We start from the raw sequence: 57,671 nt of genomic DNA, 5'->3' as shown, positions 1-57,671 counted from the left end.
GGCCGACCAGGTGCTCTATTCGGGCGTCGCCTGCATCACCGACCTGATGGTCAAGGAAGGCCTGATCAACCTCGACTTCGCCGACGTGAGGGCGGTGATGAGGGAAATGGGCAAGGCGATGATGGGCACCGGCGAAGCCTCCGGCGACAAGCGCGCCCTGACCGCGGCCGAGGCCGCGATCGCCAATCCCTTGATCGACGACTCCTCGATGAAGGGCGCCCGCGGGCTCTTGATCTCGATCACCGGCGGCAAGGACCTGACCCTGTTCGAGGTCGACGAAGCCGCAACCCGGATTCGCGAGGAAGTCGATCAGGACGCCAACATCATCGTCGGCGCCACCTTCGACGAGAGCCTCGACGGCATCATCCGCGTCTCCGTGGTCGCCACCGGCATCGAGCAGGCGATGATCGCGCGCAACGCCACGGCGCCTGCCGCGACCTCCACCAATGCGGCGGCGCCGTCCGCCCCGGCCGCCACCACCCCGGACACCCGCCTCGCCGACCTGACGGCGCGGCTGCGCGCCGACAATGCGCGCCTGGCCGAGCGCGCCCAGAAGCTCGAATCCGCCAGTCCGGCGCCGGCGGCTCCCGCCGCGCCGCAACAGCGCGCCTCCAGCAGCGTCGAACGCGCGGCGCTCGCCGCCATCGCCGCGGCGGTCGCCCCGGAAGTGCCGCAGCCGGTTGCCGCGCCGCTGCAGCCGGCGAACTACGGCGATGTCACGGTTCGCCCGATCGCGCAGAAGCCGACCTTGTTCCCGGATCACGAGGTCGCGCGCGTCGAGACCCCTGAACCGGCGACGCCCGAAACCTTCATCCCGCAGGCAGCCGAGCGTCCGCCGGTTCGCGCCCCCAGGATGCCGAAATTCGAAGACCTGCCGATGCCCGCGCAAAACGAGATCCGGCAGGCCCGCGGCGAAGTCGAGGAGGAGCATCCGCAAAAGACCCGGATGTCGCTGCTGCAGCGCCTGGCCAATGTCGGCCTCGGCCGCCGCGACGAAGAGACCGAGCCGCCGATCGCGGCCCGCGCCTCCGGTCCGTCCATGGCACCGATGCCGCCGCTGCCGGACCGCAAGCCCCAGCGCTCGGTGGCGCAGCAGATCGCGGCCCACGAACCGGTATCGGAATACGCTCGCCGCCCGGCGCCCCAGGGATTGGACGTCCACGGCCGCCCGGCGCCTGTTGCGGCAGCGCCACAGGGCGACGATCATTTGGATATCCCGGCCTTCCTGCGCCGCCAGTCGAACTGAAGTTTGTTACAATTCTGACGACGAAAAAGGTCCCGGCCTCCCAGGCCGGGACCTTTGCTTTTGCGCCGGGAAGGTCAAAAGCGCATCCGCCAAGCAACTGATATTCAATGATTAATTATGTATTCCGTGGTGAGGTAATGGGGCGGAAATCGTCACCGGCCGTGCCGCAATTTGGTTAAGCTTTGGCATGAATACGGCAGAGATGGGGTAACAATCGGTAAAAAAGCGTGAGTTGGCGCTCTTTCAGGCGGTGATTATTGTCTGCCGTGACTTGGGGACACCTAAAGACGAATCGGCGCGTTCAATCGAGTCAGAGTCTTTAAGTAAGTCGGTAGTGGGCAGTTAAGAATGAAATTCAGCCGGCAGACAACGCTTCGGTCGCAAGCCACCGTGACGGGCGTCGGCGTTCATTCCGGTTTACCCGTCAACCTGACCCTCGGACCTGCACCCATCGATGCAGGTTTTATTTTTGTCCGCACCGGACTGGATGGCTGCGACCGCGAAGTTCGGGCGTCAGCCGAATCCGTGATCGCCACCGAATTCGCCACCACGCTGGGCGATCGTGACGGCCCGCTGGTCTCGACCGCCGAGCACGTGCTTGCTGCGCTGCGGGGCATGGGCGTCGATAACGCCGTGATCGAAGTCGATGGTCCCGAAGTTCCAATCATGGACGGCAGCGCCGCAGCTTTCGTCGCCGCGATCGATCAGGCCGGTATCTTCACCCAATCCGCTTCCCGCCGCTTCATCCAGGTCTTGAAGCCGGTGCAGGTAACGATGGGCAAATCGTTCGGTGAATTGCGCCCCCAAGCGGCCGGGTTCCGCGCCGAGGTCGAGATCGACTTCGCCAATCCGGTGATCGGCCGTCAGAGCTACATGCTCGATCTCAGCCCCGAACGGTTCCGCCGCGAGATTTGTCGCGCCCGTACCTTCGGCTGCATGAGCGACGTGGCGAAGCTGTGGAGCGCCGGGTTTGCACTCGGCGCGTCCTTCGAGAATTCGGTGGTATTCGACGATGAGCGCCTGCTCAACGCCGAGGGGCTGCGTTACAGCGACGAATGCGCGCGCCACAAGGTTCTCGACGCGGTCGGCGATCTCGCGCTGGCAGGGCTGCCGCTGCTCGGCGCCTTTCGTTCGGTGCGCGGCGGCCACAAGCTCAATCACGCGGTGCTGACCGCCCTGATGGCCGATCGCAGCGCCTGGCGGGTGATCGAGGCCGAAACCGCTCGCCGCACGCGGGCCTATGCGGAAGTCGGCAGCGGAATGGTGGGCGGCATGGTCGCCCCGGCCTACGGCCCCGACGTTTCCTGACACCTGAAATCAGACAGCCACATTGCAGCCCATCCTTCGAGGCGGTCACGGAGCCTGTCATCGGGCGCGCGCGTTCGCGCGACCCGTTGGTGACCTCCTCAGGATGAGGTTTAACCTGTTGAAGCACAACAACCTCATGCCCGGATGAGCGCTTCGCGCTCACTCGGGAGGAGCGAGCGACGCGAGCGTCTCGAAGCATGGGCAGCAAGCGACTCACGTAAGTAAGTTCCGGCGGATACGCCTGGCCAATGCCCGGATTTTCCGCAGTAACCATGATCGGCCGCAATCCGGCCCGGCCGCCTTAATCCGGGCGAAATGCCTGCGTATTCGGTTGGTTAACGGATGTTTTTCAGCTAAATAGGCCCGCGGTTGCGCGACAAGGCGCTACGGGCACGGCGATCATTGCGTCCATGACCACGCCCAGGCGTGGCGGGCACCGCATCACAGGCGTCAGGTCTTAATTCTATGTCGGCACAGCGTATGACGCTCGAACTACGCAGGCTTTCGGCTCGTTCGGTCCTCAGGCGCCGCGGGCGGCAGCTGCTGATGGCCGCGGGCCTGGTGGCCTTGGCGATCCCCCTGAGCGGATGCGGCACCGGCGCGATGTGGGACAAGTTCCTCGCCAAGGACGACACCTTCGTCGAAGAACCGGCGGACAAGCTCTACAATGAGGGCTTGTACCTGATGAACCAGCGCAAGGATCCGAAGGCGGCGTCGAAGAAGTTCGAGGAAGTCGACCGCCAGCATCCTTATTCCGACTGGGCGCGCAAATCGCTGCTGATGTCGGCCTACTCTTTCTACAGCGCCGGCGACTACGACAACTGTATCGGCGCCGCGACCCGCTACGTCACCCTGCATCCCGGCAGCTCCGATGCCGCCTACGCGCAATATCTGATCGCGGCCTCGCATTACGACCAGATTCCGGACATTTCCCGCGACCAGACCCGGACCGAGAAGGCGATTGCCGCGCTCGAGGAAGTGATCCGCAAATATCCGACGTCGGAATACGCCAACAGCGCCAAGGCCAAGCTCGAAGGCGCCCGCGATCAGCTCGCCGGCAAGGAAATGAATGTCGGCCGCTATTACATGCAAAAGCGCGACTACACCGCCGCCATCAACCGCTTCAAGACGGTCGTGACCCAGTACCAGACCACGCGGCATGTCGAGGAAGCGCTGGCGCGCCTGACCGAGGCCTATATGGCGATAGGTATCGTCGGCGAGGCGCAAACCGCCGCCGCCGTGCTTGGCCACAACTTTCCTGACAGCCGCTGGTACAAGGACGCCTATAATCTTGTAAAGTCCGGCGGTCTCGAGCCGAGCGAGAACAAGGGTTCCTATATTTCCAGGGCCTTCAAGAAACTGGGTCTCGGCTAGGAATTTGGTTTAGGAAATTACCTGGCATGCTGGCGCGTCTGTCGATCCGTGACATCGTCCTGATCGAACGGCTCGATATCGAGTTTTCCCGTGGCCTCGCGGTGCTGACCGGCGAAACCGGCGCGGGCAAATCCATCCTGCTCGATGCCTTCGCGCTGGCGCTCGGCGGCCGCGGCGATGCCGGCTTGGTCCGTCATGGCGCCGAACAGGGCCAGGTCACCGCGGTGTTCGACGTGCCGAAGGGCCATCCGGCCGCGGCCATCCTCCGCGACAACGGGCTCGAGGATACGGTTTCTGAAAATTCCTGCGAGATGATCCTGCGCCGGGTGCAGCTCGCCGACGGCCGCACCCGTGCCTTCATCAACGATCAGGCGATCAGCGTGCAGACCCTGAAGGCGGTCGGCTCCGCACTGGTCGAGATCCACGGCCAGCATGACGAGCGCGCGCTGGTCGACGCCTCGACCCACCGGCGGCTGCTCGACGCCTTCGCCGGACTGGAGAAGGACGTCGCGGCGCTGGAGGCGCTGTGGGATGCCAGGCGCGCCGCCTGTGCCGCGCTCGACGAGCATCGCGCCGGCATGGAGCGCGCCGCCCGCGAGGCGGACTATCTGCGCCATGCCTCCGATGAACTGAAGAAGCTGAAGCCGAAGGACGGCGAAGAGACCGCGCTTGCCGAACGCCGCACCACCATGATGCAGGGCGAGAAGATCGCCTCCGACCTGCGCGAGGCCCAGGACGCCGTCAGCGGCCATCATTCGCCGGTCGCGGCATTGTCGGCGGCGGTGCGCCGGCTGGAACGGCGGGCCGGCAACGCGCCGGCCTTGGTCGAGCCCGCGGTGAAGGCGATCGATGCCGCCATCAATGCGCTGGAAGAAGCCGACCAGCATCTGACGGCGGCGCTGGTCGCGGCCGATTTCGATCCTGCCGAACTCGAGCGCATCGAGGAACGGCTGTTCGCCCTGCGCGCCGCATCGCGCAAATACTCGACGCCGGTCGACGGCCTGGCGGCGCTGGCCGCGAAATACGCCGCAGACGTGGCGCTGATCGACGCCGGCGCCGATCAATTGAAGAAGCTGGAGGCGGCGGCCGACGAGGCCGACAAGCGCTACGGCGCGGCAGCTGCCAAGCTCTCCGCGGCGCGAACCAAGTCGGCCGAGAAGCTCAACAAATCAGTCAATGCCGAGCTCGCGCCGCTGAAGCTGGAACGCGCCAGGTTCATGACCCAGATCGATTCGGATCCGAAGTCGCCGGGCCCGCAGGGCTTCGATCGCGTCGAGTTCTGGGTCCAGACCAATCCCGGCACCAAGCCGGGACCGCTGATGAAGGTCGCCTCCGGCGGCGAGCTGTCGCGGTTCCTGCTGGCGCTCAAGGTGGTGCTGTCGGACAAGGGTTCGGCGCCCACTCTGGTGTTCGACGAAATCGACACCGGCGTCGGCGGCGCGGTGGCGGATGCGATCGGCGCGCGGCTGGCGCGCTTGGCCTCCAAGGTGCAGGTGATGGCGGTGACCCATGCGCCGCAGGTCGCCGCAAGGGCCAACCAGCATCTTCTGATTTCCAAGGACGCGCTCGACAAGGGCAAGCGCGTCGCCACCCGCGTCAACGCGCTCGCCGCCGATCACCGCCGCGAGGAAATCGCCCGCATGCTGGCGGGGGCCGAGATCACCGCCGAGGCCCGCGCCGCCGCCGAGCGGCTGCTGCGCGCGGCGACGGCGTAGACACGGCGCGCGACCATGGCCGTCAAAGCGAAGAAAGCGCCCGCCGACGTCGCAAGCCTCACCAAGGCGCAGGCCAAGGTCGAGCATATGCGGCTGGCGTTGGAGATCGAGCGCCACGACCAGGCCTACTATCAGCAAGACGCGCCTGTCATCTCGGACGCCGAATACGACGCGCTGCGCAAGCGCTTCAACGCCATCGAGGCGAGGTTTCCCGAACTCGTCACCGGCGAATCGCCGTCGCAGAAGATCGGCGCGGCGCCGTCAGGGAAATTCAAGAAGGTCCGGCATGCGGTGCCGATGCTCTCGCTCGACAACGCCTTTGCCGAAGAGGACGTGCTCGATTTCGTCGGCCGCATCCGCCGCTTCCTCAAGCTCGGCGACGACGACAGGATCGACTTCAGCGCCGAACCGAAGATCGACGGGCTGTCGATGTCGCTGCGCTATGAGGGCGGCGAGCTCGTCACCGCAGCCACCCGCGGCGACGGCGCGGAAGGCGAGGACGTCACCGCCAATATCCGCACCCTCAAGGACGTGCCGCAGAAACTGAAGGGCCGCAACGTGCCCGATATCTGCGAAGTGCGCGGCGAGGTCTATATGACCAAGCAGGCGTTCCTCGCGCTCAACAAGAAGCAGGTTGCGGCCGGAGAAGCCCCGTTCGCCAATCCGCGCAATTCGGCGGCGGGCTCGTTGCGCCAGAAGGATTCCTCGATCACCGCCTCGCGGCCGCTCGGCTTCTTCGCCTATGCCTGGGGGCAGATGGCGGAGATGCCGGCGGAGACGCAAACCGGCATGATCGAATGGTTCGAGCGCTGCGGCTTCAAGACCAATCCGCTGACCAAACTGTGCCACTCGGTCGAGCAGCTGATCGCGTTTCACCGCAAGATCGAGGAACAGCGCGCCGGGCTCGATTACGATATCGACGGCGTCGTCTACAAGGTCGATCGGCTGGACTGGCAGGAGCGGCTCGGCTTCGTGTCGCGCACGCCGCGCTGGGGGATCGCGCACAAATTCCCGGCCGAGCGCGCCATGACCGTGCTCCGGGATATCGAGATCCAGGTCGGGCGCACCGGCTCGTTCACGCCGGTCGGCAAGCTCGAGCCGGTCGGCGTCGGCGGCGTCATCGTGCAGAACGTCACGCTGCACAATGAGGACTACATCAAGGGCATCGGCGGCGACGGCGAGCCATTGCGCGAGGGCCGCGATATCAGGATCGGCGACACCGTCATCATCCAGCGCGCCGGCGACGTCATCCCGCAGGTGGTCGACGTGGTGCTCGACAAGCGGCCGCGAGGCGCCAAGGCCTTCCAGTTTCCGAAGAAATGCCCGTGCCCGCTGCATACCGACGTGGTGCGCGAGGAGACCGCGACCGGTGAGGAGGGGGCGCGTGCCCGCTGCACCGGCGAATTCGCCTGTCCCTACCAGAAGATCGAGCACCTGAAACTGTTCGCCTCGCGCCGCGCCTTCGACATTGAGGGGCTGGGCGAGAAGCAGATCCAGTTCTTCTTCGAGCAGGAATGGGTGAAGGAGCCCGCCGACATCTTCACGCTGCAGGCGCGCAACGCCAAGCTCAAGCTGGAGCAAATCGAAGGCTACGGCGAGACCTCGGTGCGCAATTTGTTCGCCGCGATCGAGGAGCGGCGGCGGATTTCGCTGGAGCGCTTCATCTTCGCGCTCGGCATGCGCCATGTCGGAGAGACCACGGCGCTGGCGCTGGCGCGCGGCTACGGCTCATGGAAAGCGTTTCACGACGCCTGCCTCAAGGTCGCCAGGGACGACGAGGAGGCGATCGCCGAGATGGATGCGCTCGACCAGATCGGCGACACCGTGATCGCCAGCATCAAGGCCTATTTCGGCGAGAGCCATAACCGCGGCATCGTCGAACGGCTGACAAAAGAAGTCACCATCCTCGATGCCGAAAAGCCGAAGAGCAACTCGGCGATAGCAGGCAAGACCGTGGTGTTCACAGGCTCCCTGGAAAAGATGACGCGCGACGAAGCCAAGGCCATGGCCGAGCGGCTGGGGGCCAAGGCCGCGGGCTCGGTGTCGAAGAAGACCGATTACGTGGTCGCCGGTCCCGGCGCTGGCTCGAAGCTCGCCGAAGCCAAAAAGCACGGCGTCGAGGTGCTGACCGAGGACGAGTGGCTGAAATTGATCGGGCAGTAAGGATTCGTTGCTCGTCATATACTCAGTCGTCATCACCCGCGAAAGCGGGTGACCCAGTATTCCAGAGACGTCAGCGATAGGCCGAGAAGCCGCGGCGTACTGGGTCGCCCGGTCAAGCCGGGCGATGACACCGGTTTTGTTATGCCAGTTTACGCTCTCCTCACAGCATCCCCGACTCTTCCTCCTCCGCCTTCTCGATCAGCTCCTCGCTGACCACCACGTCGCGGCGGGGGATCAGGAACACCATCGTCGAGGCGCAGGCGATCGACAGCACGACGATGGCGATATTGAGCGGCACCGGCGTGGCAAAATGGCCGCCGAGCCAGGCGCCGAATTGCGAGACCAGCGAGCCGAGCCCCATCTGCAGGAATCCCATCGCGCCCGATGCGGTGCCGGCGGCCTCCGGGCGGATGCTGATGGCGCCGGCCGCCGAGTTCGACATCACGAAGGCGTTGGCGAACATCACGATCATCTGGGTGCCGAACAGCCATGACGGCGCCTGATTGAGCCCGGTGACGCCCCAGACGAGGTTGAGCAGGCTGCCGGCCAATTGCAGCGCCAGCCCGAACCAGATCAGTTTCTCCAGCTGGTGGCGCGGCGAGAACCGCGCGGAGAACAGGTTGCCGACCAGGAACGCCAGGCCCGTGGTCGCGAACCACGCGCCATATTCGGCGCTGGAGCGGCCCATCTGCGTGACCACGATATAGGGGCCGCCGCCGGCGAAGATGAAGATGATCTGCGAGGCCAGCACCTGGCACAGCATGTAGCCGATGAAGGCGCGGCTGGTGAGCAGGCTGCCGACATCGCCGCGAAATCCACCGGCCTCGATGCGGTCGCGCCGCGTCTCCGGCAGCGCGACGGCGATGGCGACCGTAATGACGAGCGAGGCGGCGGTGATAAGATAGAAGATGGCGCGCCAGCCGAAGGCGATCTCCAGCAGGCCGCCGGTGAGCGGGCTCAGCATCTGCGCGATCATCATGACGGCGACCACCAGGCTGATCATGGCGCCGACGCGGTCGCGGCTGTAGAGGTCGCGGATGATGGCGCGGCTCACCACCATGCCGGTGGCGCCGCCGAGCGCCTGCAGGAAGCGCGCGGCGATCAGTTGCGGCAAAGTCTCGGCGAAGATGCAGGCCGCGCTCGCCGCCACCATCAGGCCGAGGCCTGCCAGCAGCACCGGGCGGCGCCCGAACTTGTCCGACAGCGGCCCCATGATGATCTGCGAGCAGGCGATGCCGACCATGTAGAGCGACACCGTCATCTGCGCGATGGAGATGTCGCGCCCGAACGTGGTGGCCAGCACCGGCAGGGCCGGCACCAGCATATAGAGCGAAATCGGCGCGACGCCGGTCATGGCGACGAGCAGCAGCAGCGTGATCCTGGACGTCGCGACGCCGCCGTCGTTCGCCGTACCGGGCGGCTTGCCCATCACTCCGTGCATGCTGGTCCAATTCCGATCGTGTCAATCGAACTGTAGCGTTATCCCTCAGGGGGAATACGGACGTTTCGGAATGCGGCTATTCCGTTTTCGCCGAGGCGGAGATGACTTCGTCATTCCGGGTTCGCGTCTTCGACGCGCCCCGAATGACGATCACAGCGTCAGCGGCGCGGTCGCTGCATCGAGCCACACCTTGGTGGCCTCGTCGACATGTGGCCGCACCTCGCGGCGCACCCTCGCGTGATAGTCGTTGAGCCAGCCCAGCTCCTCACCATCAAGCATGTCGAGGTCGATCAATCGCCGGTCGATCGGCGCCAGCGTCAGCGTCTCGAAGGCGTTAACCGGCTTCTCGGCGCCGGCAATGTCGGCGGCGATCACCAGTTCGAGATTCTCGATCCGGATGCCGAAGCCGTCGGTCTTGTAGTAGCCGGGCTCGTTGGACAGGATCATGCCGCGTTTCAGCGGCGTGGCGCCGAGTTTCGAGATCCGCGCCGGACCCTCGTGTACGGAAAGATAGCTGCCGACGCCATGGCCGGTGCCGTGCTCGAAGTCGATGCCGGCCTGCCACAGGAACTGCCGCGCCAGCGTGTCGAGCTGCGCGCCGGTGGTGCCGTCGGGAAATACCGCCCGCGCAATCGCGATATGGCCGCGCAGCACGCGGGTGAAGCGGTCGCGCATTTCGTCCGTCGGCTCGCCGATCGCGACGGTGCGGGTGACGTCGGTGGTGCCGTCCTCGTATTGCGCGCCGGAATCGATCAGCAAGAGGTCGCCGGGCGCGATCCGCCGGTTGGTCATGCGGGTGACGCGGTAATGCACGATGGCGCCGTTCGGCCCGGTGCCGGCGATGGTCGGGAACGAGACGTCCTTGAGCGCGCCGGTGTCGCGGCGGAAGGTCTCCAGCGCCTCGACGGTGTCGATCTCGGTCAGCGCGCCCTTCGGCGCTTCGCGGTCGATCCAGGCGAGGAAACGCGTCAGCGCCACCGCGTCACGCCGGTGCGCGGTTCGCGTGCCCTCGATCTCGGTCGAATTCTTGACGGCCTTGAGCAGGCTGACGGGATCGCTGCCGCGCACCGGCTTGCCGCCGGCGGCCGCTATCAGCCGGCTCAGCGCGTCGGCGGCGGTGGCGCTGTCGAGCGCGATCGACGCCTGCGCTTGCGCCAGCGCGGTGAGCCTCGGCGCCAGCGCATCCGGCTCCTCGACATCGGCCGACTGTTCGAGATGATCGCGGGCGCTGTTGGAGAGCTTGCGGTGATCGATGAAGACCGTGGGCCGGCCGTCCTTCGGCACCAGCGCATAGGACAGGGGCAGCGGCGTGTGCGAGACGTCAGCGCCGCGGATATTGAAGGTCCAGGCCACCGCGTGCGAATCCGACAGCACCAGCGCGTCGACGCCGAGACGCACGATCTCGAGGCGAATCCGCTTCAGCTTTTCGCTTTCGGCTTCGCCGGAAAATTGCGGGCCGTGAATGGCGACCGGGCCGAGCGGCGGGGGCGGGCGCTCGGTCCACACCGAATCGAGCGGGTTGCTGTCGACCGCGACCAGTTCCGCGCCGGCCCGGGCGCAGGCCGCGGCCAGCCGTTCGGCTGCCGCCGAAGTGTGCAGCCACGGGTCAAATCCGAGGCGGTCGCCGGCGGCAAGATGCTGCGCCAGCCAGCTTTCCGGCGGCGGATCGGCCAGCGGCTCGACCTGCCAGGCCCTGGTATCGACCTGTTTCGCTGCCTGCAGCGTGTAGCGGCCGTCGACGAACACCGCGGCCTGCCGGGTCAGCACGACCGCCATGCCGGCGGATCCGGTAAAGCCGGTCAGCCAGGCCAGCCGCTCCTCCGAGGGGGCGACATACTCATTCTGTTGCTGATCGGCGCGGGGAATCACGAATCCGGTCAGCTTGCGCCGCGCCAGCTCCTCGCGAAACGCCGACAGCCGCGCCGTCAGCGCCACGCCGGCTTCAGGGTCTTCGAATGTCTGGAAATGGGCTTCGAACATTGCTTGCTCATCTTAGGATTGCGGAGAGGCCTCCGCAATCATCAACCCGATCTGGCATGGAATGTGCTTAAATTATATGCTGGCGTCAGACGTGATGGAATGATTTGCTCTCACAGGCAGTTGTTCCAACGATATCCGGGGGGAATTCCAGGAGTGTTTCAACTCAACGACGAGGGGATACACAATGCCTGCTTTTACGTTTGAGAAGATTTCGCCCCCGGTTCGCCGCGGCCCGATTCCATCCATCGAAAAGAAGCAACGGGGTGTCATCGTCCAGATTCTGGATCGCTTCGTCGAGGCGCGGGTCAAGCGGACATCGCGCGATGAAAAGGGCGTGATCGCCCGCAGCAAGCACCGGCCATCGGATTGAGCCTTTACGCTACTTTGCGCATCAGCAGGCTGCTCCAGCCTTCGATCCTGAGTTGACGCACCAATACCAGGCCGCGCGCGCGATAGGCGGCAACGACGCCGCTGGCCTGAGGCGGCAGCAGTCCTGAGAGAATGACCAGCGCCGATGGTGCGAGATGCCGCGCCATCGGCGTTGCCATTTGCCGCAACGGATTGGCGAGAATATTCGCCAGCACCAGATCGAACGGCCCGCGCTGCGCGAATTGCGGCGCCGAAAACCCGGTCGCCCGGATCGTCTCCACCAGGTCGCCTGCCCCGTTGAGCCGGGCGTTCTCCGCGGCCACGCGCACCGACAGCGGATCGATGTCGCTCGCCAGCACATTGATTTGCAGCGCCTTCGCCGCCGCGATGGCCAGCACGCCGGTGCCGGTGCCGAGGTCGAGCACGCGCCGCGGACGCCAGGCCTTCAGCACCTCGTCGAGCAGCAACAGGCAGCCGCGGGTGGTGCCGTGATGGCCGGTGCCGAACGCCAGCGCCGCCTCGATCTCGATGCCGAGCTTGTTGGCCGGCACTTTTGAGCGGTCATGGTGGCCGTGCACGATGAAGCGGCCGGCGCGGACCGGGACCAGTTCCTCCAGCGTCGCCTTGACCCAATCCTTGGCCTCGACGGTGTCGAAGGCGATATCCCCCGCGACCTCGTCGCCGGCGGCGAGACGGATCAGTTCGCGGATCGAGGCCTGATCCGGCGGCTCGGCGAAATGCACGGTGATGTCCCAGCGCCCGCCGGCGCCCTCGAACGCGGCGATCGCGGCCTGGCCCTCGAAAAAGCTTTCGGTCAACAGATCGACCACGCGTCTTGCGGTCTGTTCGCTGCCGATCGCAAAGCTGGCGCGGGTGGTGGCGGGGGTGAGGGTGGAGGTCATCAGGGAGTCCGGGCGATTGAAGCAGATGGTCGTTTTGTTCACCGCCTGTCGGCGCTCAAAGCAAGGCTTGTTGACAGCGTTATACACTGAAACATACCGGCATTACCCACAGCCGGGGGACCCGTCCCGCACAACAAATCCACCGCCTTTTCCGCGTAGTCATCAACAGGTTTTCCACAGCGGATCCACCGGGTTTTCAACCGGTTGTGCCAGTCATTGCGAGGTGCCGACGGGTGGCGCGAAGTGCGCGGTCTGGAATCTTCGATGGCGGCATCAACAGCCGGCCATTACCGGCTGCCAAATCCGCCAAACCGGTAATTGAGGCCCAGCAGGACCGTGTGAACGTTCTGGTCGATGTGGTAAATGAACGGTCCCGGCGAGCCATTGATCGGGCTGAATCTAACCGACGAACTGCCGAGCCCGATGTAACCATATTCGACGAAGGCCGACCAATTGGGCGCGAACATGCGCTCCAAGCCTGCGCCGATGGTCCAGCCGGTCCGCGTCACGTCTGCAATGCCGTCGTTGAGCGGTCCCAAGGTATCCAAAATGACGACCGTCGGCTCACAGCATTCCCTGAAACTTGAGCGCACCCAGGCTGCACCACCTTTCACGTAGAGCAGTGTCGCAGGCTCGACGGTGTAACCGAAGCGGCCTGTGAGGGTCGCAAAGCTGGAGATATTGGTGGAGTCGATCACAGCACCGCCCGGATCGAGTAACAAATTGGCGCTGCTGCCCTTCATTCCCGCAGCGTCAATCATCCCCTGAATGCCAAACACCCAGGCACCGCTCTGGTAATCGCAGCCAAACTGTCCGCCGCCGATCACGCCGTTGGCGCTGTGTGAGGTGAATTCGATGCCGTTGTCATTCCACTTCGTCGGAGCCCAGCCATAGCCGACGTTGGCGCCGAGATAGCAGCCGGTCCATGCGAAAGGTGCCGCGGGTGCGGCGGACGCGCCGCTGTTGCCGGCAATGATGAATGCGAACCCGGCCAGAAGCGCAAAAGCGACCCTTTGCATCTGAATTTCCTTCCGTCCCGATATGCGAGTGGATGAAGGTTACTCCCGTCGGCGGGGTCGAGGGCCGATCAATTCATCTTTTGGACCCGGTCCGGGCGATTTTCCCAAGCTGCGCTGTTTGCGCAACACCGGCAATACCGAGTGTGCCGTATTTTGTAGTCAGGGGCCGCCCGCCATTCACCGCGCAACGGCCTGTACCGTCACCTGATGCCGGCGGACGGGGGTTGCTTCCCAGGACCTCCGGTAGACGAAGGTGACGCTCGCACTGCCGGCGCTGGTGGCCGCGATGCTCCAGCGATGGATGCCGGGTGCGCCGAGCAGGCGCTTGCCGTCCGCATTTCGCGAGAATCCGCGGTCAGTGATGCGCAGGATCGAGGCGTTGACGCCCGCCCTGGCGTCGATCGTCCACTGGTATCCGGTCGATGGATTCTCCTCGAGCTCGATGGCGGCTTCCTGACCGACCGTCAGCTGGAGCGTCTGGTCGGCGGCGTCCGCCTTGGCACCAGCCGCTGTCAGCATTGCTGCGGCCAGCAACAGACACGCTGACAGGGCGCGCATCATCGTCTGCTCCCGTCCGTTTGCCCGAACAGCGCCCGGTGATCCCCGAGGATCGCGCGCGCGGCGTTGTGGCCGGGGGCGCCGGTGACGCCGCCGCCGGGATGGGCGCCGCTGCCGCAATGATAGAGACCCTTCAGCGGCCCGCGATAATCGGCGTGGCCGAGCATCGGCCGGGCCGAGAACAGTTGATTGAGCGTCAGCGCGCCATGAAAGATGTCGCCGCCGAGCAGCCCGAACTGGCGCTCCAGGTCGAGCGGCGACAGCATCTGCCGGCCGATCACGCTTGCGGCAAAACCGGGCGCGTATTGGTCCACCGTCGCGATCATGAGGTCAGCGACCTCCTCGCGATAGTCGTCCCACGATTTTCCGTCGGGCAATTCCGGCGCGACGTGCTGGCAGAACAGGCTGGCGACATGCTGGCCGGGCGGACACAGCGTATCGTCCAGCGTCGAGGGGATCAGGACCTCGACCACCGGCGCGCGGCTCCAGCCGTGCTCGCGGGCGTCCTGCCAGGCGCGATCCATGTAGCCGAGGCTGGGGGCGATGATGATGCCGGCCGAGAGGTGATCGCCTTCGCCGGGCAGCGCGGTGAACGAGGGCAGGGTGCTGAGCGCAACGTTGATCCGGAAGGTGCCGGAGCCGTTGCGCCAGTGTTGGATGCGGTTGAGGAACGCTGCGGGTAGGGCGTCCGCCGGAACGAGGCGCGTATACAGCAATTTCGGATTGACGCCGGAGGCGACGTATTTGGCGCGGATGGTTTCGCCATTGTCGAGGATCACGCCGACCGCGCGGTCGCGCTCGACGATCACTTCGCGCACGCCGGCCTCGGTTTCGATCCCGGCGCCATGGCCGCGCGCCGCTTTCGCCATCGCCTGCGTGATCGCGCCCATGCCGCCGATGGCGTGGCCCCAGACTCCCTTCTTGCCGTTCACCTCGCCGAAGGCGTGGTGCAGCATCACATAGGCCGAACCCGCCGCGTAGGGGCTGGCGTAATTGCCGACGATGGCGTCGAAGCCGTAAAGCGCCTTGACCAGGTCGTTCTCGAAGGCGTCATCCAGCATGTCGCCGGCCGAGCGCGTGAACAGGTCGAGCAGGGAACGCTGCTGCTCCAGCGAGAGCCGGCGCAGGATGTTGGCGGTGCCCAGCGCATTGAAGGCCTCGCGGATTGCCCCGATGCCGAATCCTTCGACGAGGTTCGGCGGCGCGCGCAACACGAAGGCGCGCAGCACGTCGGCAATGGTCTCGAGTTCGCGGTTGAACGCATCGATGCGTCCGGCGTCGCGCTCGCTGAGTTTTGCCACGGACGCGTGAGTGCGGCCTTCGCCGGTCAGCAGATAGCTGCCGCCGGGGGCGGGCAGGAAATTCTGGGCGCGGCGTTCGACGATCCGCAGGCCGTGATCGGCCAGTTTCAGGTCCGAGATGATCTGCGGGTTGAGCAGGCTGACGGTGTAGGCCGCGACCGAATTGCGGAAGCCCGGATGGAATTCCTCGGTCACCGCGGCGCCGCCGACCACCTTGCGGCGTTCGACCACCTTCACCCGCAAGCCGGCCATCGCCAGATAGGCGGCGCAGGTGAGGCCGTTATGTCCCGCTCCGATGATGACGACGTCGGTTTCGTTCATGTCCGCTTCAGGAATTATCTGCCTTGTCATTCCCGGGCGATGCGAAGCATCGAACCCGGAATCTCGGGATTCCGGGTCTGGTCCTTCGGACCATCCCGGAATGACGTTTCCAATCATTAGCGAAGATGTGAATGTCAGCACAGCGCCAAATAGGTTCCTGCGTCCTGCATTGCTCGCGATCTTGCCGTATGCTCTATCCGACCCAACCGGCACCCCTGCCGGATTTCCGCCTCCGGCTTTCAGCCGGGTTCAAGCCGGAGCTTTCATGATTCTTTCCGAGCCGTCCGTCATCGCGGGCCAGCCGTCCATTGCCCGTAACCGGCTGGTCCTGGTGGCCTATACCGCTGCGATTTTCGTCAGCGCGCTGCTGTTGTTCTCGGTGCAGCCGCTGTTCACCAAGATGGTGCTGCCGCGGCTCGGCGGCTCGCCGGCGGTGTGGTCGGTGGCGATGGTGTTCTTCCAGTCGCTGCTGCTCGGCGGCTATGCCTATGCGCATTACCTGATGCAGATACGAAACCGGACCATTCCGGTGGCGATCCATCTGGTGCTGCTCGCGATCGCATTGCTGTCGCTGCCGCTGTCGATCGCGGGCGGGTGGGGCGAGCCGCCGACCTCGGGCTATGCTCTGTGGCTGCTGGGCCTGTTCGCGGTGTCGATCGGGCTGCCGTTCTTCGCGCTCGCCGCCAACAATCCGCTGCTGCAGGCCTGGTTCGTGCGCACCGGCCATCCCAACGGCCCCGATCCATACTTCCTCTATGCCTCCTCGAATATCGGCAGTTTCCTGGCGCTGTTGTCCTATCCGGTGCTGCTGGAGCCGATGTTCACGCTGCGCATGCAGAACCTGATCTGGACCGGCGGCTACGGCCTGCTGATCCTGCTGATCGCGGCTTGCGCCGTACTGATGCTGCGCTCGCCGGTCATGGCCGCGGCCGATATCCGTGCCGAGGACACCCACTCGCCGGCGCCACCCTGGATCCTGCGGGCGCGCTGGATCTTTCTCGCCGCAGTGCCGTCGGGCCTCCTGATCGCGGTGACCGCGCATATCTCCACCGACGTCGCCGCCGCGCCGCTTCTGTGGGTGCTGCCGCTGTCGCTGTATCTCTTGACCTGGGTGCTGGTGTTCCAGTCGCGCCCGCTGCTGCCGCACAAATGGATGCTGTTGCTGCAGCCGCTGGCGATTGCGGGCGTGATCGTGCTGCTCGCCTTCGGCGGCGAGCAGAACCTGCTGCTGACGCTCGGCGGGCATCAGCTATGTTTCTTCGTCATCGCGATGGCGTGCCATGGCGAGCTGGCGCGTACCCGCCCGGCCGCGAAATATCTCACCGGCTTCTATGTCGCGCTGTCGTTCGGCGGCATGGTCGGCGGCCTGTTCGCCGGGTTGATCGCGCCGTTCACGTTCTCATGGATCGCCGAATATCCGATCCTGCTGGCGCTGGCGGCGCTGTGCCGGCCGTCCGGCGGCAACGAGAGGCTGCCGCGCTGGAGCCTGTGGTACTGGCCGTTCCTCGCCGCGCTGGCGGTAGGGCTGATCCTGCCGGCCTACTACACGGGCAAGATGTTCACCTGGCTCGATGAACATCGGGTCTGGGTGATCGGCGCCGTCGGCGTGCTCTCAGCCTTGCTGGCGCTCGGCTTGAATGCCAACCGCTGGAAGATTTTCGCGACCGTCGCGGTGGCGCTGGTGCTGCTGCGGGCCTATCCGTCCGACGACGGGCGGGTGGAAACCGTGCGCAGCTTCTTCGGCGTCCACAAGATCGTGGTGACGCCGAACGGCCAGTATCACGTGCTGATGCACGGCACCACGATCCACGGCGCCGAGAAATTCCAGAACGACGACGGCACCCCGGTGACCGGCCGGCCCGAGCCGATCACCTATTACCACAAGGACGGCGGCATCGGTCAGGCGATCGCGGCGGTGCGCCAACGCAAAGGCGCGCCGCTGCGGGCCGCAGTGATCGGTCTCGGCTCCGGCACCCTGACCTGCGCTTCCGAACCGGGCGAGAACTGGAAGTTCTTCGAGATCGACCAGTCGATGGTCGATACCGCAAAGGACCCGAAATACTTCACCTACATCCGGAAATGCGAGCCGGACCTGAAGCCCGTGATCGGCGATGCGCGGTTGACCTTCGCCAGGGAGCCCGACGGCATCTACGACCTGATCATCGTCGACGCCTATTCATCGGACGCGATCCCGATCCATCTTGCCACCGAAGAGGCGATGAAGATCTACAAGGACAAGCTGGCGCCGCAGGGTGCCGTCGTGATGCACGTCTCCAACCGGCACCTGGAGCTGTCCAGCGTCGTGGTCGGCATCGCCGATGCCAACGACCTCAAGAGCTGGGTCTACAACGAGGATTCCGGGCGTGACAACGAATATATCTTTTCGACCTCGGTGGTGGTTTCGGCGCGCGAGGAAGCGGATGTCGGCAAGCTGGCGTCGTCGGAGGACTGGGCGCTTGAGGAAGCCGACGAAAAGCAGCGGGTCTGGACCGACGATTACTCCAACGTGCTCGGTGCGGTGTGGCGGCGGCTCAAGAACGGGGAAGAGTGAGGTTCGGTTCCGATCGCGGCACGGTCCGCGCGGCGGCCGTTTGGTCAGCCGGACGCTGCGCCGTCGTTGGGAGGCGGATATCCGGCCGCGGCATCCGCGCCTTCCAGCCGCTGCGCCAGCAATCCGGCGATCTCGCCCGCCGGGTGCGGATTCGCGAAAAAGAAACCCTGGATCTGGTCGCAGCCGAGCTCGCGTAGTTTGTCGACCTGGTCTGCGCTTTCCACGCCCTCGGCGATCGTGGACATGCCTAGCCCCTCCGCGAGGGTCACGATCGCCCGAACGATCTTGATGCTCTCGTTTTGCGTCGCCACATCGTCGATGAACGACTTGTCGATCTTGATCCTGTCGAAGGGGAATCGTCGCAGGTAGCTCATCGACGAATATCCGGTACCGAAATCGTCGATGGCGAGCCGGACTCCGAGCTGCCGTAGTCGTTCAAGCGATCCCTTGTGCTTCTGCGACGTTTCCATCAGGACCGATTCGGTCAGCTCGAGTTCCAGCGCGGATGGGGCAACGCCAAACCTGGCGAGGCTGTTCGCGACGATCCGATCGAGGTCGGACGTCCCCCTGAACTGTGCGGCGGAGATGTTCACCGCCACCAGCGGCGGCACCACCCCCTGGTCTCGCCAGAGTCTGATCTGCCGACAGGCCTGCTCGATCGCCCATTCTCCGATCGGCAGAATGCTCCCGGTGGTTTCCGCGATTGGAATGAAGACCGTCGGCAGCAGCAAGCCGCGCGTCGGATGGTTCCAGCGGATCAGCGCCTCCAGTCCGACGATCCTTCCGGATTCGAGCTCCACTTGCGGCTGGTAGTATAATTCGAACTCCTGGCGTTCGATCGCCAGATGCAGGTCGGCGGCGATCATCATCCGCTCGCGCAACTGCCGATCGAGTTCGGCCATATGGAAGCGAAACTGGTTGCGCCCCTCGTCCTTCGCCCGGTAGAGCGCGAGGTCGGCCTTCCTCATCATCGCCTCGGGCCCGCCCGCGTCCGAATCATAGGGGACGATCCCGATGCTGGCGGTCGTATGCACCTGATTGCCATCGATCAAAAAGGGTGCGGCAAGGCTGGCGCCGATCTTGGTGGCCATCGCCTCGACGCCGACCACGTCCGAAATATCGTCCTGCAGCACCGCGAACTCGTCACCGCCGAAGCGGGCGACCAGGTCGGTTTCGCGCACGCAGCCCCGGAGGCGATCGGCGACCGCCCGCAGCAGCGTGTCCCCGGCCGGATGTCCCAGCGTGTCGTTGACATCCTTGAAATGATCGAGATCGAGATAGTGGACGGCGAACGGATTGGCGCCGCGTTGGGAGCGAGCGAACGCCAGTTGCAGCCGTTCGATAAAGGCCGCCCGATTGGCGAGCCCGGTCAGAAGATCGGTTCGCACCATGGCCGCGATCTTCTCGTCTGCCGATTTCCGCTCGGTGATATCGTTGAGGACGCCCTCGATAGCGACGAGCCGGTGCTCCTCGTCGCGCACTGCGTATCCGCGTCCTTCGAGCCAGACGAGGGAGCCATCCGACTTCTTCAGGCGGAATTCGAGCAGGGTGGAATCCACTCTTCCTTCTATGATGGACTTGATGTCGGCCGCGATAGCAGGATGGTATTCGCTTTCGATGAGCTGCATCCATCTGCTCGGCGACGCCAGCAGTTCTTCGGCGTCGTAGCCGTATCGCCGGACGTTTTGCGACAGGTAGATCAGCCCGAACGGGGGCTGCGCGCTCAGCCGGTAAAGCATCGTCGGACTGTTTTCGACGATGCGGTTGGCATCGGAGAATTTCTGCAGGCGGCGCGTTTGGGTGACCGCCGCGCCAACCAGTTCCGCCAGCGTCCTCAGTGCATCGATCTCGCGCGGTGACCATTTGCGTTCGCTGCGGCAATCATCGAAACCGATCAGACCCCACCATTGGTCCTCGGCAAACACGGGAACCGCCACCGTCGATTTGACGCTGCCAAGTTCGAAGAATCGGCGCACGGGATCCTCGAATTCCCGGACGAGTCCCGCGACGGACTCGCCCCGCATGAGCTTCGGCACCCATGACTGAAGGCCGACATCGACCAAGGTGCGGCCCCGCGCATCGCTGAAGAAGGCAGGCGTAGATACGCCGGCTGCACTCCACAGGTAGTGGCCGATGATGCGGCCCTCGTCGATGGGTCCGGCCGGATCGACTTCGAGCATGTGCACCCGGCCGACGCTGGTAGCGAGACCGACATGCTCGAGCACCTTCGGAATCGAGCGCGTCAGGTCGCTTGCGCGCAGCAATTCCTTGGCGCTTCTGGCGATGGCTTCAAGCAGCAGGTCGCGCCGATGGGTTTCCGGCGTCGCGGGAGAATTGGCCAGCCGCGCGCGATCCGATGCCTCCGACTGGGATTGTGTTTTCAGCTTGTCGACCACGACGTCACCGGAAGGTGGGAGCGCCCGCGCGAACGCCCTTCAATGCAATTGTTTCAAATGATAGCGGGCAGCCGTCGACTTCCGGTTGCGGCGATCGTTCAAGTTGTCGGTAAACATGGTCAGCAGGCATAACGGCATGATGGAAGCCCGGCTCCGAAGCGCCCAAGGAAGCCGCCAAGTATGCCGCCGTTAACCTTGAGGATCAATTGACGAGCAACAGCCTGCCGGCGCCTCGCATGGACGTGCTGCGGCAGGCTCGAACGATGAGGGCGCGCGTCAGTCCTGATAGGTGAAGGATCCGCGCGGCTGATAATACGGGCGCGGCTGATAGTAGCCCGGCGGTGCGTATTGCGGGGCATAGCCGCGGTCGTAGTAATATTGCTCCCGCGGATAGACCTGTGCGCCATAGAGGCGACGGTTGCTCGGCGCCGGATAGCGGGCCTCGTTCGAAGAGCCGTCGGCCGGATAGATATAGCCGTCATCGACCTGCGCCCGGGACCCGACCTGCGGCGCGACCTCGCCCGGCTGCGGCGTCAGCACGATCGGATCGCCGGCGGCGTTGTATTGCGGCGCGGCGTCGCGGCGCGCCACCGCGGCGTTGCCGCGGCCCCGCGGGTTTCGCGCCAGGGCGATCTGCGAGGAACCGGTCAGGCTCACGGTGGTGTTGAGCACGCCGTCCTTTTCCACCAGTGCATACAGCGTCGCGGCGTTGGCGCGCGACAGCCGTACGCAGCCGTGCGAAGCCGGGCTGCCGAGGCGGCTCACCGAGTCGGTGCCATGAATGGCGTGGCCGATCTTGGTGAAGAAGATCGAATGAGGCATCGGCGCGTCGTCAAATTCCTTGGAGTAGTGGTCTTCTTCCATGCGGAAGGTCCTGAAGCTGCCGTTCGGCGTCTCGTAGGAGGGCAGCCCGGTCGACACCGGCCACTGGTAGCGCTCGACGCCGTCGACCGCGACGGTCATCAGCTGCGCATTCTTGTCGACGGTGATGGCGATTTTGGCTTGCGCTGTGCCGGTGGCGAACAGCAGCAGGCCGGTGAAAGCAATGAGGAAGGAACGCATTTTACTTTGGCCTCCAGGTCCGCTTGCAGCGCCGCGGCTCTCCGTCCCCCGGCAACCAATATGCCCGGATTCCGGTTTTGGTTCCAGTGGCCCTCACAGCATCGTTAATGCGGCGCGCGGCGCAAACAAGGCGGAGGCGGGGCGCAATCCAGCCGTCGGTGTGGGCGTTTTCGCGAGTGCAAAGTCTTCAGGCGTCAATTCTTCAGCCGGTACCCGGTCCGGAAGATCCACCACACCGCGACCATGCAGAGGCCGAGGAATGCCAGCGTGATACCGACGCTGAGACCCACGCTGACGTCGGAGATTTCGTAAAAGCTCCAGCGGAAGCCGCTGATCAGATAGACCACCGGATTGAGCAGCGTGATGGTGCGCCAGCCCGACGGCAGCATGTTGACCGAGTAGAAGCTGCCGCCGAGGAAGGTCAGCGGCGTCACCACCAGCATCGGGATCATCTGCAGCTTCTCGAAGCCGTCGGCCCAGATGCCGATGATGAAGCCGAACAGGCTGAAGGTGACGGCGGTCAGCACCAGGAAGGTCAGCATCCACCAGGGATGCAGGATGTGCAGCGGCACGAACAGCGCAGCGGTGGCGAGGATGATCAGGCCGAGGATGATCGACTTGGTTGCGGCGGCGCCGACATAGCCGAGCACGATCTCGAAAGACGACACCGGCGCCGACAATATTTCGTAAATGGTGCCGACGAATTTCGGAAAGTAGATGCCGAATGACGCGTTGGCGATGCTCTGCGTCAGCACCGACAGCATCACCAGCCCCGGCACGATGAAGGTGCCGTAGCTGACGCCCTCGACCGAGGTGATGCGCGAGCCGATCGCGGCGCCAAACACCACGAAATACAGCGAGGTGGAAACCACCGGCGAGACGATGCTTTGCAGCAGCGTGCGCCAGGTGCGCGCCATTTCGAAAAGATAGATCGCGCGGACGGCCCGGAAATTCATGGCGCCCTCACCAGGCTGACGAAGATGTCTTCCAGCGAACTCTGCCTGGTATCGAGATCCGAGATGCGGATACCAGCGTTACGGAGGTCGCTGAGCAGGCTGGTGATGCCGGTGCGGTCACCCTTGGTGTCGTAGTCGTAGGTCACCGCGCGGCCATCGTCCGACAGTTCGAGGTTATAGGCGGCGAGCGAGGCGGGGATCGCATCGAGTTTGACCTGCAGGTGCAGCTTCAACTCTTTCTTGCCGAGCTTCTGCATCAGGCCGGCCTTGTCCTCGACCAGGATGATTTCGCCCTTGTTGATGACGCCGATCCGGTCGGCCATCTCCTCGGCCTCTTCGATGTAATGCGTGGTGAGGATGATGGTGACGCCCGACGCCTGCAGCGCCCGCACCACCTCCCACATGCCCTTGCGCAATTCGACGTCGACGCCCGCGGTCGGCTCGTCGAGAAACAGGACCTGCGGCTCGTGCGACAGCGCCTTCGCGATCATCACGCGGCGCTTCATGCCGCCGGACAGCGTGACGATCTTGGAATCCTTCTTGTCCCACAGCGACAGGTCCTTCAGCACCTTTTCGATATGGGCGGGGTTCTTCGGCTTGCCGAACAGGCCGCGGCTGAAGCTGACGGTCGCCCACACCGTTTCGAACGCGTCGGTGTGCAGCTCCTGCGGCACCAGCCCGATCAGCGAGCGCGCGGCGCGATAATCTGCGTTGATGTCATGGCCGTCGACGCGGACGCGGCCCTCGCTCGGATTGGCAATGCCGCAGACGATGCTGATCAGCGTGGTCTTGCCGGCGCCGTTCGGTCCCAGCAGGGCAAAAATCTCGCCGCGATTGATCTCGAGGTTGATGCCGTTCAGCGCCTTGAAACCGGAGCCGTAGGTCTTCGACAAATTTGCAACAGATATGATGGGCGTCATGCGGGCTTGATGGTTTGAATTGAAAATTGCGGGAGGCCTGGAGCGGCATCGCGGCGCGCTTCGGGCAGGGAGGGGCGAGCAGCAACAGATAGGAACGGAGAAACCGGATTGCAATCGGTGCTCGCGCTGAAACTATTCGGTTCAACGGCCCGATAAATCGCCGGGATTCCTGGCGGCTTCGAAACGGGGGATCAGGTCGGCGGGAAGCGACACCAGTTTCGCCGAGCGATCGATCGAATCGCCGAAAATTGCGGCGGCGGCAATCTGTTTGGCGAGCCGGGTGTATTCGGACCAGATCAGGTAAAGCATCAGGGGCGGCTGCTCTCCGTTTGCCAGCAGGCGCCCGCAGCGCTCGACGGCGCCTTCCGTGAGCCACCAGCGCTGCGACAGCGTCACCAGCTTCCTGAAATTGCGCAGCGTGCCGGATTGTTGCGCCGGAGGGACGCCGGCCAGTTCGGCGCAGTGGGTCAGCCAGTTCAGGCCGGCCACGATGGCAATGGAGAAATCCGCCGTCGCCGTGCCGGTGAAATCGATCACGGTGTCGGCATGGGGACGCTGGAAAAGATAGGCATCGATCATTTCGATCTGACGGGAAGCGGCGCTCAGCAGTCCGAAATCATGACCGGGCACCGCCATCACATACTGCATCGCTTCCAGCCGGGTGTGATCCCAGACCGAGCCGACATCGCCATCGAGGTCCGACAGCGTTCGCTTGCAGGCCGGATAGATCAGTTTGCCCTGGTCGACGTCGGCGAGATATCGGGGAACGCGCTTGCCGAGGTCTTCGAGGAGAACATCGGGTGGGACGAAGCCTCCCGGCGATCGCTTCGCCGCCGGGCCCTCAGACGACTGCCTTTTCGAATGCAACCAGCCGAACAATCCGCTGCCCCGATCAAGGGTTCATGCAGACCTTAACCCCGATCGGGCGAACTATCGACCGGCTTTTTCGCCGCGGGCCGGACTCGGCCGGGTACCGGCGATTACTTCTCTTGATTGCGTGAGCGGCGATCGTCCTTGCTACCCAGCGGCCGGCCGGTGGATCGGTTGATCAGATGCATCCGCGTGCAGGACGGGCATGTGACAAATACGTAGGTCTTGTCATCGGCAGGCTTCTCGTCGTCCGGCCAGGTGTGCTGAACGTTGAGGCCGGTTTGCGGACATTGAAAGACGAAGGTTGCCATGCGCTAATTGAGGCGCAGGCATGCCGCTCCGGCATTGACCGGCATCAATTCGCGCGGTGGTCCTTATTTTCTTTTGGGTGGAGGGTGCTCGTCCTTGGCCGCTTCCTCGGCGAGCAGCTTCAACAGCATCTGGCGCCGGGCTTCATCCCCGTTGTTCGGGTCGGCCAGGAGCTTGCGATAGTGTTCGAGGTTCTGCTGGTGAATAAATTTTTCCAGATCCATGGCGGCCTCTCCGAAGGATACTAGGATTTAACTTTGCGCCTGCAGGTGCCGCACGTCCAGATTTTCCGCGAGGATAATTTAGGGCAACAGTGCTTACGGATGCCCAGGAGCTAGAATTTGCCTCAAAGCGAGCGGGTCCGGACGTGCGCTTGGCAGCGCATGCAGGTTCTCACACCCGCTCGACGAAACTATCGACCACCTTCTTCTCGCCGGCCTTCTCGAACGCGATGGTGAGTTTGTTGCCGTCGATCTTCACCACGTTGCCGTAGCCGAATTTCTGGTGAAACACGCGGTCGTCCAGCGAAAATTCCGACGTGGTGCCGGTGGATTTCGCGATCAGCTCGCCTTCGATGGTCAGGGGCGCGCGCTTGTTGCGCGAGAAGCCCTCGCCGCGCGAACCTGAGGTATCGCTGCGCGAACCTGAGGTATCGCCGCGCGAACCTGAAAACGGTGACTGGCTTTCATTGAAACCGCCGCCGGCCTGTCCGCCGCCACGGCCGCCGTTCTGGCCGCGCGCACGCTGGGCCTGCGCGCGCTGCCAGCCCGGCGTCGAATAGCTGGAGCCGAAGGATTCCACATTGTCGAAGCGCGAGGGGCCGTAGCCGCCGCTGCCGCCCCAGCCCGAGCCGCCCTTGGATTCCGTGATCTCGACATTCGGCGCCGGCAGTTCATCGAGAAAGCGCGAAGGGATCGTGGTCGACCACGTGCCGTGAATGCGGCGGTTGGTGGCGAAATAGAGTTTGGCGCGGCGGCGCGCGCGCGTAATGCCGACATGGGCGAGGCGGCGCTCTTCTTCGAGGCCGGCGCGGCCCTGTTCGTCCAGCGTGCGCTGGCTCGGAAACAGGCCTTCCTCCCAGCCGGGCAGGAACACGTTGTCGAATTCCAGCCCCTTGGCCGAATGCAGCGTCATCAGCGAAACCGCATCGTCCTCGGCGCCGCCGTCGCGGTCCATCACCAGCGAGATGTGCTCGAGGAACCCCTGCAGGTTCTCGAATTCCTCCATCGAGCGCACCAGTTCCTTGAGGTTCTCGAGCCGGCCGGCGGCGTCGGCGGAGCGGTCCTTCTGCCACATCTCGGTGTAGCCGCTTTCGTCGAGCACGATCTCGGCCAGTTCGGTATGCGAGGTCACCTCGCGCTGCGCGCGCCAGCGATCGAAACTGGCGATCAGGTCGCGCAGGGAGCCGCGCGCCTTCGGCTTCAGCTCATCGGTCTCGACCACGGCGCGGGCGGCCTCGAACAGCGGAATCCGGCGCTTGCGGGCGTGGTCGTGCAGCATCTGCACGGTGGCGTCGCCGAGCCCGCGCTTCGGCACGTTGACGATGCGCTCGAAGGCGAGGTCGTCGGCCGGCGAATTGATGGTGCGCAAGTAAGCCAGCGCGTCGCGGACCTCGGCGCGTTCGTAGAACCTCGGCCCGCCGATCACGCGATAGGGCAGGCCGAGCGTGACGAAGCGGTCTTCGAATTCGCGCATCTGGAACGAGGCCCGCACCAGGATCGCGATGTCGTTGAGCTTGTTGCCGGCGCGCTGCAGTTCCTCGATCTCCTCGCCGATGGCGCGGGCTTCCTCTTCGGAATCCCAGGAGCCGGTGACGGTGACCTTTTCGCCGTCGACGTCTTCGGTGCGCAGCGTCTTGCCGAGCCGGCCTTCATTATGCGCGATCAGGTGCGAGGCGGCGGCGAGGATATGGCCGGTGGAGCGGTAGTTGCGCTCGAGGCGAATGACCTTGGCGCCGGGAAAATCGTGCTCGAAGCGCAGGATGTTGTCGACCTCGGCGCCGCGCCAGCCATAGATCGACTGGTCGTCGTCGCCGACGCAGCAGATGTTCCTGGGGGGATTTGGCGCCGTCATTCCGGGCTGCGCTGAAAGCGCAGACCCGGAATCCCGAGTTGAATCCTGTGCCGCCCGAGATTCCGGGTTCGCATCTTCGATGCGCCCCGGAATGACCGAGGAGAGGGGGACGCCCGGCTTCGACGGCGCCTGCGCCAGCAGCCGCAGCCACAGATACTGCGCGACGTTGGTGTCCTGGTATTCGTCGACCAGGATGAACTTGAAGCGGTGCTGGTATTGCCGGAGCACGTCGGGGTGCTCGCGGAACAGCCGGATGTTTTCCAGCAGGAGATCGCCGAAATCGGCGGCGTTGAGGATTTTCAGGCGTTCCTGGTAGGCCGCATAGAGCTTGCCGCCGCGGCCATTGCCGAACACCGCGGCTTCGCCCGGCGGCACCTGCGACGGCGTCAGCCCGCGGTTCTTCCAGCCGTCGATCAATCCTGCCAGCATGCGGGCCGGCCAGCGCTTGTCGTCGATATTGTCGGCGGCGAGCAGCTGCTTGAGCAGCCGGATCTGGTCATCGACATCGAGCACGGTGAAGTTGGATTTCAGCTGCACCAGCTCGGCATGGGTGCGCAGGATGCGGCCGCCGATCGAATGGAAGGTGCCGAGCCACGGCATGCCTTCGACGGCCTGGCCGAGCATTTGCCCCAGCCGCAGCTTCATCTCGCGCGCCGCCTTGTTGGTGAAGGTGACGGAGAGGATTTCGCCGGGCCGGGCGCGGCCCTGGCTGAGAATGTGGGCGATCCGGCAGGTCAGCACGCGGGTCTTGCCGGTGCCGGCCCCCGCCAGCACCAGCACGGGACCGTCAAGCGTTTCCACCGCTTCGCGCTGCTCGGGATTGAGGCCGGAGAGGTATTGCGGGGTCGCCGCCGCCCGCGCACGCGCGGCAATGCCGCCGGCCGCAGGCTGGTGGTCGGGGACGCCGTGAGGGCTCGGTCTTTTCGGTTCGGTCATATCGCGAATCGTCTTCCGCCCACGATGGCACCGCGGGGCCGTGAAGGGGAGCCTTCATAGCAGGATTGAAAGGCGTATAGGGCTTTGGCTGTGGTTTTGACAGGTTTTATCCCGTGCCAAGACAGGCGCCATTTCCCGCCGCCGGGGCGGATTTTGTTCGCGGAGGTATCGGGATTTTGAGCGGTTTCGCAACCGGACCGCTGCGGAACTTGCGCGCCCAGCCCGGAGCGCTACTTGAAGCGCTACTTCGAAGGCATCGCGATCCTGCGGCCGGTGCCCTCGGGGCGCGCCACCGCGGCGTGGGCGTTCGCCACCGCCTCGATGCGGGCGCGGATGTCGGGCGGAAACGGCGCCGTTTTCCGGGCGTTCATGTCGATGTGAATGGTCATGTTTTCCGAGGTGGCGGACAGCCAGCCCTCGGTGGCGTGGCGCAATTCCTCGAAGGTGTGCAGCCGCTTTTCGTCGGCGCCGAGCAGAAAAACCGATATCTGCACGGGATCGCCGAGGTGGATCTCGCGCAAATAGCGCACATGGCATTCCGCGGTGAAGGTCGAGCCGTGGCGCTCCTTCATGTAGGCCGGGCCGATCCCGAGCTGCAGCCACATTTCGTCGATCGCGCGGTCGAACATCACATTATAATACGCCATGTTGAGATGGCCGTTATAGTCGATCCATTGCGGCTCGATCTGCATCACCGACGACAAAAACGGCGAGGGCGGAAGCGGCATATCCTTGGCGGCGGTGGCAGTCGTCATCGATCCATCCCTGTCTGTCCGATCTGGTCTCTTGACCCCTTATATATCCTTTGCCACGGTCTTTTCGCCGGGAGGATATCGTGAGCCTGATCATCACCAATAATTTGCCGCGGCCGGAGCCGCAGGCGCTGGCCAGCACCGTCGAAGCGCTCGCCGCGCGGTTCGGCAACCGTCTGATCACCTCGCAGGCGGTCCGCGAACAGCACGCCCATACCACGACCTGGTTGCCCTCGCAGCCGCCGGACGCCGTGGTCATGGCGCAGGAGGCCTCGGATATCCAGGATGTGGTGCGGATTTGCGCCAGGTATGGCGTTCCCGTGATCGCGTTCGGCACCGGCACCTCGCTGGAGGGGCAGGTCAATGCGCCGGCCGGCGGGATTTGCATCGACCTGCGCGACATGAACCGGATCCTCGAAGTCCACACCGAGGATCTGGATTGCGTGATCCAGCCCGGCGTCACCCGCAAGGCGCTCAACGAGCACCTGCGCGACCAGGGATTGTTTTTCCCGATCGATCCCGGCGCCGACGCCTCGCTCGGCGGCATGGCGTCGACGCGCGCCTCCGGCACCAATGCGGTGCGCTACGGCACCATGCGCGACAACGTGCTGGCGCTCAAAGTGGTGCGCGGCGACGGCGAGATCATCACCACGGGCACGCGGGCCAAGAAATCCTCGGCCGGCTATGACCTGACGCATTTGTTCGTCGGCGCCGAAGGCACGCTCGGCATCATCTCCGAACTCACCATCAAGCTGCGCGGCATTCCCGAGACCATCGCGGCGGCGGCATGTTCGTTCGAGACGGTGCGCGGCGCCTGTCAGGCCACCATCCTGGCGATCCAGACCGGCATTCCCGTGGCGCGCATCGAGCTGCTCAATGCAGCGCAGGTCAAGGCCTGCAATTCCTATTCGAAGCTGTCGCTGCCGGAGACGCCGCTGCTGCTGCTCGAATTCCACGGCAGCGAGATCGAGGTCGCCGAGCAATCGAAGAATTTCAAGGAAATCGCCGCAGAATGCGGCGGCGGCGATTTCACCTGGACCACCAAGCCCGAGGACCGCACCAAGCTCTGGCAGGCGCGGCATGACGCTTATTGGTCGGTCAAGGCGCTGCGTCCCGGCGCCGGCGTGGTGGCGACCGACGTCTGCGTGCCGATCTCGCGGCTCGCCGATTGCGTCACCGAGACCGAAGAGGACCTGAAGCGCCTCAATCTCCTGTCGCCGATCGTCGGCCATGTCGGCGACGGCAATTTCCATTGTTCGCTGTTGTGCGACGTCGACGATGCGGAAGAGATGGCGCGCGGCGAGGATTTCATGCACCGGCTGGTCGAGCGCGCGCAATCGATGGGCGGCACCTGTACCGGCGAGCACGGAATCGGGCAGGGCAAGCAGAAATACCTCGAAGCCGAACTCGGCCCCGAGGCGCTCGACGCCATGCGCGCGCTGAAGAAAGCGCTCGATCCACAGAACATCTTCAACCCCGGAAAGATATTGCCGGCGGTGCAGGGCTAATGCGCACTATTAATGGCCAGTGAGTCGCTTGTTGCCCATGCTTCGAGACGCTCGCGATGCTCGCTCCTCAGCATGAGGGTCGTTGTGTATCAACAAAGTTAGACCTCATCCTGAGGAGGCCGCGAAGCGGCCGTCTCGAAGGATGGCTGCATTACCGATTTACGATTCCATGCTCTAATGCGGTCTGCCTACATAAAACGGATCGCCCGGGGGCGGTGAAAGCACCGGCTTCCAGTGGGTGAGCTTCTGCATCAGGTAGGTATCGTAGCGCACGCCGCGCCAGGTCAGATCGGCCGATCCCAGGGGCTCGAGCACCGCGGTGGTGGTCTTCCAAAGCGCGCCGCCGGCCTCGTCCTGCGGAGCAACATAGAGCGCGGAGGGGCCGGCGATGTCCGCCTCTGTAGTGCCAAAACCGATATAGCGGTTTCGTTCATTGACCTGAACGACGGGGAAACGGTCCCTGAGGTGCCATCTCAGCATCGAGTAGATCCGATAGTCCGTGGTCGCGAACCAGGTCGCGCCGGCTTTTTCGCGCTCCCGATTGGCGGCTTCGACCACTTGGCCGAAACCAGCCTCTTTCCCGATCGGATCGTTTTTCGCCAGGTAGTTTGCGCTGCCTGCGGTGTAGTAGACCGTCGCCAGCACGACGAAGCCTATTCCGGTCAGAATTGCCGTTGCCGCAACCCACGGTCCCATCCGCGCGACGGATGAATGCGGCGCTTCCTGCAGCCAGCGCTTGATGTTGATGGCGACGCAGGCAAACCCGAACGGCCAGACGAACAGCGGCCAGCTATCGCCGATGCGGCCGTAGAGCGAGCGCCAAAGGAAAAATCCGAAGGGAACGGCGACGCACATCGAGAGCAGGATCGCGATCGGATCCCCTGCACGAAATCCTCGCCGCCCGAGCCCGGTCGCGCCGACCAGAACCACCGGAAACAGGATCGGACCCAGCAGGAAGAACTGATTTCCCACGAACTCGCCCAGGAATTTCAGCGACCATCCCTGCAACTGCACCGGCCGGTCGAGCTGGAACTTGAACGACACCCAGTCGTGGGTCGCATTCCAGTAGAGCACCGGCGAGAAGATCGCGATTGCGATCAACGCTGCCAGCCATGGATAGGGACTCGAAAGCTGCGTCCTTCGCCACGACGGGACGACCGCATATCCAGCGATCGCCGGCAACAGCAGAACGACGGTATATTTGGACAAGAGGGCAAGCCCGCCGAATACGCCGGCCAGCAGCCACCATCGCAGATTGCCCGACAAGGCCAGCCGCGCCAGCGCCCACACCATGGCGAGCGAGAACGCGATCAGCGCCGTATCCGGCACCACTTTCGCCATCAGCAGACCGTAGTCGAACGCGGCTTCCGGCAGCAGCACGGCCAGCAGGACGTACCGCCAGTCCCGCAGCGTTCGCCAGACGATGTCGGCGAGCAGAAGCTGCATGACCAGCATGGCAAGCAGCCCGCTGAATCGGACGCCGAAATTGGTGTCGCCGAAGATCAGCGTCCCCAGATAGACGCACCACGAGATCATCGGCGGATGGTCGAGATAGGAAATGACGCTCTCTCGCGACCAGGTCCAGTAATAAGCTTCATCCACCCGCAGGGGAAAATTGGCGGCGAATATCCCGCGCATCAGGGTCAGGCCAGCGACGGTCAGCACGCAGACGACAATCCACCATTGCGGGCGGTTGAAGCGCAACGGAAAATGGCGGCGCGATGGAACGGCACCCGCGGCAGCGATGGTTTTTGAAAGGGGTGGTCGCAATTTGTGGCCTGCAAGATCGTAAGGACTGAGTTGGGCGCAAAATGGCGCGCTTCGTCAAACCAAATTTTCAAGACTGCCCGTTCGCTGCGGCGAATTTCAGGGAATCACGGCACCAGTTCGAATTGCAGCATCATCTCATTGTCTTCATGCTCGAGCACATGGCAGTGCCACGGATATTTTCCGGGAACGCCATCGAAGCGCGCAATGATGCGGACGACCTCACCGGGATCGACCCGAACGGTATCTTTCCATCCGCGCTCCTGGGGTGGCGGCGGGATGCGGCTGCCGCGCAGGTAGGGCTCGGCTGAAATCGGATCGGGACCTTCGCCGGGGATCTCCGCGTTCCATGCCTTCAGGTAATCGTCGCCGTCGAACTTCTGGCGATCGAGCACTTGAAAGCGGACGAGATGCAGGTGGATCGGATGGGCGTCCTCCGTGGGGTTGATCAGGTGCCACACTTCGGTATCGCCAACCTTGCACTGGATCGTGACCGGCGCATCCCACTTTCGCCCGTTGAGCAGGACTGCGGTCGGCTCGCCTTTCGCGTTCTTGTATTCGCTGAAGGCCATGTAGCGCACCTTGGCCTCGCGTTCCAATAACGGATTGACGGCGCGCAACTTGTCGGGAATGCGCGCCGTGTCCGGCCGGGCGAGACGTCTGCCGACACGGAATTCCATGACATTTGCCGTGGTTCGGCGGTCCGGGGTCTCGCCGTTCGGATAGGGCGTCGGTGCATCGTTCAACAGGCGGATCGATCCGCGCGCGCCGCGGAAGTCGACGATGACGTCCGCCCGCTCGGCCGGCGCCAGCAACAGGCGGCGCACTTCCACCGGGGCCGGCAACAGCCCCTGGTCGGTCCCGATCTGCAGGAAGCTGCGGCCGTCGGCGAGGCGCAATTGATAGAAGCGCGCATTGGAGCCGTTGAGAATGCGCAGCCGGTACTTCCGCGGCTCGACTTCCAGATGCGGCCACGCTTTGCCGTTCACGAGAATGGTATCGCCGAAGAACTCCGGAACCCACGGTCCCGGACGATCCGCCGATCCTGCCGATTCCGCCATCGGGTAAGTCAGCGAGCCATCGGGCGCAAAGCTGCGGTCCTGAATCATGAGCAGGACTTCGTGGTCGCCGCCCGGCAGGCCAAGGGCGTCTTCATGGTCGTCACGGATGAGGTAGGCGCCGGCAAGTCCGGCATGGACGTTGAGCCGCGTCTGGCCGATCGCGTGATCGTGATACCAGAGCAGGCAGGCATCCTGCTGGTTTGGATATTCATAGATCTCCCTCGTCCATTCGGCTCCGCGCTGAGCGAACCCGTTGCTGAACCATGCGTCGGGCCGGCCGTCGCTGTCGGGCGCCACCACGGCGCCGTGGAGATGCACGACGGTCTTGGTCGGCGGCTCGCCGTGATGGGTGCCGTGCAGATGCGCGTCGAACGCCTGTGGAATCAAGAAATCGCCGTCCGGAATTTCATTGACCCAGCGAACGAAGATCCTCTGCCCGGTGCGGACATCGAGCGTCGGTCCGGGAAATTGACCCGCATAGGCCCACAGCGGCGTCGGCGGCAGGTCACGATGCAGGCGCTGACGGACGGCGCGCATCGCGATCTCGTAGAGTGGGCTGCCTTCGTGGGTGCCGCTCGGTTTCAGCGCCTGATCGAGCCGGGGCAGGGGATCGACGAATTTTTGCAGTTTCGGACTGCCGGCATGACTTGCAGCCGGGCCGTGGCTTCGTGCGCTCTTTGGGAACAGCGACAGACCGGCAACGACGCCACCGCCGATCCAGAGCAGGCGTCGTCTCGATAACATTGCCACCCCGTTTGCTCGTTTTCTGATGATCCATTCCCGCCGCCGCCTTGGCAAGGGCATTGGCCGGTTGGTCCTCCTTCCGCCGGCGGGTCTTCATTTGACGAGGCTCAACAGGCCGGGGCGCGGCTCGAACAGCTCTCCTGCCGCGATCATCGACGCGAGTGCGCGATACAGCGCCTCGTGGGTCAAGCCAAGCTCGGCGGCCCACGCCTTCTTGGTATAGTCGAGTTTGACCGCGTCATTGCGGCCCTCCGTCTCGATGAAGTGGCTGATGCGTTCGCGCGCGGTCCGGAGCATCAGACGTTCGCTCTGGGCGCGGGCACGGCGCAACTCCGCGCTGACATAGCCGATCCAGGCGTCCCTGAAATGCGCGGTCGCCAGCGCCCTTTGAAAAGCGTCCCGGGGGATGGCGACAACGCGCGATCGTTCGATCGCCACGGCGTTGCAGTGATAGGAGGCCTGGTCGAGGCTGGCCTCGGCGATGAAACCGCCGCGCGATCGTTGCAGGATGATGTCTGCACCGGCAGAAGAGGTGCGCACCAGCCTGATTTCGCCGTACAGCACGCAATGCATCGCTTTCGGCCTGGCGCCCTGTGCGAACAGCAGGGTTCCCTTGGCAAGGTCCCGCTCCGAAGCGGCCTTGAGCGCTTCGGCGGGCAATGCCGACAGCAATTTCTCTGGTGTGAGCATTTTCCTGGACCCGCTCGGCCGTATGATCCAAATCATACAAGCTGAGCGCGGATCGCGCTACAGTGCCGAACGATCGAGAGGGGATTTATGCGAATTCTGGTGGCCATCGTTGCTGCGGTTCTGGCCGGCGGCAGCGCGACACTCGCCGTTGCCCAGCATCAGCACCGGCATGATCCTCCCGTTCCGCGCGCGCCGGACGCTCGGCAGTTCGTCAAGTTTCCCGCGGCATTGGTCGAGGACACGCTCGCCAACATGCGCGATCATCTGCAGGCGCTGCAGGAGATTCAGTCGCAACTCGGCATGGGTCATGCGGACAAGGCCGCCAGCATCGCGGAGACGCGGCTCGGAATGTCGTCGCTGGGGCTGCACGGCGCAGCGGAAGCTTCCAAACACATGCCGCAGGGAATGCAGGATGCCGGAACGGCGATGCACCGCGCGGCCAGCCGCTTTGCAATCGCGGCTCAGGATACGGTCGTTACCGGCGACCTGAAGCCGGCGTTTGCGGGGCTGGCCGAGATCACGGCGCAATGCGTCGGTTGTCACGCCAGCTACCGCATAAAATAGCGCCGCAACGCCGGCACGATGTTCGCTTGGGGTCAAGGGCAGCGCGCCGCGCAGGGGGTACCCAAAAGCAAAGATTGATCGGCTGCACATATCCGGATATCCCGACAGCAAAGGTATCCGATGCGGCTTCCCTTCTTCTACGGCTGGGTCATCGTTGTCGTGACGTTCGTCACCATGGCGATCGGCGTCAATGCGCGCACGGCGTTTTCGCTGTTCTTCCCGCCGATCATCGACGAGTTCGGGTGGGAGCGCGGCGTCACCGCGGGCGCCTTCTCGTTCGGCTTCGTGGTTTCCGGCGCGGTGAGCCCGCTGATCGGCCGCATGATGGACCGCTATGGCCCACGTGCGGTGATGGAAACAGGCGTCGCGCTGATGGCGGGCGGCCTGTTGCTGGCGCCGCTGACGACGCAACCCTGGCATCTGTACCTGACGATCGGCGTCATGGTCGGCGCCGGCAGCGTCTGTCTCGGCTATTCCGGCCAGTCGCTGTTCCTGCCCAACTGGTTCAACCGCCGACGCGGTCTCGCCATGGGCCTTGCCTTCGCCGGCGTCGGCATCGGCTCCGTCACCCTGTTGCCCTGGGTGCAGCTGATGATCGAGCAGACCGGCTGGCGCACCGCCTGCACCGCGATGGGGATCATGATCCTGGTCGTGCTGGCGCCGATCAACCTGTTGCTGCGCAAGCGCCCCGAGGACGTCGGGCTGTTGCCCGACGGCGATGCCGCGCCGACGGCGACATCGGCGAAGCCGATATCGAACATCGTCGATCCTGTCTGGGCCGGCATCGACTGGACCCTGCGGCGCGCGATGCGCACCGCGCGCTTCTGGTGGCTCTCATCAGGCTATTTCTGCGGCTTGTACGTCTGGTACGCGGTGCAGGTTCACCAGACCAAATACCTGCTCGACATCGGCTTCAGCTCCGGCGTCGCGGTCTGGGCATTGGGCGTGGTCAGCCTGCTTGGCATTCCCGGCCAGATATGGCTCGGGCATCTCTCCGACCGGATCGGGCGCGAATGGATCTGGACGGCGAGCTGCATGGGTTTTGCGATCTGCTTCGCGGCCCTGATCGCGCTGAAGTTCCATCCAAACGTGCTGCTGGTCTACCTGATGATTCTGACGCAAGGCGCGCTCGGCTACGGCATGACCTCGATCATCGGCGCGATCGTGCTGGAGATCTTTCAGGGCAAGCAATATGGCAGCATCTTCGGCACCATCATGCTCGCCGCGCTGGCGGGAGGCGCCGCGGGACCCTGGTTCACCGGCTTTTTGCACGATCTCTCGGGCAGCTATACGGTCGCCTTTGCGATCGGTATTGGCCTTAGCATGTTGTCCGCGGTCGCGATCTGGCAGGCGTCGCCCGGCAAGGTCCGGGCCGTCGCGGGGCAATTGCATAAAGCGAATAGGCCGGCCTGAGCAGCACTTCAGAACGGAACGTTGGCACGGCCGCGGACGGTCCACAGCTGCGTATGGCTGCCGATGCCGCCGTACTCTCCGCCGAGCGTAACGACGGCGCCGTTCGCAAAGCTTGTCGCGATACCCGCAACGGTGCGCGCGGACCAGCCGGTCTGGAACGGCTGCGACGCCAGCAAGCCGGGAGCGATCAGCACCGCTGCATCGTCGCCGGTGAAATAGTAGTCCGCGTAAAGCCCGGCGTAGGGCGCAATGCCGACGCTCGATGTCCACGCCACCGGATAGATCACCTTCAAGCCACCGGAGGCGCGGCCGGTCGCAAAACTGTGCTCGGCCTGCGACGTGCCCAGCGAATCGACATAGGCGTTCTGGCGTTCCCACAGCGCATACACCTTGGCCGATGGTTCGATGGTGAAACCGCCGGCCACGTAGCTGCCCGTCAGTCCGCTGGTCACCAGCAGGCGCTTTCCATTGAACGTGCCGGCGGCGGTGCCGGCGGTGCCGTCATAGCCGATGCCCGAATAGGCCGCGGCGGCGTCGAACCGCAGTCCGGGCAATATTCTCCAGCCGAGGTAAGAACCGACGGTCCAGCCGTCGCCCTTCAGGCGACCGACCAGCGCGTCGGATCGGTAGTCGAATGTCTCATAGCCGCCGAGCACGCCCACCAGAACGTCCGGCGCGAGTTTGTGGGTGAGGCCGATCAGCGCATTGATTTGACCGCCATAGAATGTCGGCCCCGTGAGCGCACCATGCTGCTGGTTGACGCGGCTGGTTTGCACGTCGGCCCAGGCCAGCCACTCGCGCGGTGTCGCGCGCGGCGGCGGTGCCTTGGCTGCCTTGTCGATCGAGGCCAGCGCCGAGAAGGCGTGATCGACGCGGCCGCTGCCTGGTCCTGATGACATCGCGGGATCGCGCAGGGTGTATTGCGTCGCGCCGCTATGGGCACCGTCCGGAACCTCGGCGCCAAAATTGAACCGGAGCCCGGATCCCGACGGCGAGACCGGCGGCTGGTTGCCGCTGAATCCGTCCGAGATCGCCGCATCGATGGCGCCGGAGATCGCCTGGCCGGAGCCCTGTGCCACCATTTTCGTCGCGGCAATCTGAAGCGCGCGCAGATTCGTGCTGTCGGCCGGGACATTGATGGATTGTGCGAGCACGGCCGACGTACTCGATGCAAAATTCGCATTGCCCGCATACACTACGGTGATCGAATGCACACCTACTGTCAGGGTCGAAACGGTGAGCGACGCTGTGCCTGCGGACAGGGCCGCGCTCCCAATATTTGTCGTCCCGTCCATGAACGTCACGCTGCCGGTCGGTGTGCCGCTCCCGCTGCTCACGGCAGCCGTGAACGTCACTGCCTGGCCGACGGTGGCGGGATTGAGCGATGAGGTCAGCGTCGTGCTGGTTGAGGTCTGGGCAAAGGCATAGAGGCCCGCTCCGATTCCGGGGCCGCTCGGCGTTGTCACCGCGACGTCGACCGTGCCCGGCGCATGTGCGGGCGTGGTCGCGGTGATGGTGGTGTCGTTGACGACGGCGAAGGCGGTCGCGGCGATTCCGCCGATGGCTACGGCAGTGGTGCCGGTGAAGTTGGTGCCGGTGATGGTGACGGCTGTGCCGCCAAGGCGGGTGCCGCTGTTGGGGGTGATCGCCGTCACGCCCGGAGCCGGCGTCGTGTAGGTGTAGAGTCCCGATCCGGTGCCGGTGCCGCCCGGTGTCGTCACCACGACATCGACCGCACCGACGGCATGTGCCGGCGTGGTGGCGGTGATGGTGGTGCCGTTGACCACCGTCACGCCGGTAGCTGGATTGCCGCCGATGGTCACGGTTGGGGTGCCGATGAAATTGGTGCCGGTAATGGTGACGGCCGTGCCTCCGAGTGTGGTGCCGGTGGTGGGAGCGGTCGCCGTCACGGTTGGCGCAGCCTTGGCCGTGACTGTCACCGCCGGCGTGGTGAACGTGCCCGGTGAGGCTCCGAGATTGATGGCGTCGGCGGTGTTGGAGGCCGTCGTGCCCGCCGCAGTGCCGGCCGGGAACTGGACATTGACGATCAGGTCGCCGCTGTTGCCGGCGGTCAGTGGACTGACAAAAACAAATTGAACCCGGGTTCGGCCAGACCCGCCGAAATTCGGCGTCACATTGACCGCCGCGATATCGCCGGTCGGCGCTGCCGGCACGGTCGACATGAAAGTGACCTCGGCAGGCAGGAGATCATCGACTTCCCCGTTGAGGCACGGTCCGGAGATGCTGGTGCAGTTGTAGGTCAGCCGGAATGCGAAGGTCTGTCCGACCAGCTTGGTATTGCCTGCATCAACCTGAATGGCGGACTTCACCAGCGGCTGGCTCACGGCAGGCCCGGCACTTGCGAAAAAGCAGCCGATGATGGCCAGCAGCGCGTAAAGGGACGCGCGCGGAAGGCTGCCTAAGCGACGCATAACGTGGTCCTGTGGGAGCAATATGACTTCAAAAAAAATCTTGCGATATCCGCAATCGGCGCCGCGCCGCCTTCCAGTCCCGTCCGGTCCTATTCATGTTCACATTATGCTGCGGCCGACAATTGATTTTGCGGCCACTGGACCTTCGCCGGTCGAAGCGGCGGCTTGACTGTGACATTTTGAGATGCTTGCCGTGATATCCCGTTTACAGGCTTGCCGATATCGGCGGCTTGTGGGCCAAGCGCCGCGTCAGGCGCGGTTCAGCTCGATGAAATACCCATCCCTCGCTGCAGATCGCCGATGGCGCGCAGGAAGCTGTCGGCCGGTGTGGTCTCCGGATCGATCAGGCGGTGCAGGCGGAAGCCGTCCTCCAGCGCCAGCAGGATTGCGCCGGTCCACGCCGGATTGATGAATCCGTTCTTGCCGTTGCTCTTCAACGTGGTCTCGACGATGTCCGCGACCAGTTTTCGCCGGGCGCGCAGGCGCTTGGCGAGGTCGGGCCTGCGCTTTTCGGCGCGCGCCACGAACAGGATCATCTCCATGTGCAGCAGCGGCGAACGCCCGAGCGGATCCTGCTGGCTGCGGTCCATGGTCTTCAGCGCATCGATGAAATCCGCGAGGCTCCTGTGCTTGGCGAGGAGATCGAGACTGCGCCGGATGGATTGCGCGACGTGATCCTCGAGCATGGCGATGATCAGTTCGTCCTTGCTCTTGAAGTTGGAATAGAACGCTCCGCGGCTGAAGCCGGCCGCCGCCGCGATGGCCTCGATGCTGGCGCCCCCGATGCCCTGTTCCTCGAACACGCGCGCCGCCGCCTCGAACAGCTTTTCGCAGGTGTCGTCCCTGGTCGGTCTGGTTCGAACTCTTGACATCAGTCAATTTTAGTTCAGAATGCAACTCGATACAACAGTGTATCCAATTTCAAATGGTCCGGATGACAACCGGTCCGGCCCTGAGGACAGCGCCAATCCGCCCGAATGTGCGGGTATTTCAGCGCGGCAACTGATTGAGGTCACCATGAACGAGCATGTTCAGACGACGACCAGCGCGCCGCTTTTCAATCCCCTGGCGCCGGAGTTCATTCGCGATCCCTATCCGCATTACGAGCGGCTGCGCACCACCGATCCGATGCATCTGACGCCGCTCGGCATGTTCGTGGCGAGCCGCCACGCCGAGGCCAGCCTGGTGCTGCGCGACAAGCGTTTCGGCAAGGACTATGTCGAGCGCTCGAAGCGGCGCTACGGGCCGCAGATCATGGACGAGCCGGTGTTCCGCAGCATGAGCCACTGGATGCTGCAGCAGGACCCGCCCGACCACACCCGGCTGCGCGGCCTGGTGGTGAAAGCCTTCACCGCGCGCCGGGTCGAGGACATGCGTCCGCGCATCCAGCAGGTGGTCGACGACACGCTCGACCGCATCGCTGCCCAGGGGCATATGGACCTGATCGAGGATTTCGCGTTCCGGCTGCCGGTCACGATCATCTGCGACATGCTCGGAATTCCCGAGGAGCACCGCGAGACCTTCTACAACGGCTCGCGCGACGGCGGCCGCTTGCTCGATCCGGTGCCGCTGACCAAGGCTGAAATCGAGCAGGGCAACGCCAGCAACGCGATGGCCCAGATGTATTTCCAGCAGCTGTTCGAGCTGCGGCGGAAGAATCCCGGCGACGATCTCACCACGCAGCTGGTGCAGGCCGAGGAAGACGGCAGCAAGCTCTCCAATGAGGAACTGACCGCCAACATCATCCTGCTGTTCGGCGCCGGCCACGAGACCACCGTCAACCTGATCGGCAACGGGCTCCTCGCGCTCTACCGCAACCCCGATCAGCTCGCGCTGCTCAAGGCCAACCCCGCGCTGATCACCAACGCCATCGAGGAATTCCTGCGTTATGATTCCTCGGTGCAGATGACCGGCCGGGTGGCGCTGGAAGACATCGACGACCTCGGCGGCAAGAAAATCCCGAAGGGCGAGACCGTGCTCTGCCTGCTGGGTTCCGCCAATCGCGACCCGGCGGTTTATCCCGATCGGCCGGAGCGTCTCGATATCACCCGCCCCAAGATCCGTCCGCTGTCCTTTGGCGGGGGCATTCATCTTTGCCTCGGCGCCCAACTGGCGCGAATCGAGGCGGAAGTCGCGATCGGGACCCTGTTGCGGCGGCTGCCGGAGCTGCGGCTCGACGATGCCGAGAATCCGGAATGGCGGCCGACCTTCGTGCTGCGCGGCCTCAAGCGGCTGCCGGCAAGCTGGTAACGGCTTCCGGCGCCGAGCCGTCGCACGCGCCGCTGTGACTTCGCCACTATTGCCTCTATATATGGTCCCGCTCCGGCGTTGATGTCAGCGTGGCGGCGGGTGGGCCGTCCCGGGCCGCCATCGCGCCGGGGCGTGCCCAAAGGGAGACACCGTGCAGACGACGCTGCTCGGATTGGCGATTGCCTTCATCATCGCGCTGGTAGCCGCGCTGATCGGGCCATACTTCATCGACTGGAACCAGTTCCGGCCGCAATTCGAGGCCGAGGCCACCCGGGTGATCGGCGCGCCGGTACGCGTCGCCGGTAAACTGGACGCGCGTCTGCTGCCGGCGCCGTCGCTGCGGCTGCGCTCGGTGACGGTCGGCGGCGCCAACGATCTCGGCAAGGTTCGCGCCGACAAGCTCGACGTCGAATTCAGCCTGGGCTCGCTGATGCGCGGCGAATGGCGTGCCACCGAACTGACCATCAACGGCATGGCGCTCGATCTCGGTCTGGATTCGCAAGGCAGGATCGACTGGCCGGCATCTTCAGGGAAATTCAATCTGGGGTCGCTGGCGATCGACCGGTTGAACCTGACCGGCCGCATCGCGCTGCACGACGCCTCGAGCCGCGGCACGTTGGAGCTGAACGACATCGCCTTCAGCGGCGACGTGCGTTCGCTGGCCGGCTCGGTGCGCGGCGACGGCAATTTCGTGCTGTCAGGGGTGCGCTATCCGTTCCGGGTGTCGTCCGGTCAGACCCCCGACGGCAACGGCACCCGCGTTCATCTCAATATCGATCCCGGCGCGCGTGCGTTATCGGCCGATCTCGACGGCGTGCTTTCTTTCGAGGCGCGCGCCCCGCGTTTCGAAGGCGCGGTAACGCTGGCCACTCCCGCCGGACTCAAGACCGCCACAGATGTCCCCATCACGCCGTGGCGAATATCGGCCAAGGCAAAGGCCGATCCATCCGCCGCGCGGCTTGAGCAAATCGAGGCCAGCTACGGCACCGAGGACAACGCGCTGAGATTTTCAGGCGCCGGCGACATTCGCTTCGGCGCTTCGCCGCTGCTTCGCGCCACGCTGTCGGCGCGGCAGCTCGACGCCGACCGGTTCGTCGCCAAGGGCAATGGCGCCGGTGAGCCGGCCCGGCTGCTGCCGGGCTTGCGCGCAGTGATGGCCGCGATCCCGCAGACTTCACCGGTCCCGGCGCAGATCGAACTGAGCGCCGAACAGATCATGCTGGGCGGGCGCCCGGTGCAGAATCTTGCCGCCGGGTTGCAGACCGACGCCAAATCCTGGAGCATCGACCGGCTTGAGTTTCGGGCGCCGGGCGCGACCCGCGTCAGCTTGAGCGGCTCCAACCCGCAGCCCGGCAGCTTCACCGGTGCGCTCAGCGTCGATTCCTCCGATCCGGATGCCCTGGTGACGTGGCTGCAGGGCCGCGGCGAGGTGATCCATCGCAGTCAAAAGCCGCTGCGGCTGCGCGGCGACCTGACCGTGGGTCAGGATCGCGTTGGGCTCGAAGCCATGAAGGCCGAGATCGAGGGCAACACCGTCGAGGGGCGGGTTGCGATTTCCACGGGCGGCGGCGGCTCGCGGTTCGAGGCTGGGTTGAAGGCGGAACGTCTCGATCTCGACGCCGCGCTCGCCTTGGCGCGTTCGCTGGCGGGTCCGCAAGCCGAGTGGCCGGACGAGGCGCAGCTGACGCTCGATATCGGCCGCGCGACATCGGCCGGTCAGGAATTGCGGCCGTTGATGGCGAAGCTCGGCTATGGCGCGAAGATGTTCTCGCTGGATCAGCTGAAGATCGGCGAGGCCGGCGGCGTGACGGTCGAGGGCACGGGAAGTTTCGACCGCGTCAACACCACCGGGAAGCTGACGCTGAATTCGAGCGCCGCGTCGCTCGGACAGATCACCGGCCTGATCGTGCCGCTGGCGCCGGCGGTCGCGGCGCGGCTCAATGCGATCACGGCAAGCCCCGGCCCGGTGCGCCTCAAACTGTCGCTCGATCTCGACAAGAACCCTCAGCAGGCCGATCGCGCCAGCGCACGCGCGGTGTTCGATTTCGACATACCGCAGATCAAGGGCACCGCCACGATCACGGCAAGGCCGGTGATCACCGCGGTGCGCGGGATCGATCTCGATGCGCTCGGGCGCAGCGAGATCAACATCGAATCGAAACTGTCCGCAGAGCAGGGCCGTTCGTTGCTGGCGCCGCTGGGGCTCGATCGCGCGATCGCCGCGGGCGATGGCCCGGCGCAATTCGAAGGTTCCCTGGCGGGCGTGTGGCGTGCGCCGTTGCGGCTGAAGGTGAAGATGTCGGGAACCGGTCTCGACGCCGAAGCCGAGGGGACAGCAGAGCCGTGGGCGGCCGAGCCGAAGGCCAGCGTCAATTTGAGGGCTCGCAGCGTCGATCTTGCGCCGCTGTTCGATCTCAAGCCGTCCGATAGCCCGGCGCGGAACATCAGCCTGTCGTCGCGCGTCTCGCTTGCGGGCAACAGGCTGAGCTTCGACGATCTCGACAGCACGATATCGGGCTCGAGGCTGCGCGGCCGCATGGCGCTGGTCCTTGACGAGGAAAAGAACGTCGAGGGCGAAGTCGGCCTCGACACGCTCGATCTCGGGCCGGCTTTCGCGCTTGCGATCGGCGCGGCGGGACACGATGCCGCCGAGCCGCTCGGCTCCGGGCTCTTGAAGGGCTGGCGTGGCCGCATCGCGTTCCAGGCGCTGCGCGGCGCGCTGCCGGGCGGCGGCGAATTGCGTCCGGTCAGCGGCGCGGTCAGGAGCGACGGCCAGTCGCTGGGCTTCGATGCGATCAAGGGCGATATCGGCGGCGGCGAGGCGAGCGCCACTATCGACGCCAAAGCGACCGCCAATGGAATTGCCTTGAATGCGCGCGTCCAGTTCAGCGGCGTCGAAGGTGCTGCGCTGCGCTATCGCGGGCTGAAGATGCCCGAAGGCCGCGCCTCGATGCAGATGACGCTGGCGAGCCAGGGCCGCAGCGCTTCGGCGCTGACCGGCGCCTTGTCCGGAAGCGGAACGGTGACGCTGGAATCCGCTCGCATTGCCGGGCTCGATCCGCGCGCCTTCGAGGCCGCGGTCCGCGCCAGCGACGGCGGGCAGGCGACCGACGACGCCAGGCTGCGGCAGATCGTGGAGCCGGTGCTGTCGGCGGGTGTGCTGTCGATCAAGCCGGCGCAAGTTCCGTTCAACATCAGGGATGGCCGGATCCGCGTCGGCGCGACCACGCTGGAGGCCGAAGGCGCGCGCGTCATCGTGTCGGGCGGCTACGACATTCCCGCCGACCAGGCCGACATCCGCGCCAACCTGGCCTCGACGGCGGCCGGGCCGGCGGCCAGCCGCGCGGAAATTCAGCTGTTTGCCGCGGGCCCGCCCGATGCGCTCGATCGCACGGTTGACGTCGCGGCGTTGTCGTCATGGCTGGCGGTGCGGGCGATCGATCGCGAAACCCGAAGGCTCGAAGCGATCGAGCGCGGCGAGCCGTCCCCGCCATTGCCGGCTTCGCTGCCGCCGCCGGCAACCGCCTCGTCTTCGAGCGAGCCACCGGAGGCGGCCCTGCCTCCGCTGCCAACTTCCGAAGTGCCGATTCCAGGCCGCGATCCGCGCCGGCTCGCGCCGAAGGCCAGGGCCGGCGTGCCGCATCCGCCCGGCACGCCGGTTCCCAACGCGGCGAGCCCGGCAAGTTCCAATGCGCCCATGGCGAGCCAGCAGCAGGCGGCGCCGCTGCCGCCGCCGATCGAGGTCAGGCCGGCGCCGAACGTGGTGCGGCAGCCGCCGAAGCCGCGGCCGCCGCTGGCGCTGACGCCGCCGGTTGCCAATCCATAATGATCGGCGTCTTGACACTCAGACCTTGCGCAATATCAATGAGCTGTCTGAGCGAACGCGCGATCAAGGTTCCCCTCCAGGGAGCAGCACATGGCCAAGCGCATCGCGATCATCCAGGGCCATCCAGACCCGGCGGGCCATCGCCTGTTACACGCGATGGCCGACGCCTACGCCGAAGGCGCAACTGCAGCAGGGCACGAGGTTCGCCGCATCGAAGTCGCGAAGCTCGAGTTTTCGCTTCTGCGCACGCAGGCGGATTTCGAGACCGGCGCGTTGCCGCCGGCTCTGGTGCAACCGAGCGAGGACATGCGCTGGGCGGAGCATTGGGTGTTTCTGTTTCCGCTCTGGCATGGAACCATGCCGGCGCTGTTCAAGGGCTTTCTCGAACACATCTTCAGGCCCGGCTTTGCCATGGAGTACAAGAAGGAAGGTTTTCCGAAACGTCTGCTCGCCGGCCGTTCGGCCCGCATCGTCGTGACCATGGGAATGCCGGTACTGCTCTATCGCTGGTACTTTGGCGCCTATGGACTGCGGGCTTTCGAGCGCAGCATGCTGAGCTTCGCCGGAATCAAACCTGTCCGCGAGAGCCTTTACGGGCTCAGCTTTGCCAACCAGAAGAAGCGGGCACGCTGGCTCGAGGACCTGCGCAGGAGCGGCGGGCGCGCCGACTGAGCGCATGACGGATGATGCGAACCGCGATAGATCTTCCCGATGGATATTTCTGCAATCCTGCAAGCGATGATCCTGCTGACGCTGGCCAACGGCACGCCTGTCGTTGCCAAGAGAGTCTTCGGGCCATCCTTTGCGCTTCCACTGGATGGCGGACTGACGTTTTTCGATGGACGCCCCCTGTTCGGACCATCGAAAACCATCCGCGGGATCGTGTTCTCCATACTGGTGACGGCTTTGGGCGCGCCGCTGCTCGGCCTGGATTGGAGCGTTGGTGCGATCGCGGCGGCTGCCGCCATGGCCGGCGATCTGTGCTCCAGTTTCGTGAAGCGCCGTTTGAATTTTCCGCCGAGCAGCCAGGCGCTCGGGCTGGATCAATTGCCGGAATCGCTGTTGCCGCTGCTGGCATGCCGTGCCGCGCTGGCGCTGACGGCCGTCGACATCGCCCTTGGCGTCGGGCTGTTCTTCGTCGGTGAACTGATTCTGTCCTGGGTTCTCTACCGCGCGCATCTGCGCGACGAGCCGTATTAGAGCGTTTTCAAGCGAAGGCCTGCCCCGGACTTGATCCGGGGTGGATACCGGTTCGCGTGAAGAAGACGCGTCAAGACAAAAAGATGGAGCCCCGTTCCGATTCAACCGGAACGGAAAAGGCTCTTGCCGGCCCTCAGCCGCGCCGCAGGTGATGCAGGGTTATTTCGGGCGGACAGTTGAAGCGTACGGCGACGACGCTCGAACCGGCGCCGACGGAGGTATAGCCCTTCATGTCGTGATACTGCCAGGCGCCGGAGCCCATGCGCCGCGGCAGTGCGGATTCGAGCGTGATCGGAATCGATCCGGGCAGGCAGATCTGGCCGCCATGGGTGTGCCCGCTCAATATCAGATTGAAATCGGCGTGGGCGGCCTGGCGATAGATTTCCGGCGTGTGCGACAGCAAAATGGAGAACTCGCCGTCCGGAATCTGTGACGCGGCCTTTTCGATGTTGTCGACCCTGAAGAAGTGCGCGTCGTCGATCCCGGCGATGTAAATCTGCTGGCCATCGCGCCTGATTGCCTCGCTCTCGTTGAGCAGCATTCGGATTCCCATGGCCTCGAGCCCCGGAACCATCTGGATGGTGTCGTGGTTGCCGAGCACCCCGTAGACCGGTCCCCTCAGGTGTGCCCGTACCCGCGAAACGCTGTCGAGGGCAGCCTCGAACGGTCCGAACGTCTTGCCGCGAAAATCGCCGGTCAGCACGCATACGTCGTAGCTGAGGTCGGCGACCAGTTCGACGAGGCGGCGCATCGTAGCCTCATTCATGTCGGCATGCATATCGCTGATGTGAAGCAGGGTGAAACCATCGAACTGCGGCGGCAGGTCCTTGAACCAGACGTCGTTATGCCTGAGCACGATGCGTTCGGCATTTCTTCTGCCACGTCCGTAGAGACCGGTCAGCCTGAGCGCGTTCCGGATCACCGAATGGACCGAGTACCAGTTCTCGAGGTGAAAGAAGGTCAGGCCCTGCCCGAACACTTGCGCCTCGTGATCGGTCTCGATCCCCAGCCGCTGCTTCGCATGCACCCGTCCGAGGCGCTGCTCCAGTTTCGTCAGAAGGTCTTTGTGCATCTGGCCACGTCCCTCGGAATTTCTCCGGTCGCTCACGACAGACATCAGCTGGCTGGTTTCGTTTCAGTCCTCATGGTGGCGGACATGATCAGCGCCGCCAATGCCGAAAACACCGCGCCGGCCACGAACGTTGCCGTCGGTCCGAAGGCTTGCCAGAGCCAGCCCGCAAGCACGCTGGCGACCAGCAGCGCCGCTCCGGCGACGAGATTGAACAGACCGAAGGCGGTGCCGCGGAGATCTTCAGGCGCGGTATCGGCGACGAGCGCCGATAGCAGGCCCTGGGACAGTCCCATATGCAGCCCCCAAAAACCGACGCCGATGAAGACCGCGACAAGTCCCGGAACGAAGGCCAACGTCAGATCGGCGATCAACAGCGCGCCGAGCCCGCATAGCAGCAATTTCACCCGGCCTACCCGGTCGGAGAGAATGCCGGCCGGCGTCGCCGTCAGGGAATAGACGACATTCATCCACACCAGCACCAAGGGGATCAGCGCCAGTGCGAGGCCTTCGGCCTGTGCCTTCAGCACCAGAAAGGCTTCGCTGAACCGCGCCAGCGTGAACACCATGCAGATCGCAATGACCATCCAGAACGATGGCGACAGACGCTTGAGGTCCTGCTTGTGGATCGGCCAGCCGCGCTTTGCCGTGGCCTTGACGCCGTCCGGCTCCTGAACGCCGAGGACGATCAGGAGCACGGCAAGCGCCGCGGGTACCGCCGCCCACCAGAACACGGCGCGGAAGTCGTTGGCATAGAACGCCATCAGGGCCACCGCCAGCAGCGGTCCCGTGAACGCCCCGACCGTATCGAGGGCCTGGCGGATGCCGTAGGCGGCGCCGCGGATCGCGGGTGGCGTCACATCCGCGATCAGCGCGTCGCGCGGCGCGCCGCGAATACCCTTGCCGATCCGATCCACGAAGCGCGCCGCCAGAACCTCCCAGGCCGTGCTCGCCAGCGGAAACACCGGCTTGGTGACCGCAGCCAGCCCGTAGCCGATGCCGACCAGCAGCTTGCGCTTGCCGATGCGGTCGGAAAGGGCGCCGGAGAAAAGCTTGGCGATCGATGCGGTAGCTTCGGCGACGCCCTCGATCAAACCGACGATGGTCGCGCTGGCGCCGACCGCGGTCACGAGAAAGATGGGCAGCAGGCTGTGAATGAGTTCGGACGAGATGTCCATCAGCAGGGAGACGAAGCCGAGCGCCCACACGCTGGCAGGCACGTTGCGCCAGGTCGCGGACGGGACTTTTCCGATTTTCGAACTCATCGGGAATGGTTAGCAGACCATTGCGTGCCGGTCTTGAGTTGGGTCAACCGGCCGATGCCGCCGGCCTCGTATCCGCCGCGGCCGCCGATTCGGGGACTTGCCTGCCGACGTTACGACGCGGGACACGACGAAAAGGTCGAATTCACCGGCATTTGAGCGAATTCTTAGAGATAATACTTATCCGCCGACTTTACCGAAAAATCGCGTTTGCAGCGTAGGGTCCAATCCGCGCAGATGCCGTTTGCGCGCGTGGGTTGCGACTTAAGGTCTAAGAAAAATGAGCGGGGCAAAATCCTTCCTGAGGGATCTCGACCAGGCGGTTTCGCGGGGAACGGCTGAAAGCCGCATGCGGGCGTTGTGGCATACGACCGATCTGATGATCACCGGCCGCTACAGCGAGGACGAGATCTGGACCTTCGGCGAGGTCATCGGACGGCTCGCTGACGAGATTGAAGTCGCCGCCCGCGCCCAGCTCGCAAGGCGGCTGGCCCGCTTCGAGAAAGCCCCGGTCAATATCATCCATAAACTCGCCTTTGACGATTCGATCGACGTCGCCGGTCCGATCCTGCAGGAGTCCGAACGGCTGGAGCCTTATGCCCTGGTCGCCAACGTCTGCACCAAAGGCCAGCCGCATATGCTCGCGATCTCGAAGCGGGAGACGCTCGAGGAAGCGGTGACGGACGTGCTGGTGACCCGCGGCAACAGCGAGGTCGTGATCTCGGTCGCCACCAACAATGGCGCGCGTTTCTCGGATTTCGGTTTCCTGCACATGATTCAGCGGGCCGAAGGCGATTCCATTCTCGCCGAGCAGCTCGGCCTTCGCGAGGACATTCCCAGGCATCTTTTCCAGCAGCTGATCGCCAAGGCGACGGACGACGTGAGAAAGCGGCTCGAACGCGAGCGTCCCAACATGGTCGACCAAATTCAGTCCACGGTGACCGATGTTGCGGGCGAGCTGCAATCCAAGTTCGGCCCGGTATCGCGAGGCCATTTTGTCGCAAAACGGGTGGTGACGACGCAGCATCGCCAAGGCAACCTGAATGAAAAGAGCATCTCCCTCTACGCCAGGTCCCACAGGCTCGAGGAGGTCACGATTGGGCTGTCCTTGTTGTGTTCGTTGCCGAGCGACGTGATCGAGCGCGCCTTGCACGACAGGAACAGGGAAACGCTGCTGATCCTCGCCAAGGCCCTCGACTTTTCGTGGGAGACCACGATGTCCCTGCTTTTCCTCGGTGCGAAAGATCACCGCATCACCGCGAAAGACCTGAGAGACCTGGAAAGCGATTTTGGCCGCCTCAATGTCGAGACGTCCCGAAGCGTTCTGGAATTCTATCAGTCGCGCAAGAGCATCGGGGACACCTATGCCAGCCCGAAGCGGCAGGCCGCCGTCGTGCAATGATATCACCGCTCTAGAACAGGCTCGGGAGCATCGGCAATGAACGCATTCACATTCGGAACCTCCGTGCGCAAGAGCTTCGGCGTTGCCTCCAGCGAGCCGAAGCCCGAAGCCTCCTCGGTGGACATGGCCTGGCTCGTTCTCGAAGCCGCGAACGATCTCGGTGACGAGGCGGCTATCGCAGCCTGCCGGCGGGTGATCGATGCGAGCCTCAATGGCACGTCCGCCCCGCCATCCGACGTCCACCTCATCGCCGAATATTTCAGGTGATTTGGGGCGCTGCGGTCGGGCGCAGCCCGGCTCGCCCGCCGTCGTGTTGGACGTGGTTTGCGAATCCGGCGCGATCATGCATCATGAATCATGGACTCGCTTGCGGCCGTTTTCCGTGAAGTTGGCGCCCCCGTCTCGATCGAGCGCATCGCGCTGGATCCGCCGGGGCCTACCGAGGTGCTCGTGCGCATTGCCGCGGTCGGCCTGTGCCGCACCGACTATCACGTCATGCGCGGCGAGCGCCGTGTCGCCATGCAGCCGATGGTGCTGGGCCATGAGGCCGCAGCCGTCGTCGAACAGGTCGGCGGCGCGGTCACGGGCATCAGCTCCGGCGATCACGTCGTTCTAACCTTCATCCCCGGCTGCGGCAAATGCCACTGGTGCCGGCGCGGCCTGCATCACCTGTGCGCCGAGGGCGCGCGCATCACGCAGGGGCCGCAACTCGACGGCACCTACCGCCGGCGTGACCGCGACGGCGCGGAGGTCGGCGCCTTCTGCATGATCGGCGCCTTTGCCGAGCGTGCCGTCGTCGATCAGGCCTCCGTCGTCGTGATCGGCAAGGACATTCCGTTCGATCTGGCCAGCCTGGTCGCCTGCGGCGTACCGGCCGGCGTCGGGGCCGCGCGGCAGCGTGCGCGGGTGCAGCCGGGCCAAAGCGTGCTGGTAGTGGGCTGCGGCGGCGACGGCATGAACGTGGTTCAGGGCGCGCGGCTGTGCGGCGCCGCCAGGATCATCGCCGCCGATATCGTACCGGCCAAGCTCGACTGGGCGCGCGAGTTCGGTGCGACCCATGGCGTCAACGCGCAAGGCGACGCCCTGATCCGTGCGGTGCATGAGCTGACCGACGGCATCGGCGTCGATCACGCCTTCGTCTGCATCGATCCGCCCTCGACCCTGCTGCCGGCGTTCCGCGCCACCGCCAGGGGCGGCAACGTCGTGGTGACCGCGCTGACGCCGGACACCGTGACCGAGATCAAGATTCCGCCGCTCGAATTGTTCGTGACGCAAAAGGCGATCATGGGCGCGGTGTACGGCTTTGCCAGTCCCCGCCTGCAGATCCCCGAGCTGCTGGCACTGTATCGCAGCGGCGAGTTGAAGCTGCGCGAACTGATCACGCGCACCTATCGTCTCGACGAAATCAACCGCGGCTATGCCGACCTCGAGGCGGGCAGGAATCTGCGCGGCGTCGTGGTGTTCGGGGACTAGCAATTCCGGCAAGGCAGAAGGCCCATGCGCAAGGTTCAGCCGGCCCCGAGCGCGACCGCGATGTTGTAGGTCGCAAAACTCGCCGCGTAGGCCAGCACGAACATATAGGCGAAGGTGATCGCCATCCATTTCCAGCTTCCGGTCTCGCGGCGGATCACCGCCAGCGTGGAGGCGCATTGCGGCGCGAAGATGTACCAGACCAACAGCGACAGCGCGGTGGCGAGACTCCATTTCGTCGCCAGCAACTGGCCGATCTGCTCGGCGGCTTCCTTGCCGCCCTCGATGGCATAGACGGTGCCGAGTGCTGCGACCGCGACCTCGCGCGCCGCCATGCCCGGGATCAGCGCGACAGCGATCTGCCAGTTGAAGCCGACCGGGGCCAGCAGGGGTTCGATCGCCTTGCCGATGACGGCCGCAAGGCTGTAGTTGATGGCGGGATCGGCGGCGCCGGCCGGCGGCTGCGGGAACGACGCCAGGAACCAGATCAGCACCATCATCGAGAAGATCGTGGTGCCGGCGCGCTGCAGGAACATCTTCGCCCGCGTGTAGATGCCGATCGCGATGCTGCGCGGGCGCGGCATCTTGTAGTCGGGCAATTCCAGCATGAACGGCGCCGGGGCGTAGTCGCGCAGCATGAAGAACTTGATCAGGAACGACATGCCGAGCGCGCTGGAGATGCCGGCCGCGTAGAGGCCGAACATCACCAGCCCCTGCAGATTGACAAAGCCCCAGATCTGCTTTGCCGGAATGAAGGCCGAGATGATCAGCGTGTAGACCGGGATCCGCGCCGAACAGGTCATCAGCGGTGCGATCAGGATGGTGGTCAGCCGGTCGCGGCGGTTGTCGATCACCCGTGTCGCCATGATGCCGGGGATCGCGCAGGCGAAGCTCGACAGCAGCGGAATGAAGGCGCGGCCGTGCAGGCCGGCGCCGCCCATGATGCGGTCCATCAGGAACGCCGCGCGCGCCATGTAGCCGAAATCTTCCAGGAGCAGGATGAACAGGAAGATGATGATGATCTGCGGCAGGAACACGACGACGCTGCCGACGCCGGAGATCACGCCGTTCTGCAGGAAGCTCTGCAGCAGGCCGGCGGGCAGGGTGTCATGAACCAGTTGTCCGAGTGCTGCGAAAGCCGAGCTCAGGAGTTCCATCAGCGGCTGCGCCCATGCGAACACCGCCTGGAACATCACGAACAGGATCAGCGCCAGGATCAAAAGCCCCGCGGCCGGGTGCAGCACCACGGCGTCAATCCGCGCGGTCCAGGTGTCGGGCCTCGCTGGCAGGCTGATGGTTTCGGCGATGATGCGGTCGGCCTCGCGCTGGGTGGCGCGCAATTGCGCCACTGTGAGCGGCTGCCAGAGATTGGGCTGCAGCGGGTGAGGCGTTTGCGCGGCGATGATCTCGTCGGTCCGGCGCAGCAGCTCGGCGGTGCCGCCCTTGCGCACGGCGATCGAGGTCACGACCGGGATGCCGAGCGCCTCCGACAGCCGCGGCACGTCCACGCTGACGCCGCGGCGGGTGGCGATGTCGAACATGTTGAGCACCAGCATCAGCGGCCGGCCGGTGCTCTTGAGCTCCAGCACGAGGCGGATCGTCAGCCGCAGATTGGTGGAATCGGCCACACAGAGCACGAGGTCGGGCAGCGCCTCGCCGGCGGTGCGGCCGAGCACGACGTCGCGGGTGATCTCTTCATCGGGGCTGCGGCCGCGCAGCGAATAGGTGCCGGGCAGATCGACCAGCGACACCTGACGGCCTGTTGGCGTGACGAACGAGCCTTGCTTGCGTTCGACCGTGACGCCCGGATAGTTCGCCACCTTCTGGCGGCTGCCGGTGAGCGCATTGAACAACGAGGTCTTGCCGCTGTTCGGCGTGCCCACCAGGGCCAGATGCAGCAGCGGAGCTTCCATGAATTCGAGATCCGGTCGCGTCAGGCGACAATAATGGCCATGGCCTCGCGCCGGCGCACCGCGATCGTGACGTTCTCGACGCGAACCGCGATCGGATCGCGGCCGACGATGCCTTCGTGCAGGACCTCGACCTTGGCGCCTTCGACGAAGCCGAGTTCGATCAGCCGGCTCTCCAGCTCATGGGCCGACAGCGCCGAGCCGGAATCGCCGGCGGCGAGCTGCTGGATCATGCCCGAATAGCCGCGCCTGGCCAGCCCCAGGGGCATTCCAGTGGCCGAGTGCGGACGCGCGCCGTTCCGTTGAGTCATGGCTTCTATTTCCAAGCGGCGGCGGTCCGGTCAAGGCTGGCGGTCGAAATGCGGCGGCACCTTAGAGCGATTATAAGCAATTCGCGCACCTTCCCGGCTACTGCGGCACCTTCGGATCAACTCCTTAAACGCCTGAAAGCCGGACCCGTATTGATCCAGCGCAATCCTTCTCCGGCAGTGAAGTTGCCGGGGAATGCCGCGGCCAAAGCGGGGTTTACACCTCCGGCTGGAGGGATCGCTCACAATGCAGCATCAGGAGGCTCGCATGATCAGCTCCGCGATAAGGTTTGTGACACTGGCTGTGTTTCTGACGGCGCTGGTCGCGGCTGCCCCGGTCATCCCGGCGTTGGCCGCCGGGGGAGGCGGTGGCGGTGGCGGCAGCGATCCCTATGGCTCTTCCTATCCTTCGACGACCCCGCCCTCGACGGGTACCAAGGCCACCGGCACGACCCACAAGGGCAAGAAGAAGACCGACAGGCAGTCCTCCCTGTTCGACAACCCCGCCTTTGCTCAGGGGTACCGCGCGGCCCATGCGACGATCTACGATCGCCACGACTATGCCGGCGCCATCGAGCAACTGAAGGCGCTCGGCCACGACGACTTCGCCGGCGTCGCCAACCTGATCGGCTATTCCTATCGCAAGCTCGGCGACTACAAGCTCTCGCAAGTCTGGTACGAGCGCGCGCTGAAAGCCGACCCGAACCACGTGCTGACCTGGCAGTATTACGGCCTCTGGCAGATCGAGCAGGGCAACCGCGAAAGTGCGCAATATCATCTGAGCCGGATCGCCGCGATCTGCGGCGCTGGCTGCGACGAGTACCGGTCGCTGGCCGCGGCGCTGGAAAAACCGCCCGGCACCGGCCTCGTCTACTGAAATTTGCGGACGCCATTCGGCGGGCGCGCTCCCAGTGGGAGGCGCCCGCGGCTGGCGCGTATTCGGCTAAAGCGCGCCTTCATGCCGACATCTCTACGCCGTGTGTCTCGTCATCGGTAAGGATTTCGAACGCCGCGCGGTTCTTCGTCTCCAGCACCTCTGTCGTACCGGCGCGCCTGTTCGTGAGACGCAGCGTACAGCGGGCAATCTTGCTGTTGAGGCAGTGTTTCACGCCACCCGGCGGATTGTAGTAGCGCAATCCCACGAACGCCTCCCGCGGCGCCGATATCGTGGCCGTGATCTCGGCATCCCGGTTTCGCGACGCAAATTGCCACGAAAAATATCCGAACTTTCCTTTGGCCCGGATCGCCTGACCCAATCCCGTGAACGCGTATTCCTTTTGCCTGTGGCGAAGCACCATCGGCGTGATCGGCGGCGTCCAGAACGGCCCGAGCCGAAGCCGCGCGGTCGCCACCTCCAGAAAGCTGTCGGGCTGGTTGTCGAACCCGGCAACCTGGCCCCACGCATAGAGATCGGTGTGGCGCGATCCCCAATTGTGGTTCTGGCTGCCGACCCAGTCGGCGATCTCGATTTGCATTCCGTCGACGGTCAGCACGCCGCTGAACCGCGCCATCGGCAGGCTGACGATGCTCTTGGCCGCGGGAAAGCGGCGTTCGTAAAACGCCAGAGGCAGCAGGAGAGCCGGCGGCGAATCCCCTTCGAATTTCAGGTTCCAGGCCAGGCTATGTTGCGCGCCTTCGATGGTGCCCTCGAGCCGGTTCGGCAGCAGCGTCGCCTTGCCGATGCGCACACCGAACGACGAGGCATCGAAGTCGCAGTCGGCGAACCGGTATTCCTGCTTGGCGACCGCGTGGCGATTCTGTTCGGCATTGAAAAAGATCGCCCAGAGTTCGCCGATCGCTTCATCCGGGCGCCCCTTGGGACTGAAGATCGTGTAGCGGATCCAGAAGGCCTGCGCACGATGCGGGTGGTTCGCGCGCAGGAAAAAGCTCTCGTAGTGACCCTCGGATTGGCCGCGATAGCGCGTGAAGTTCACACCTCGCGAAAATGTCTCCAGCCGGTCCTGCATGTTTGTGCGCGCCCCGCGCCCCTCGGTCGGCCGCTGCGATCGGCTCCAGTTCACCAACATGCGGCTCGACGCCGCGTCTAGCCCTGCGGCTTCGGATCCGATGCAGCAGCGGTGGCGGCGATGGCGCGGGTACGGAAATAGTCGAGCACGAACAGGCGAATAGCCGACGACAGGTTGCCCTGCTGGCGGTTGGAGTCGATCTCGCCGACCAGTTCGGACAGCGTCATGTCGCGCAGGCCCGAGATTTCCTTCATTCCGTTCCAGAATGCCTCTTCGAGGCTGACGCTGGTCTTGTGGCCGGCGACCACGATCGAGCGCTTTACGACCGGCGATTTCATGGCGCGTCCTCACCGTCGATGCGATGCTGGTCCAGCAGATTCTTGGCACGGCTCGTGCGCTGTTCGTCCAGAACGCGTTCGGATTTGGTTCGGCCGAACCGCGTCCGGTTGGCGTCGGCCTGCTTCGCCGACGCTTCGCGCTCGGCGCGCTTCTTGAATCGCTTCAGGTTGACCACGTCCCCCATGCCTGCCTCCGTTATCCAAATACTGAAGGGCAAGAGAAATAGTTGCGAGGGCGTAAGTGGCTTTTCGCCTCGGCCGGCTCGGTCGTCATCCCAGGAAATCCCCGTTAGTACCTTCTGATAGCACTAAAAAATATGTTTCGCTCTGCGAAAACCAAACCAAATATTGCGCTGCTCTACCATGAGGTGGATCAACGACGATAGCCGATTGGTCTCAGTCTTTAGGTGTTATGGTCTATAATAATATCGTTGCCCCGTAATTCCACGGGGGCTTGCCGCGGCGGTCAGCCGGGGTGTGTCATTTTGTCCGGCTGCACCAGCCGGTCGAATTCGGCTGCCGAAACCAGCCCCAGCCGCACCGCCTCTTCCCTCAGCGTGGTTCCGCGGCCGTGGGCCGACTTCGCTACCTTGGCCGCATTGTCGTAGCCGATCTTCGGCGCCAGCGCGGTCACCAGCATCAGCGAGCGTTCCATCAAATTCCGGATCCGCTTTTCGTCGGCGCGGATTCCCTCGACGCAGTTGACGGTGAAGGAGCGCGCGACGTCGGCCAGCAATTGAATGGATTGCATCATGCAATGGGCCATGACCGGCTTGTAGACGTTCAGCTCGAAATGGCCCTGGCTGCCGGCGACGGTGATGGCGGTGTGGTTCCCGAACACCTGACAGCACACCATGGTCATCGCTTCGCACTGCGTCGGGTTGACCTTGCCCGGCATGATCGAGGAGCCCGGTTCGTTCTCGGGCAGGATCAATTCGCCGAGGCCGGAGCGCGGACCCGATCCCAAAAGGCGGATGTCGTTGGCGATCTTGAACAGCGCAGTCGCCACCGAATTGATCGCGCCGTGCACGAAGACGTAAGCGTCGTTGGCGGCCAGCGCCTCGAACTTGTTGGCGGCGCTGGTGAACGGCAATCCTGTAATCCTGGCGACCTGCCGTGCGAACAGCCTCGCGAATTTCGGTTTCGAGTTGAGGCCGGTGCCGACCGCGGTGCCGCCCTGGGCCAGCGGATAAAGGTCTTTCACCGCCACGCGCAGCCGCGCGATGCCGCTCTCGACCTGCGCCGCATAGCCGGAGAATTCCTGGCCCAGCGTCAGCGGCGTGGCGTCCTGGGTGTGCGTCCTTCCGATCTTGACGATGCGGGCGAACGCCTTTTCCTTCTTGCGCAGCGCGCGATGCAGATCGCCCAGCGCGGGGATGAGGTCAGCCGTGATGCGCTGGGCGGCGGCGATATGCATGGCGGTCGGGAACGAGTCGTTCGACGACTGGCTCATGTTGACGTGGTCGTTGGGATGAACCGGCTTCCTGGCGCCAAGCTCGCCGCCCAACAGCTCGTTGGCGCGATTGGCGATCACCTCATTGAGGTTCATGTTGGTCTGGGTGCCGGAGCCGGTCTGCCAGACCACCAGCGGAAAATGATCGTCGAGCTTGCCGTCGATCACCTCGCGCGCGGCGCGCGCAATGGCGCCGGCGCGGCGCGCATCGATCAGCCCGAGTTCGCGATTGGTTTCGGCCGAGGCCAGTTTGACCATGCCGAGCGCGCGGACGATGGCCATCGGCATCCGGTCCTGGCCGATGCGAAAGTTCTGCCGGGAGCGCTCGGTCTGCGCGCCCCAATAGCGGTCGGCGGGAACCTCGATCGGACCGAAACTGTCGCTCTCGCTGCGGGTGGATTTGGTTCGCGATGGAGATGTCGATCGGGCCATAAATAGCGTCCGTTGCGCGAGGTCGCTGTTTTCGGAACCGGCGCACGGCCTGTTCCGCGCGACGGCGGCATCTTCATCCTACA

At 64.7% G+C, this 57,671-nt stretch carries 46 protein-coding genes (1 of these 46 only partly in view); 18 read left to right on the top strand and 28 right to left on the bottom strand.

Going from position 1 to position 57,671, the window contains the following annotated elements; genetic code table 11:
* The 5 genes from ftsZ to ligA form a co-directional block, all read left to right on the top strand.
* On the top strand, positions 1-1,246 hold the 3' portion of the coding sequence (gene ftsZ / locus KMZ68_RS20915; protein ID WP_215613053.1) for a cell division protein FtsZ. It extends 563 nt beyond the left edge of the window; only the last 1,246 of its 1,809 coding nucleotides appear in the window; the start codon falls outside the window, past its left edge; it ends in the stop codon at positions 1,244-1,246.
* Between the two features lie 348 nt (positions 1,247-1,594).
* Positions 1,595-2,554 carry a UDP-3-O-acyl-N-acetylglucosamine deacetylase gene (gene lpxC / locus KMZ68_RS20910; RefSeq protein ID WP_215613052.1) on the top strand — a complete coding sequence of 320 codons (960 nt, stop codon included), beginning with the start codon at positions 1,595-1,597 and terminating at the stop codon, positions 2,552-2,554.
* Between the two features lie 465 nt (positions 2,555-3,019).
* Complete coding sequence (locus KMZ68_RS20905; protein WP_215613051.1) at positions 3,020-3,928, top strand: outer membrane protein assembly factor BamD; 909 nt, start codon at positions 3,020-3,022, stop codon at positions 3,926-3,928.
* 26 nt (positions 3,929-3,954) lie between these two features.
* Positions 3,955-5,643, top strand: coding sequence for a DNA repair protein RecN (gene recN, locus KMZ68_RS20900; protein ID WP_215613050.1), 1,689 nt, complete (start codon positions 3,955-3,957; stop codon positions 5,641-5,643).
* Between the two features lie 15 nt (positions 5,644-5,658).
* The gene (ligA, locus tag KMZ68_RS20895) at positions 5,659-7,806 is read left to right on the top strand and encodes an NAD-dependent DNA ligase LigA (RefSeq protein ID WP_215613049.1); all 2,148 of its coding nucleotides are present in this window, start codon (positions 5,659-5,661) and stop codon (positions 7,804-7,806) included.
* Positions 7,807-7,966: 160 nt separating this feature from the next.
* On the opposite strand, the gene KMZ68_RS20890 is transcribed toward ligA, so the two are convergent.
* Together KMZ68_RS20890 and KMZ68_RS20885 are read right to left on the bottom strand one after the other, a co-directional pair.
* Complete coding sequence (locus tag KMZ68_RS20890) at positions 7,967-9,247, bottom strand: multidrug effflux MFS transporter (protein ID WP_215613048.1); 1,281 nt, start codon at positions 9,245-9,247, stop codon at positions 7,967-7,969.
* Between the two features lie 150 nt (positions 9,248-9,397).
* Positions 9,398-11,227 (bottom strand): aminopeptidase P family protein, encoded by a 1,830-nt coding sequence (locus KMZ68_RS20885; protein ID WP_215613047.1) that lies wholly within the window; start codon positions 11,225-11,227, stop codon positions 9,398-9,400.
* A gap of 184 nt (positions 11,228-11,411) precedes the next feature.
* Between KMZ68_RS20885 and KMZ68_RS20880 the strand changes: the two genes are divergently transcribed.
* The gene (locus tag KMZ68_RS20880) at positions 11,412-11,597 is read left to right on the top strand and encodes a hypothetical protein (protein WP_215613046.1); all 186 of its coding nucleotides are present in this window, start codon (positions 11,412-11,414) and stop codon (positions 11,595-11,597) included.
* Positions 11,598-11,601: 4 nt separating this feature from the next.
* On the opposite strand, the gene KMZ68_RS20875 is transcribed toward KMZ68_RS20880, so the two are convergent.
* The 4 genes from KMZ68_RS20875 to KMZ68_RS20860 form a co-directional block, all read right to left on the bottom strand.
* Positions 11,602-12,498 carry a 50S ribosomal protein L11 methyltransferase gene (locus tag KMZ68_RS20875; protein ID WP_215613045.1) on the bottom strand — a complete coding sequence of 299 codons (897 nt, stop codon included), beginning with the start codon at positions 12,496-12,498 and terminating at the stop codon, positions 11,602-11,604.
* A gap of 287 nt (positions 12,499-12,785) precedes the next feature.
* A complete protein-coding gene (locus tag KMZ68_RS20870; RefSeq protein ID WP_215613044.1) occupies positions 12,786-13,517 on the bottom strand; it encodes an outer membrane protein in 732 nt (243 codons plus the stop codon).
* Positions 13,518-13,694: 177 nt separating this feature from the next.
* Entirely contained in the window at positions 13,695-14,075 is a 381-nt protein-coding gene (locus tag KMZ68_RS20865) for a protease inhibitor I42 family protein (RefSeq protein ID WP_215613043.1), read from the bottom strand.
* Positions 14,075-15,697: a phytoene desaturase family protein gene (locus tag KMZ68_RS20860; RefSeq protein ID WP_215613042.1), complete on the bottom strand. Its 1,623-nt coding sequence runs from the start codon at positions 15,695-15,697 to the stop codon at positions 14,075-14,077. Before KMZ68_RS20860 ends, KMZ68_RS20865 begins: the two co-directional genes overlap by 1 nt.
* 265 nt (positions 15,698-15,962) lie before the next feature.
* Here KMZ68_RS20860 and KMZ68_RS20855 point away from each other — a divergent pair, with 265 nt between their 5' ends.
* Positions 15,963-18,248, top strand: coding sequence for a fused MFS/spermidine synthase (locus tag KMZ68_RS20855; RefSeq protein ID WP_215613041.1), 2,286 nt, complete (start codon positions 15,963-15,965; stop codon positions 18,246-18,248).
* Between the two features lie 44 nt (positions 18,249-18,292).
* Here KMZ68_RS20855 and KMZ68_RS20850 read toward each other — a convergent pair whose 3' ends face one another.
* The 9 genes from KMZ68_RS20850 to KMZ68_RS20810 form a co-directional block, all read right to left on the bottom strand.
* The gene (locus KMZ68_RS20850) at positions 18,293-20,644 is read right to left on the bottom strand and encodes a putative bifunctional diguanylate cyclase/phosphodiesterase (RefSeq protein WP_215613040.1); all 2,352 of its coding nucleotides are present in this window, start codon (positions 20,642-20,644) and stop codon (positions 18,293-18,295) included.
* A gap of 276 nt (positions 20,645-20,920) precedes the next feature.
* A complete protein-coding gene (locus tag KMZ68_RS20845; protein ID WP_215613039.1) occupies positions 20,921-21,706 on the bottom strand; it encodes a L,D-transpeptidase in 786 nt (261 codons plus the stop codon).
* A gap of 194 nt (positions 21,707-21,900) precedes the next feature.
* The gene (locus KMZ68_RS20840) at positions 21,901-22,662 is read right to left on the bottom strand and encodes an ABC transporter permease (RefSeq protein WP_215613038.1); all 762 of its coding nucleotides are present in this window, start codon (positions 22,660-22,662) and stop codon (positions 21,901-21,903) included.
* Entirely contained in the window at positions 22,659-23,582 is a 924-nt protein-coding gene (locus KMZ68_RS20835; protein ID WP_215613037.1) for an ABC transporter ATP-binding protein, read from the bottom strand. Before KMZ68_RS20835 ends, KMZ68_RS20840 begins: the two co-directional genes overlap by 4 nt.
* A gap of 141 nt (positions 23,583-23,723) precedes the next feature.
* A complete protein-coding gene (locus KMZ68_RS20830) occupies positions 23,724-24,449 on the bottom strand; it encodes a hypothetical protein (RefSeq protein WP_215613036.1) in 726 nt (241 codons plus the stop codon).
* Positions 24,450-24,562: 113 nt separating this feature from the next.
* Positions 24,563-24,763: a hypothetical protein gene (locus KMZ68_RS20825; protein WP_215613035.1), complete on the bottom strand. Its 201-nt coding sequence runs from the start codon at positions 24,761-24,763 to the stop codon at positions 24,563-24,565.
* 63 nt (positions 24,764-24,826) lie between these two features.
* Complete coding sequence (locus KMZ68_RS20820) at positions 24,827-24,985, bottom strand: hypothetical protein (RefSeq protein ID WP_215616487.1); 159 nt, start codon at positions 24,983-24,985, stop codon at positions 24,827-24,829.
* A gap of 169 nt (positions 24,986-25,154) precedes the next feature.
* A complete protein-coding gene (locus tag KMZ68_RS20815; RefSeq protein WP_215613034.1) occupies positions 25,155-27,770 on the bottom strand; it encodes an ATP-dependent helicase in 2,616 nt (871 codons plus the stop codon).
* Between the two features lie 242 nt (positions 27,771-28,012).
* Positions 28,013-28,498: a thioesterase family protein gene (locus KMZ68_RS20810; RefSeq protein ID WP_215616422.1), complete on the bottom strand. Its 486-nt coding sequence runs from the start codon at positions 28,496-28,498 to the stop codon at positions 28,013-28,015.
* Positions 28,499-28,605: 107 nt separating this feature from the next.
* On the opposite strand from KMZ68_RS20810, the gene KMZ68_RS20805 reads away from it, so the two are divergent.
* On the top strand, positions 28,606-30,030 hold the full coding sequence (locus tag KMZ68_RS20805; RefSeq protein WP_215613033.1) for an FAD-binding oxidoreductase: 1,425 nt from the start codon (positions 28,606-28,608) through the stop codon (positions 30,028-30,030).
* Between the two features lie 174 nt (positions 30,031-30,204).
* Here KMZ68_RS20805 and KMZ68_RS20800 read toward each other — a convergent pair whose 3' ends face one another.
* The 3 genes from KMZ68_RS20800 to KMZ68_RS20790 all read right to left on the bottom strand — a co-directional run bounded on the left by KMZ68_RS20800 (position 30,205) and on the right by KMZ68_RS20790 (position 34,292).
* A complete protein-coding gene (locus KMZ68_RS20800) occupies positions 30,205-31,695 on the bottom strand; it encodes a glycosyltransferase family 39 protein (RefSeq protein WP_249779436.1) in 1,491 nt (496 codons plus the stop codon).
* Positions 31,696-31,904: 209 nt separating this feature from the next.
* Positions 31,905-33,602 (bottom strand): multicopper oxidase family protein, encoded by a 1,698-nt coding sequence (locus KMZ68_RS20795; RefSeq protein ID WP_249779435.1) that lies wholly within the window; start codon positions 33,600-33,602, stop codon positions 31,905-31,907.
* A gap of 93 nt (positions 33,603-33,695) precedes the next feature.
* On the bottom strand, positions 33,696-34,292 hold the full coding sequence (locus KMZ68_RS20790; protein WP_249779434.1) for a Crp/Fnr family transcriptional regulator: 597 nt from the start codon (positions 34,290-34,292) through the stop codon (positions 33,696-33,698).
* An 87-nt stretch (positions 34,293-34,379) separates the two neighbouring features.
* On the opposite strand from KMZ68_RS20790, the gene KMZ68_RS20785 reads away from it, so the two are divergent.
* Entirely contained in the window at positions 34,380-34,856 is a 477-nt protein-coding gene (locus tag KMZ68_RS20785) for a hypothetical protein (RefSeq protein ID WP_215613031.1), read from the top strand.
* A 120-nt stretch (positions 34,857-34,976) separates the two neighbouring features.
* On the top strand, positions 34,977-36,269 hold the full coding sequence (locus KMZ68_RS20780) for an MFS transporter (RefSeq protein WP_215613030.1): 1,293 nt from the start codon (positions 34,977-34,979) through the stop codon (positions 36,267-36,269).
* Positions 36,270-36,277: 8 nt separating this feature from the next.
* Here KMZ68_RS20780 and KMZ68_RS20775 read toward each other — a convergent pair whose 3' ends face one another.
* Positions 36,278-38,701 carry an IPT/TIG domain-containing protein gene (locus tag KMZ68_RS20775; RefSeq protein WP_215613029.1) on the bottom strand — a complete coding sequence of 808 codons (2,424 nt, stop codon included), beginning with the start codon at positions 38,699-38,701 and terminating at the stop codon, positions 36,278-36,280.
* Between the two features lie 260 nt (positions 38,702-38,961).
* Positions 38,962-39,573: a TetR/AcrR family transcriptional regulator gene (locus tag KMZ68_RS20770; RefSeq protein WP_215613028.1), complete on the bottom strand. Its 612-nt coding sequence runs from the start codon at positions 39,571-39,573 to the stop codon at positions 38,962-38,964.
* A 145-nt stretch (positions 39,574-39,718) separates the two neighbouring features.
* On the opposite strand from KMZ68_RS20770, the gene KMZ68_RS20765 reads away from it, so the two are divergent.
* From KMZ68_RS20765 to KMZ68_RS20750, 4 genes are all read left to right on the top strand, one after another.
* On the top strand, positions 39,719-40,951 hold the full coding sequence (locus KMZ68_RS20765; protein WP_215613027.1) for a cytochrome P450: 1,233 nt from the start codon (positions 39,719-39,721) through the stop codon (positions 40,949-40,951).
* Between the two features lie 151 nt (positions 40,952-41,102).
* Complete coding sequence (locus KMZ68_RS20760) at positions 41,103-44,777, top strand: AsmA family protein (protein ID WP_215613026.1); 3,675 nt, start codon at positions 41,103-41,105, stop codon at positions 44,775-44,777.
* Positions 44,778-44,867: 90 nt separating this feature from the next.
* Complete coding sequence (locus KMZ68_RS20755) at positions 44,868-45,449, top strand: NAD(P)H-dependent oxidoreductase (RefSeq protein WP_215613025.1); 582 nt, start codon at positions 44,868-44,870, stop codon at positions 45,447-45,449.
* A gap of 66 nt (positions 45,450-45,515) precedes the next feature.
* On the top strand, positions 45,516-45,977 hold the full coding sequence (locus KMZ68_RS20750) for a CDP-archaeol synthase (protein WP_249779433.1): 462 nt from the start codon (positions 45,516-45,518) through the stop codon (positions 45,975-45,977).
* Positions 45,978-46,110: 133 nt separating this feature from the next.
* Here the strand turns inward: KMZ68_RS20750 and KMZ68_RS20745 are convergent, their stop codons facing one another.
* Together KMZ68_RS20745 and KMZ68_RS20740 are read right to left on the bottom strand one after the other, a co-directional pair.
* Positions 46,111-47,049 (bottom strand): metallophosphoesterase, encoded by a 939-nt coding sequence (locus tag KMZ68_RS20745; RefSeq protein ID WP_215613023.1) that lies wholly within the window; start codon positions 47,047-47,049, stop codon positions 46,111-46,113.
* A 44-nt stretch (positions 47,050-47,093) separates the two neighbouring features.
* The gene (locus KMZ68_RS20740; RefSeq protein WP_215613022.1) at positions 47,094-48,311 is read right to left on the bottom strand and encodes an MFS transporter; all 1,218 of its coding nucleotides are present in this window, start codon (positions 48,309-48,311) and stop codon (positions 47,094-47,096) included.
* A 277-nt stretch (positions 48,312-48,588) separates the two neighbouring features.
* Here KMZ68_RS20740 and KMZ68_RS20735 point away from each other — a divergent pair, with 277 nt between their 5' ends.
* From KMZ68_RS20735 to KMZ68_RS20725, 3 genes are all read left to right on the top strand, one after another.
* Positions 48,589-49,710: a DUF2336 domain-containing protein gene (locus KMZ68_RS20735; protein ID WP_215613021.1), complete on the top strand. Its 1,122-nt coding sequence runs from the start codon at positions 48,589-48,591 to the stop codon at positions 49,708-49,710.
* Positions 49,711-49,746: 36 nt separating this feature from the next.
* A complete protein-coding gene (locus KMZ68_RS20730; RefSeq protein WP_215613020.1) occupies positions 49,747-49,977 on the top strand; it encodes a hypothetical protein in 231 nt (76 codons plus the stop codon).
* A gap of 90 nt (positions 49,978-50,067) precedes the next feature.
* Positions 50,068-51,183, top strand: a complete 1,116-nt coding sequence (locus KMZ68_RS20725) for a Zn-dependent alcohol dehydrogenase (RefSeq protein ID WP_215613019.1) — start codon at positions 50,068-50,070, stop codon at positions 51,181-51,183.
* Positions 51,184-51,218: 35 nt separating this feature from the next.
* Here KMZ68_RS20725 and feoB read toward each other — a convergent pair whose 3' ends face one another.
* Together feoB and KMZ68_RS20715 are read right to left on the bottom strand one after the other, a co-directional pair.
* Positions 51,219-53,093 (bottom strand): ferrous iron transporter B, encoded by a 1,875-nt coding sequence (feoB, locus tag KMZ68_RS20720; RefSeq protein ID WP_215613018.1) that lies wholly within the window; start codon positions 53,091-53,093, stop codon positions 51,219-51,221.
* Between the two features lie 20 nt (positions 53,094-53,113).
* The gene (locus tag KMZ68_RS20715; protein WP_249779432.1) at positions 53,114-53,401 is read right to left on the bottom strand and encodes a FeoA family protein; all 288 of its coding nucleotides are present in this window, start codon (positions 53,399-53,401) and stop codon (positions 53,114-53,116) included.
* A gap of 265 nt (positions 53,402-53,666) precedes the next feature.
* Here KMZ68_RS20715 and KMZ68_RS20710 point away from each other — a divergent pair, with 265 nt between their 5' ends.
* Positions 53,667-54,275 (top strand): tetratricopeptide repeat protein, encoded by a 609-nt coding sequence (locus KMZ68_RS20710; RefSeq protein ID WP_215613017.1) that lies wholly within the window; start codon positions 53,667-53,669, stop codon positions 54,273-54,275.
* A 79-nt stretch (positions 54,276-54,354) separates the two neighbouring features.
* On the opposite strand, the gene KMZ68_RS20705 is transcribed toward KMZ68_RS20710, so the two are convergent.
* From KMZ68_RS20705 to fumC, 4 genes are all read right to left on the bottom strand, one after another.
* A complete protein-coding gene (locus tag KMZ68_RS20705) occupies positions 54,355-55,365 on the bottom strand; it encodes a hypothetical protein (RefSeq protein ID WP_215613016.1) in 1,011 nt (336 codons plus the stop codon).
* A 77-nt stretch (positions 55,366-55,442) separates the two neighbouring features.
* Positions 55,443-55,703 carry a ribbon-helix-helix domain-containing protein gene (locus KMZ68_RS20700; RefSeq protein ID WP_215613015.1) on the bottom strand — a complete coding sequence of 87 codons (261 nt, stop codon included), beginning with the start codon at positions 55,701-55,703 and terminating at the stop codon, positions 55,443-55,445.
* On the bottom strand, positions 55,700-55,888 hold the full coding sequence (locus KMZ68_RS20695) for a DUF4169 family protein (RefSeq protein ID WP_215613014.1): 189 nt from the start codon (positions 55,886-55,888) through the stop codon (positions 55,700-55,702). Before KMZ68_RS20695 ends, KMZ68_RS20700 begins: the two co-directional genes overlap by 4 nt.
* A 281-nt stretch (positions 55,889-56,169) precedes the next feature.
* On the bottom strand, positions 56,170-57,588 hold the full coding sequence (gene fumC, locus KMZ68_RS20690) for a class II fumarate hydratase (protein ID WP_215613013.1): 1,419 nt from the start codon (positions 57,586-57,588) through the stop codon (positions 56,170-56,172).
* Positions 57,589-57,671: the final 83 nt, after the last annotated feature.

This window comes from Bradyrhizobium sediminis (assembly GCF_018736105.1).
Taxonomy (GTDB): Bacteria; Pseudomonadota; Alphaproteobacteria; order Rhizobiales; family Xanthobacteraceae; genus Bradyrhizobium.
Note: the sequence above shows the minus strand (reverse complement) of the source record. Positions and strands in the feature narration are given on the sequence as shown.

Excerpts from the sequence above, each read along its gene's own strand:
- KMZ68_RS20730 (WP_215613020.1), top strand. The coding sequence starts at position 49,747 with ATGAACGCATTCACATTCGGAACCTCCGTGCGCAAGAGCTTCGGCGTT.
- KMZ68_RS20855 (WP_215613041.1), top strand. The coding sequence starts at position 15,963 with ATGATTCTTTCCGAGCCGTCCGTCATCGCGGGCCAGCCGTCCATTGCC.
- KMZ68_RS20905 (WP_215613051.1), top strand. The coding sequence starts at position 3,020 with ATGTCGGCACAGCGTATGACGCTCGAACTACGCAGGCTTTCGGCTCGT.
- KMZ68_RS20840 (WP_215613038.1), bottom strand. The coding sequence starts at position 22,662 with ATGAATTTCCGGGCCGTCCGCGCGATCTATCTTTTCGAAATGGCGCGC.
- KMZ68_RS20820 (WP_215616487.1), bottom strand. The coding sequence starts at position 24,985 with ATGGATCTGGAAAAATTTATTCACCAGCAGAACCTCGAACACTATCGC.
- KMZ68_RS20775 (WP_215613029.1), bottom strand. The coding sequence starts at position 38,701 with ATGCGTCGCTTAGGCAGCCTTCCGCGCGCGTCCCTTTACGCGCTGCTG.
- KMZ68_RS20875 (WP_215613045.1), bottom strand. The coding sequence starts at position 12,498 with ATGACCTCCACCCTCACCCCCGCCACCACCCGCGCCAGCTTTGCGATC.
- KMZ68_RS20815 (WP_215613034.1), bottom strand. The coding sequence starts at position 27,770 with ATGACCGAACCGAAAAGACCGAGCCCTCACGGCGTCCCCGACCACCAG.
- KMZ68_RS20790 (WP_249779434.1), bottom strand. The coding sequence starts at position 34,292 with ATGCTCACACCAGAGAAATTGCTGTCGGCATTGCCCGCCGAAGCGCTC.
- KMZ68_RS20755 (WP_215613025.1), top strand. The coding sequence starts at position 44,868 with ATGGCCAAGCGCATCGCGATCATCCAGGGCCATCCAGACCCGGCGGGC.
- KMZ68_RS20710 (WP_215613017.1), top strand. The coding sequence starts at position 53,667 with ATGATCAGCTCCGCGATAAGGTTTGTGACACTGGCTGTGTTTCTGACG.
- KMZ68_RS20810 (WP_215616422.1), bottom strand. The coding sequence starts at position 28,498 with ATGCCGCTTCCGCCCTCGCCGTTTTTGTCGTCGGTGATGCAGATCGAG.
- KMZ68_RS20890 (WP_215613048.1), bottom strand. The coding sequence starts at position 9,247 with ATGCACGGAGTGATGGGCAAGCCGCCCGGTACGGCGAACGACGGCGGC.
- KMZ68_RS20765 (WP_215613027.1), top strand. The coding sequence starts at position 39,719 with ATGAACGAGCATGTTCAGACGACGACCAGCGCGCCGCTTTTCAATCCC.
- KMZ68_RS20870 (WP_215613044.1), bottom strand. The coding sequence starts at position 13,517 with ATGCAAAGGGTCGCTTTTGCGCTTCTGGCCGGGTTCGCATTCATCATT.
- KMZ68_RS20705 (WP_215613016.1), bottom strand. The coding sequence starts at position 55,365 with ATGCAGGACCGGCTGGAGACATTTTCGCGAGGTGTGAACTTCACGCGC.
- KMZ68_RS20860 (WP_215613042.1), bottom strand. The coding sequence starts at position 15,697 with ATGAACGAAACCGACGTCGTCATCATCGGAGCGGGACATAACGGCCTC.
- KMZ68_RS20700 (WP_215613015.1), bottom strand. The coding sequence starts at position 55,703 with ATGAAATCGCCGGTCGTAAAGCGCTCGATCGTGGTCGCCGGCCACAAG.
- lpxC (WP_215613052.1), top strand. The coding sequence starts at position 1,595 with ATGAAATTCAGCCGGCAGACAACGCTTCGGTCGCAAGCCACCGTGACG.
- KMZ68_RS20865 (WP_215613043.1), bottom strand. The coding sequence starts at position 14,075 with ATGCGCGCCCTGTCAGCGTGTCTGTTGCTGGCCGCAGCAATGCTGACA.
- KMZ68_RS20795 (WP_249779435.1), bottom strand. The coding sequence starts at position 33,602 with ATGTTATCGAGACGACGCCTGCTCTGGATCGGCGGTGGCGTCGTTGCC.
- KMZ68_RS20825 (WP_215613035.1), bottom strand. The coding sequence starts at position 24,763 with ATGGCAACCTTCGTCTTTCAATGTCCGCAAACCGGCCTCAACGTTCAG.
- KMZ68_RS20780 (WP_215613030.1), top strand. The coding sequence starts at position 34,977 with ATGCGGCTTCCCTTCTTCTACGGCTGGGTCATCGTTGTCGTGACGTTC.
- KMZ68_RS20745 (WP_215613023.1), bottom strand. The coding sequence starts at position 47,049 with ATGCACAAAGACCTTCTGACGAAACTGGAGCAGCGCCTCGGACGGGTG.
- KMZ68_RS20845 (WP_215613039.1), bottom strand. The coding sequence starts at position 21,706 with ATGCGTTCCTTCCTCATTGCTTTCACCGGCCTGCTGCTGTTCGCCACC.
- KMZ68_RS20695 (WP_215613014.1), bottom strand. The coding sequence starts at position 55,888 with ATGGGGGACGTGGTCAACCTGAAGCGATTCAAGAAGCGCGCCGAGCGC.
- recN (WP_215613050.1), top strand. The coding sequence starts at position 3,955 with ATGCTGGCGCGTCTGTCGATCCGTGACATCGTCCTGATCGAACGGCTC.
- KMZ68_RS20725 (WP_215613019.1), top strand. The coding sequence starts at position 50,068 with ATGGACTCGCTTGCGGCCGTTTTCCGTGAAGTTGGCGCCCCCGTCTCG.
- KMZ68_RS20735 (WP_215613021.1), top strand. The coding sequence starts at position 48,589 with ATGAGCGGGGCAAAATCCTTCCTGAGGGATCTCGACCAGGCGGTTTCG.
- KMZ68_RS20885 (WP_215613047.1), bottom strand. The coding sequence starts at position 11,227 with ATGTTCGAAGCCCATTTCCAGACATTCGAAGACCCTGAAGCCGGCGTG.
- KMZ68_RS20715 (WP_249779432.1), bottom strand. The coding sequence starts at position 53,401 with ATGACTCAACGGAACGGCGCGCGTCCGCACTCGGCCACTGGAATGCCC.
- KMZ68_RS20740 (WP_215613022.1), bottom strand. The coding sequence starts at position 48,311 with ATGAGTTCGAAAATCGGAAAAGTCCCGTCCGCGACCTGGCGCAACGTG.
- KMZ68_RS20770 (WP_215613028.1), bottom strand. The coding sequence starts at position 39,573 with ATGTCAAGAGTTCGAACCAGACCGACCAGGGACGACACCTGCGAAAAG.
- KMZ68_RS20835 (WP_215613037.1), bottom strand. The coding sequence starts at position 23,582 with ATGACGCCCATCATATCTGTTGCAAATTTGTCGAAGACCTACGGCTCC.
- KMZ68_RS20750 (WP_249779433.1), top strand. The coding sequence starts at position 45,516 with ATGATCCTGCTGACGCTGGCCAACGGCACGCCTGTCGTTGCCAAGAGA.
- KMZ68_RS20880 (WP_215613046.1), top strand. The coding sequence starts at position 11,412 with ATGCCTGCTTTTACGTTTGAGAAGATTTCGCCCCCGGTTCGCCGCGGC.
- fumC (WP_215613013.1), bottom strand. The coding sequence starts at position 57,588 with ATGGCCCGATCGACATCTCCATCGCGAACCAAATCCACCCGCAGCGAG.
- ligA (WP_215613049.1), top strand. The coding sequence starts at position 5,659 with ATGGCCGTCAAAGCGAAGAAAGCGCCCGCCGACGTCGCAAGCCTCACC.
- feoB (WP_215613018.1), bottom strand. The coding sequence starts at position 53,093 with ATGGAAGCTCCGCTGCTGCATCTGGCCCTGGTGGGCACGCCGAACAGC.
- KMZ68_RS20785 (WP_215613031.1), top strand. The coding sequence starts at position 34,380 with ATGCGAATTCTGGTGGCCATCGTTGCTGCGGTTCTGGCCGGCGGCAGC.